Source organism: Flavobacterium sp. KY-23415 (assembly GCF_055384985.1).
Window position 1 is genome coordinate 3,921,662 of the sequence record NZ_AP044001.1, and the last position, 57,671, is coordinate 3,979,332.

The following is a 57,671-nucleotide window of genomic DNA, read 5'->3' on the forward strand; positions in this document are numbered from 1 at the left end:
TCGAAAGTATGTGAACCACTAAAAGTATATACTCGAAACAAAGGCGGAACAGAATACCAAAGCTACTCCCCTTTTACACTCTTTGCAGATGCTTGCACACCAGATGCTGAAGATGCATTGCTTTTTGAGAAACTTACTGAGGAATATCTAAAAAACAAAGAAAATTCAAAAGGACTACTAAGTTATTTTGATTTATGGATAAACAATCATGAAAAATTAACCCAATTAAGCCATAATGCACCTCTCATAATTCCTTTACTTCCTGTTTCGCAAAATCTTAAAGAAATTGCCAGTGAATTAAAAAACATAATAACACAACAAAAAAAAATAAACAAAGAACAATTAGTAGCAATGTTTGCTAAATGTGAATCTAAAAATCATGCCGATATTGAATTAGCTGTTTGCCCTTCTTTGAAGAAATTAATAGGTAGTAAATAATTTCGTTTTTCATAAAATAGTTAATAGGATTAATCAAAGAAGGTTTGGGCAAAGGATAATTTCCTTTGCCTTTTTTTATTTACTCCAACCAAAATAACTATTCAAAATCATTCACCTCACTTTTCCCCTATTTCAAATCATATATTCCCCATTTCATTCAATTCTAATTTCACAACAAAGGGATAACCTATAGTTTTGCTTCATAATCAATTAAAAAATATAAAATGAGTACAACAGCAAAAAAATTAAGATTCCTTACAGCCTATGCAACAATAATGACAGTAATACTAACTTCGTTAGTTTTATTTTCCTTTCATAAAATAAATCAAATTGAAAACTTTGAAGAAATCAATGTAAAACGAATTAATATTTTAGAAAACGATGGAACCATTAGAATGGTAATTAGTAATAAAGAAAAACAACATTCTGGCAGAATGGACGGTAAAGATTGGGAAAAAAGAGAGCGACCTTCTGGCATGATATTCTTTAATGATGAAGGAGATGAATGTGGAGGACTAATCTATCAGGCTAAAAAAACAGAAAAAGGAATTGTTACAGGAATGTCTATAACAATGGATCAATATAAAAACGACCAAGTATTACAACTATCCAATCAAGAATTTGTGAAAGACGGAAAATTGACGTCACAACGAGGTATCCATATAAACGCCATCAATTATGAATCAAAAATGGAACTCACAAAAAAATTAATAGAAGAAGCTAATAAAATTGAAGACACCAAACTTAGAAATACTAAATTAAACGAAATTTATAAAGAACACGCAAGCAAAAATCTCCTATTCTTAGGAAAAACAAAAGGAAACTCACAAGGGCTATTCATAAGCGACTCAGAAGGTAACCCAAAAATGATGATTTATGTAGATGATAAGGGAGAACCAAAAATTCAAACGTTAAACGAAAAAGGAGAAATTAAAGATTTTTTAGTCCTAGAAAAATAAAATTCGAAAAATAAAAGCGTAGCCTTTAGGCTATGCTTTTATTTTTTCAATCATTACCTATATTTGTAACATGAATACCATAAACAATCGCTCATTTCTAAAAAATAGCATTCTTGTTATAGTAGTAATTGTACTCATTAATACAGTACAAATATTTACACTCTATCAAACCAAAAAATTTGGAGATATTAATTTCTACAATATCGAAGATCATATATTTGGAATAATTAGCTGTCTTTTTTCTTTTATTAGCACCTATTTATCTTGGCAATTCATTGCTAAAAAATACACTCAAAAAGTAATAAAAATTGGACTTACATTTTTAGTAGCACTACTCCTTTTTAGCTGCATTACAAGTTTGTATTATATATTACTACGTTACTTTGTCTATCATTTAAGCACCAGTTTGGATATGCTTATTGGAAATATTGTTTTCGGTTTAACAACCAATCATCTTTATATTAGTGGCTATACTATTGCCTATCTTCATTTTTCCAATGCCAAAAAATTAGCCTTAGATATTGAGCGATTAGAAAAAGAAAAAGCCCTTTTTCAATCGAAAATGCTTCAAAAAAATTTAGAACCACACTTTCTATTCAATAACCTTAGCGTTTTATCGCATCTTGCCCATAAAAAGCCAGAACAAGTAGAAGATTTTATTGACGATTTTTCAGATGTGTATCGCTATTATTTAAAACATAATCAACAAGAAATAGTCACCTTAAAAGAAGAAATTGATTTTATAAATTCCTACATGAATTTAATTCAAAAACGCTTCAATAATGCCTATCTACTTTCGCTTTCTATTGAAGACAAATCGGGTTATATAGTGCCATGCACCCTACAATTGTGTCTTGAAAATGCTATAAAACACAATTTCGGAAGTACCGAAAAACCATTGCATATTACTCTTGAGCGCATAGAAAATCAAATCATAATAAAGAATGAATTTCGACCTGTAGAGACCTTAAAAAGCTCTAAATTAGGCAATCAATATTTGAAAAATCAATATCAAATAATGTTCAATCAAAGCATAACATTCGAAACCACAAGCACACATTATATTGTCAAAATACCCATTATAGAATGAAAGTACTCATTATAGAAGATGAAGATTTAAATGCAGAAATTATCGTGAACCACATTCATAGGTATGATGCTACATTAGAAATTGTTGCACATTTAAAGAGTAAAGCTGCAATAGAAGATTGGTTACTTCAAAACAATAGTGTTGATCTTGTTTTCTCAGATATAGAATTATTAGACGGCAATGTCTTTTCGTTATTAAAAGAAAACAAAATTGAGGCACCCATAATATTTACAACAGCCTACGACACCTTCTATCAAGATGCTTTTGATACTAATGGAATTGCCTATCTTTTAAAACCAATTAGTTACAAAAGATTCGAAGCAGCCATGCATAAATTTCAAAACCTAAAAGGAGATGAAAAGCAACAAGATTGGGAAAAAATTGCCACAACACTACTCAAAACCACTACTTATAAAGAGCGAATTATTATTAAAAACAATAATGAAATAACTATTTTAAGCACCAATAGCATAGCTGCACTATTTTCTGATAGTGGAAAATGTATTGCAATTGATGACAATGGCAAAGAATACCCATTTAGAGATAAAATAAGTGAGCTAATAGCACAATTAGATCCTTCTATTTTCTTTCAAATTAATAGAAGCGAAATTATAAACCTCAATTATATTGAAAAAATAGAAACCTATTTTAATGATCGCTTGCTCATCAAAATAAAAAACCATAAAAATAAATTAACTACAAGCACCACAATAACTCCACAATTTAAAAAATGGTTAGACCAATAATTATTAGATACTCATAAATTCACCACAAAGCAATAATCAATAATTAACCATCAATACTTAATGAAAGAACTACTCAAACAAAACATCCTCAATAATGTAAACTTTTCAGAAAATGAATTAGAGCAATTTTGTAACCTCTTCAAAATAAAAAAAATTAAAAAGAAAAAGTTACTATTGCAAAAAGGTGAAATATGCAAATTTGAAGGATTCGTAATCAAAGGACTCTTTCACATTTACCACATTAACAAAAAAGGAGAAAAACAAGTCCTTTATTTTGCAATTGAAAACTGGTGGGTTACAGACATTGATAGCTTCACAAACCAAACTCCTTCTAACCTATTCATTGAAGCACTCGAAGACAGTGAAATATTACTAATATCCAAAACAGACAAAGAATTTGCCTATGAAAATTTGCCGCAAGTAGAAAAACTATTTCGCATAATGACCCAAAAAACTCATGTGGCATTACAAAGAAGAATGATAGACAACCTAAGCAAAACCGCAGACCAACGCTATCTCGATTTTATAGCAAAATACCCCGACCTTCAACTAAGACTCACTAATCTACAAATTGCTGCTTATTTAGGCATTAGTCATGAATTTTTAAGTAAAATTCGAAGAAAAGTTACAAATAATAAATAAGTCGTTATTTATTGAACTAGTTCAATGTTTTTTACAATTATACGTTAGAATTTTGTATTACAAACAAATTAACATATGAAAAACACATTTAAAAAACTATCATTCCACATTATTACAAATGCAAACAGTTCTTATAATACCCTAAATTCTATAAAATACTATCCAAATTTAAACCGAATTCCTAAGAGATTAATTTCATCTAAAAATTAAATAGATAGCGGAATAATCAATTAATAAAATTAGCCTATTACTATAGTTATTATACATATAAACGTTACAATTAAGCGTTACAATACAAAAAATTAGAGTAGCATAAAAATTCATAATAACGCACTACTCTAGTTTGTTATTAGAACAACTTCTAAACTTCCAAATTTGTAACATTAAAATGATAACTAATCAAAATTAGGATCAATACCACAATATTGTTCCTATAAAGCTATAGGTAATGGTCTCAAAAAACAATCCAGATAATCAATAATTAGAGAAGAAAAAAAGAAGCTCAAAATAAATACTTTGAACTCTTACTAAATTGTCGGCTATAAACCCCAACATTTCTGAAAGTTATATTCAACACAACAGAAGAAGACTAAACAACACAGGCTCCTTAACCATTTCAATAGAATAAACTCAACGTTTTAGCTTATAATTTTTATGACAAACCTACTTAAACAAAACATAACCAAACATATAAATCTTTCCGACAAGGAAATGGATCAATTCTGTAACTTATTTAAAATTAAGAAAGTCAAAAAGAAAAAATTCTTATTACAAAAAGGAGAAATATGCAAATTTGAAGGCTTTGTAAACAAAGGTCTTTTTCAGGTTTACCACATCGACAAAAAAGGCGTAAAACAAGTACTCCATTTTGCTATAGAAGATTGGTGGATAACCGATATTGATAGTTTCACAAATCAAAGACCATCTGGACTATTCATAGAAGCTCTAGAGGACAGTGAAATATTAGTAATATCCAAAACAGACAAAGAATTTGCCTATGAAAACCTTCCACAAGTAGAAAAATTATTCCGAATAATGACTCAAAAATCGCATGTTGCATTACTAAGAAGAATGATAGACAACCTTAGCAAAACAGCAGATGAGCGCTATATTGATTTCATAGAAAAATACCCCGAACTTCACAGAAGACTCAACAATGTGCAAATTGCAGCCTATTTGGGTATTAGTCATGAATTTTTAAGTAAAATTCGCAGAAAAATCACAAAAAAACAATGAATACAAACCGTAAAAATCATTTATTGAACTTGTTCAATGCATATAAAATCTATAAATCTCAACTTTGCATTCAATTTAAAATAGAATAAAATGAAAAACACTTTTAAACTACTATCAATTGCCTTATTCTTAGCATGCACTATAGGTTGTAATAATGATGATGATACTTTAGTAACAGAAAATCAATCGCAAAATTCAGCAGCCATTGCAAGAGCTTTCTATCAAGAAGTCATTATAAATAAAAACATGGCAAAATTTAATTCCTATATTGGAAAAAGCTATGTGCAACATGCAACGGGCTATGAAGACGGTGTAGAACCATTACGTGCAGATCTACAAGCCAATGCAGAAAGCAATAATACCATAGAAATACTAAGAGTAGTTGGAGATCAAAATTATGCAGCACTACACTCACTTTGGACAATTGGAACCCAGCAAATTCTTTATGTGGATATCTGGAGAGTAGAAAACGGAAAATTAGTAGAACATTGGGATCAATTCCAAAACGTAGTACCATCAACATTACACAATAACACGATGTACACGGGACCAGATGTGAACCCATTGGCCATTCAAGACAAAGAACAAAACAGACAAAAAGCTATTGCTGTCCTAAAAGTATTTGATAATCTTAACGATTTGTCGCCAATAAATAATTACATTTCAGACAACTATATTCAGCACAATCCAACTGTAGCCGATGGTAAAACAGGCATTTTAACTCTTTTAAATGACCTTCAAGCTATTAATTATCAATCGCAAACAACCATTGCCAAAACATTAGCAATGGGCGACATGGTGTTTATCCATTCAAAAGTAATAGACCTATCCATTCCAAACGATAAAGGTACAGGAGCAATAGACATTTTCAGATTCGATACAAACGGAAAAATTGTAGAACATTGGGATGTTTTAGAACCTTTAACAGGAAATTCATTGAACACAAACGATCCTTTCTTTTATCCAAATTAAATAAACCATGAAAAAAATAATAGTTTCAATTGCACTTTTCGCACTATTCATTGCTTGCGAAAAAAAAGAAGAAATTACTTCAACCACAAATAATTATAGCATTGTAGGCAAAAAAGCAACCATTACCTATCCCGAATTAAAAGCAGAAGTATTCTATATTTCAGACAGCACACTACACTGGAAAACAACAGATAATGCAGGAAACATAGCCGAAGGAGATGAAAAAATAAATTACAATCTGTTAAATGAAAATCAATTCTTTATTAATTGGATCGAAATAGACGGAACAACTATTAGTCAGGTTATAGACACCAAAAGTAAAAAAGTAATTACCTATTTAAGCTATACAGACGAAGAAAGCACTAGAGGAAAAAGAGCAGGAATACCCATTGAAGGCAGTTTCGAATTCAATAATTAAACCACTAGTAAAAACAACAACTATCATTAGACTTCTGAAAAATTTCAGAAGTCTTTTTTTTTTGTAATCCCCTCACCTATTTGCTAAAAAAATTACAAATTGTTTTTCCAATAAGCACAAACTGTAAATAATTCACAATGAAAAATACCCCATAAAAGGTAGTAAAACATTTCCTTTTATTGAACTAGTTCAATGTTTTTTAGACACATAAAAAGAAACTTTGTATTTCAAATAAACAAATAAATAAACCAAGTTAAATTCTAAAAATTACAAAAAAATTAAAAAAGTCAACTTTTTTGAAGGGATAGTTATTGTCTTTTTTTTAAAGAAAAAAACAGCAATACACCACAAATCCACAAAATGAAAATACCACTGTAATTAGAATTCACTTAAACTATCAAACAAATTATTATGGAAAAAATCAAAAAAGAAACAGGCATTAATGCCAAGGAAGCAACGCAACTTGCTCAATCCGTTTTAAGCAAGGTTATGCAATTTCGAAGAATGATTGAAGAATGTCAAGACAACTGCACAACAGAATGTCCAAAATGTCATCGCCCACATGAAAACAAAGTAGCTACAGCAATAATGCAAAACAAAAAAATACGCTTTGTATTACCCGGATTTCCAGGAAAATCTCCCAACCTAGCCAAAGTACTAGGATATCTTCCAGACATGGCAGAAAAACAAGCATTACAATTTTTAAATGACCTATGCTCACAAATACAACAAATATATGAGCCAGGAGCAGAAGTAATTATATGTTCAGACGGAAGAGTTTTTAGTGACATCGTAGGCATTTCCGAAGAACATTTAACCGCATATCAAATCGAAATTGATCGCCTCATAGATGAATTAAAGTTAACAGCACTTTCGACATTCAACCTCGACGATATCAAAAAAATACACGATTTTGATCAAGCACGCACAGCATTACTAAAAAACTACGGTCAAGATCTAAATCTCTTAAAAGACAAAATAAAAAGAGGAGGAAAAGATGCAATAGATCCAGATGATATTGAAGCTAACCGAATGTATTGTGGTCTTACACGTTTTTTAGTTGAAGATCAAATGTATCCAGGACAAACACGATCAAAAAGCGCTATACAAAAAGAATGCAAAGAAAAAGCCTATCTAGCCATCATTCGAAGCAATGCTTGGACCGATTTAATCGCTGAAAAGTTTCCAGATGCCATTCGATTATCAATACACCCACAAGCCTGTGGATCCAAAAAAATTGGAATACAACTTTTAGGAAAAGAAACCTGGACCACACCTTGGCATGCAGTAGCAGTAAACACAAACAAAGGATTTATTCTAATGAAACACAGCGAAGTAAAAAAATTAAATTCAAAATTAATACTAGACGAATACGGTCGTTCTAGTCACTATGAACTTTTTTCACAAAACTAAAAAACAACAAAACATGAACTTTAAAACAACAAAACTAAATCCGTTCGGTCTATTGATTGAGCCGATTAATGGAAAAACAAATATTCTCGATTTAGACATTAACGAACTAAGAGAGACACTATCGAACGAACATTTAATAGCATTAAGAGGCTTTACAAGCTTTGCTAGCGCAGAAGAGTTTTCAGAATATTGCGAGAAATTTGGCGAAATTTGCCTTTGGCCTTTTGGAAAAGTACTAGAACTTGTAGAAAAAGAAAATCCAGAAGATCATATTTTCGACAATAGCTATATTCCACTACACTGGGACGGCATGTATCGCAAACAAATTTGTGAAACACAAGTATTTCATTGCGTAAACGCACCAGGAGAGCATAATGGCGGTGGAACCACATTTACCAACACCAAAAAAATTTTAGAAAACGCATCGGCAACCGAGAAAGAATATTGGGGAAAAATAACCTGCGAATATTCCCGAAAAATGGAGTTCTATGATAGTAAAACAATAGCTCCAATCATAGAGAAACATTATGAAAAAGAATATTCTGTCATTCGCTTTTGTGAGCCACCAAACAGTAACGATACCTCTTTCGTGAATCACCCCGGCTTTGAAGTAAAAGGCATACCTGAAGATGAAGTGGCAAGTTTTATTCAAAACCTTAACCAAACCCTTTATTCTCCAGACTATTTATACACTCACCAATGGAAAACAGGAGATATTGTGTTTTCAGATAACAGTACATTATTACATGGAAGAGAACCTTTTACCAAAGGAGCACCAAGACATCTTAGACGCATTCAACTCCTTGGAACACCACCATTAAACAATCCCCATCTAATATATACAAAATGAGAACAATAGAAACAGATATTTTCATAGTAGGTGCTGGACCAGTAGGACTAACTTGTGCCTATTTAGCAGCGCTTTCTGGTTTGAAAGCCACCATAATAGACAAATCGGATGGACCATTAGAAGTAGGAAGAGCAGACGCACTCAATGCAAGAACATTGCAATTGCTTGAAATTGTTGATTTATTCAAAGAACTATACCCACAAGGATTACCCTGCAACACCAGTTCAATTTGGGAAAAAGGAAAATTTGTCTCTCGTCAATCCAATTGGTGGGACGCCCTTGAAGGTTGTTTCCACAAACATTTTTTAATGTTAGGACAAGCATTTATTGAAAAACAATTAGATGGAAAGCTAAAAGCAATTAATGCTCCTGTAATCAGACAAACAAAAATAGAAACTATTCAAGTGACAGAAAAAGGATGTGAATGTACCCTTTCTAATGGCGATATTGTAAAATCAAACTATCTCATTGGAGCTGATGGGTCGCACTCCTTTGTTAGAAACCATTTCAACATACCGTTTGAAATTTCACGTCCACAAATTATATGGGCAGTAATTGATGCTGTTTTTGAAACCGATTTTACAAAAGTTCCAGAAATCATTGTTTTTCAATCGGAAACTTCAGACGTTGCTTGGATTCCTAGAGAAGGGAACATAGACCGATTCTACATTAGAATGGATAGAAAAGATTTTACCATAGAAGAAGCAATGGAAAGAATAAATATTGCAATGGCTCCACACACCATAACAATAAAAGAACTCGTTTGGTTTTCCCATTTTTCTGTAAAAGAATCTGTAGTCGAAAACTATATTATTCAAGACCGAGTAATGCTTGCAGGAGACGCCTGCCATATTCACTCAGTAAACGGAGGACAAGGACTTAATACTGGTTTAGCAGATGCTTTTAACCTAATTTGGAAACTCAACATGATAGAAAATCATGGAGCCGACAGCAGCCTACTCCAAACCTATGAAAGTGAAAGAAAACCAGTAGCACTAAGTGTAATAAAAAGTTCTGGAGAACTTGTTCGATCAACAAAATATTCAGACACTGGTACACATGCAAAAGATTATGTCAAAATTGTAGAAAAAAGAGCAGGGAATATTACAGGCATGGGCATTCGCTACAGCGAAAGTGGACTAGCAGGTTCCAGAGTCTATGACATCGATCTAAACCAAGGAAACAAACAATACCGTCTCTATACACTTTTAGACTATACAAAGTTCACCCTACTCTATTTTAGTAATGAAAAAATAGCAATAGAATTGCCCGATTTTGTAAGATTCGTACAAATTCAATCGCACAATTCATCAAATGAGTTTTGGACAACTAGTCATTACTATAAAAATCAAATCATTTTAGTAAGACCCGATTCCTATATAGAAGCAGCTGGAACCTTAAATGAAATTGATGAAATAATGAACCATTTTTTTCATAAATACACTAAAAATAAAATTACAATGCTCGTTTAATTAAAAAAACAAAACGGTCCAAAAAGTAAATATTATACCACTAGGGAAACAATTGCTATGATTTCACTAAAAGAGATACATCTTTTCACTTTTTGGACACGATTGTTGAATGGTAAAAAAAACTCATTTTCAAACAAATAATCATCAATTGTTTAATTAAAACTTTACCTAAAAAAGCTACCAAATAAAAATATAAAATGACAAATAAAAGAAAAGCAAAAGCATATTATAGCGCAGTGAATGCCTACGATGAGGCATCCGTTGAATATATGGTACATGAAAACTACATACAACACAATCCAAAAGTTCCAACTGGCAGAGATGCATTTGTAGCCATGCTACCCAAACTAAAAGAGCATGGCAGCAAAATAGAAAATATTCGTATACTAGAAGATGGTTCTCACATAATAATGCATCACAAATGGAAAAACGCAACTCCACTGGGTTACAACGAAGCAGTGGCTTTTCATATCATCCGTTTCAATACTTTTGGAATCATTACAGAACATTGGAATGTAATGACAGAAACAACACCACTAAACCCATCTAAAAGATCTTTGTTTGACGGTGAAACGAAAATAAAAGATAAAGAAAAAACAGCAGCCAATAAATCAACTATAACAGCCCTATTTAATCAGGTCATTAGCAAAAACATAGACAAAACAATAGCAAGCATACCTCAATTTTTTAAAGCCAATTTTCAACAACATCATCCACAACTAGTAGATGGAATTCCTAGTTTGATAAAAGCCATCCAAGACGGTGTTTTCTTCCCACACTATAAAGAACAACATGCTGTTTTTGGAGAAGGAAACTTTGTTCTTTCTATTAGCGAAGGACTATATGCTGGAAAAAAATCGGCATTATATGATCTTTTTCAAATGGAAAACGGGCAAATTGCTGCACATTGGAACATTTATCAAGAAATTCCAACCCAAGACCTAGCCAACAATAATACCATGTTTAATTTTCAAAAAACAACAAAGAAAAATACACAAAAATCAACCGTAATTTAGAACATTTTTCTATAATAAAAGTACAAACAACAAGTATATAATTAATAAAAGAAAACAATATGCCATACCTATCATTCGAATCTGGTCAGCTCGACGAAAGAGTAAAACAAAAACTAATAGCACAATTAACACAACTATCAGTAGAAATTACTGGAATTCCGAAAGAATATTTCTTCGTTTCCATAAAAGAAATACCCGACAGCGACATTGCTGTTGGTGGAAAAACAGTAGAAGCAATGAAAAATGAATTGAAAAAAAACAAATAAAAATTGCAAGTAAAAAGGCTGTCTCAAAAGTAATGAAACTTGTCATTTCGGATTTATTTTGGAATCTAATGAATGCTGAAATTCTGTATTTTAAAGAAACAAGCACAAACAAAGTGAACTAACGCAGTAAACAAGTTTAGTTGAATAAGATCTAACTTTTGAGACAGCCTCTCATTAATTAAATAACAGCCCGATTTAAATCTAATAAAATATAAGTTATTGGTAGTTTTTAAAAATAATTGAATTGATTTTTAAATTCAAAACGATATAAAAAACAAACTTCAAAAAACTCAAAAAACAAATAGCGCATGGCAATCCAAAAAAAATATGACGGAATACTATTCGATCTAGACGGAACCCTACTAAATACACTAGGAATCTATACCCATATCATGAACGAAATTTTGAAAGAAAATAATTTTCCCACACACACAGCAAAAACCTATCGCAAATTTATTGGCAATGGAGCCCAAAACTTCATAGCACAATGTCTTCCGCAAAACCATAGAAAAGAAGAAACAATAGCCCGAATAGGAAAAGAATTTCATTGCAACTACCAAAACAACTACACAACACATTCCGAAGTCTATACAGACATTCAAGAACTCCTAGAAGCACTACAACAGGCAGGAAAACCAATAGCACTACTTTCTAATAAATCCCATGAACTCACTTGCAAATGTGCCGAACATTTTTTCCCAACAATAAAATTCAACCAAATAATAGGACAATCCGATAACTATAAAAAACCAGATCCAAAAGGAGCATTAGCCATTGCAAACACATTAAAACTACCTCTAGAAAAATTAGTACTTGTTGGCGACACAGAAATTGATATCATAACCGCACAAAATGCAGGTATCGATAGCATAGCGGTTACTTGGGGATTCAGAGATGAAGAAGAATTAAAAATAGTAGCCCCAAAATATATCCTTAACGAAACCAATCAATTAAAAAACTATTTACTGTAAAAAGTAACACTCCCACAAAAAAACAAATGTTTTAAACCCAAATAATGTCTAATGCATAATTGGGTTTAAACTTGCACAACAAAGCCTCTTCAATATTTGGTGAAATGCACCCTACGATGTTATCTTTGAAAAAAGAAAAGTAATAAAATGAATTATTTCACTCAATATCCAAAACTAAACAAACTCTTCCTCATAAGAATAAGTATAGTTATCCTTTTTGGTATAGCAATTAGTTACTTTAATACTAAAATAGATAATGCACTAGAAAACCTAGAAAACAAACTATATATAACTATTGACAAAGATTCTGACATACAAATAGTAAAAAAGCAACTAGAGTTAGAAATGTTAATGAACGAAGCAAGAAGCTCCATACAAAACAACATTAGCTTTTTAATGGTATGCCTAATAATTGGAATACTACTAATAAATAGAAATAGTGACAAAACCACCAAAGAGAATAAAAGACTTGATGAACTAGAAAATAGCATTCAAAATGAATAAAAACCTAAAAGAAGTAGCCCTACTCTTCTTCAAACTAGGAAGCATCGCCTTTGGAGGTCCAGCAGCACACATAGCCATGATGGAAGACGAAGTGGTCAAAAAAAGACAATGGATGACGCAACAGCACTTTCTAGACTTGATGGGTGCTACCAATTTAATTCCTGGTCCCAACTCTACCGAAATGACCATGCATTGCGGACACGAAAGAGCCGGTTGGAAAGGATTACTAGTTGCAGGAGTATGCTTCATTTTCCCTGCCGTAGTAATAACCATGCTTTTCGCGTGGTTGTATCAACAATACGGACAATTGCCAAATGTGCAACCCTTTCTATACGGCATCAAACCCGCAGTTATTGCCATTATCATGGGAGCAGTATATACATTAGGCAAAAAAGCCCTAAAAAACACAACACTAGGCATATTAGGAGCACTAACACTAATTGCCTGTTTATTAGGAGTACACGAAATCATTGCCCTTTTTGCCTGTGGTAGTATTGGCATAATGATTTATCACTTTAAAAATTCAAAAAACAATCTAAACAGTTTCACACCACTAGTCCTGTTTCAAATTACAGCATCGGCAAGTAGTTTAAAAATACTATGGGCATTCCTAAAAGTAGGAGCACTATTATATGGTGGAGGCTATGTACTGTTTGCCTTTCTAGATGCCGAATTAGTAAGCACAGGACTACTCACCCGACAAGAACTAATAGATGCTGTAGCCGTAGGACAATTTACACCTGGACCCGTACTTTCCACCGCCACATTCATAGGTTGGCAACTCAACGGATTTTGGGGTGCAATAGCCGCAACTATTGGAATATTTCTACCCTCATTTCTATTCGTAGCCCTGCTTAACCCAATCATTCCAAAAATGAGGAAATCCAAAGCCATAGCTTCATTTCTCGATGCGGTCAACATAGCAGCAGTTGCCTTAATTGTAGCCGTTTGTATAGAAATGAGTAAAGACACCCTAACCGACTGGAGAACGATACTAATAGCACTACTCAGCCTTATCGTTGTATTTGGCTTTAAAAAAATGAACAGCGCTTTCATTGTTATAGCAAGCGCTATTTTTGGTTATTTACTATCTTTAATTTAAACCCATGAAATCGCCATTAACAACAAGTTTGTTGCAAACAAATGAAATTCACTGAACACCAATTGAAATGTATATAGTGAAGTAAACACCAATGAATAAAAGCGATAACACATGTGACCTATAACAAATAAAATTTACGCATATGAAAAAAATAATCATATTACTCCTGCTCCTATCATTTTATAATTGTAAAAAAGCAGAAAAAGAAAACCAACCAACAAAAAAAGTCGAAAAAACACCCCAACAAACATTAGAAAATCAGACACCAATTCGACCAGAAAAAACAATAATTCGCAACCTAACCATAGATACTGCAACTGTATTTGGCATTTGGACACAAGAACAAGATAGCCCACATGCCGAATTTCAACTCACATCAAAATCATTTTACATAGTCGATTATGATGGCGATGGCGATAAAATCTATATTCTAGATAAAAACGAAATAACCCTATTCTATGAAAGCGAAATTCAAAAAGGTATAATTACAACCACAAAAAAAGACACCCTAAAAATTAAATGGGCAAATAGCGAAACAGAAACCACCTATATAAAATTTGAAAATTAATCCATCAATTTTGGAGCACCACCCAACTGCCCCACAGCACACTCCTCCCGCTATTCGCTATAGCTGTTATTGCATCGTTCCTCGCCATAACAGGCTACCGCTACTATCGGGGCTAGCCAAGCACTTCTATATTTCCAAACACATTTTCAAAAAAAGCACGTCGGTTTATACCTACTTATAACTATTTACAGAAAATCATTTTTTTTGAAGCTAAATACTCAGTATCCGAGAAGAAAAGTAATCTTTTGGTGCTGGATACTCAGTATCTAAGATAAAAAGTAATCTTTTGATGCTAAATACTCAGTATCTAAGGTAAAAAGTAATCTTTTGATGCTAAATACTCAGTATCTAAGATAAAAAGTACTCATTTAACGCTAAATACTCAGTATCTAAGGTAAAAAGTAATCTTTTGACACTAAATACTCAGTATCTGAGGTAAAAAGTAATCTTTTGACACTAAATACTCAGTATCTGAGGTAAAAATGATACTTTTCACGCTAAACGCGCTGCGTCTGAAACAAAAATGATACTTTTCACACTAAACGCGCTGCGTCTGAAACAAAAATGATACTTTTCACGCTATTCACTATAGCTATTCATTGCAATGATGCTTCATTCCTAACTATAATGAGATTATGGGGGAAGGTAATTGTTATTATGTTGTCTTGAAAATGGTTTTTCCAGAAGTATTTTTTTTGTTTTTTATTGTATTTTTTTTAATTATTGAAACTTGTTGTTATTTTTTTTTTTTTTTAAATAATCTTCATTGAACACAAATGCTTTTTCTGCAAGAATATTTAAAATATTTAACAAAAAATACATTTTTTCTGTAATCATTTTTTGAGTTATTTATTTTATTTTTGTACAAATAAGTTTTTACAATAACAATACGTTTGTTTTTTTTCATATAAAACATAAACATATTTAAAATATTCTTGCAAGAAGGATCAGAAATTTAGCTGACTGAAAATGTCTAGGTAATTTTAACATTATAAAAATAAACGAAAATGACAAAATCAATTTTGAATTTAACGGAGTTAAATTGCTTTCGAAGGAGCAAATCAAGACTGTTGCGGGAGTTGCTGGCAATGAAAAATTACAAACACAATAACTAAAAAATTATGTTCAAAATTAATTTTTACGTACGGTTATTAGCAGCAATTCTATTTGGATTATTTATTTTTTCTTGTAATGAGGATGATTTGAAAAATGATTTATCAGAAAATCAAATTAGTGAAACGAAAGTATCCCTAGACTTAGCCAAACAGGCTGCTTTGAACTTTACAAAAGATGAAGCCTTTAATGGTAAACCAGACAAAGAAAATTTAAAAGTTGCCCTTCGCTCAACAAAAAACTCAAAAACACTCCCTTTTCCAGGATTTGAAGAACGAGAAATTGAGGAAGTAATTGAACTGAATGGTAGTTCTGGACATACATGCTTATATATAGTTAAATTTTTACCTAATGGCTACATTATTCTTCCATCTACTAAAAAGGAAGTTCCAATTCTTGCTTTTTCTAACAATGGAGTTTTCAATCAAAATGATATTCCTCAAGGAATTCAAGACTGGATAGAAAATAGAAGTGAAATAATAGAATTTCTTGAAACTGATAATGATATTGAGGTTTCTGAAGACATTAAGGAGCAATGGGATTGTGTAGCTCCACCAATTGACGATGAAGAAACTATTTCTGGAGGTAGCATACATGAACAAACCGGACCATTATTACAGACACGCTGGGGACAAGGACATGGCTATAATGAACTTGTTAGATTTAATAATTGTGCTAATGGCACAACTCCAACAGGGTGTGTTGCAACTGCAATCGCTCAAGTTATGAGATATCATCAACATCCTAACTTTTATAACTGGTCAATAATGCCCAATCAAATAGCATGGAATGCTACTCTAAACAATTCCACTCATGAAGTAGCAAAACTAATGGAAGATGTGGGACAATCTGTAAATATGCAATACAGTTGTGGTAGTTCTGGAGCCTATGCATCTGATGCCCGAAATGCACTTGTAAATACTTTTGGTTACTCTAACTATGCCAGCTATATCAACTTTAATACAGATACCATTATTCAACAACTTGGAATATGGAATCAACCAGTTATTCTAAGAGGTCAAGACCCCTCTGTTGGTGGTCATGCTTGGGTATGTGATGGATATAGAAGAATGAAATACACCACAATCCATAATCCGGGAACATACTATGAATATGAAACCTACACATATAGTGACTTTTATTTACATATGAATTGGGGATGGAATGACAGTTTCATCACAGACAATAATTGGTTTTTTCACGGCACTCCAAATGTAGGTTGGGCTAATTTTTCGACAGGATACAAAATGATTATAAATATTCACCCTTAAAATACTTTGATTATGAAAACAATATTAATGATTTTAGCATTTACAGCTCTTGCAGCTTGTAGTCAAGACGAAGAAGATATGAATGGATTTAACTTAGAAAACCAACTATATTTAAGCCTTAAAAATTCAGATGGACAAAATCTTCTTGATACTGAGACAGAAAATTCAATTAACATCAGTGACATCCAACTTTATTACCTAATTGATAATGAGCCTGTAGAAGTAACTATTGAAAATGGTTATAATATGGGAAATATAGAATTAACTTCAGATAAATTACTAAAAGTTTTTACAAATCCATCCTCATCAAATATCATTGATGAAAATTCAGAATATAAAGTTGTGGAAAATATAGCCTATTTAAAATTATCAGAAACGGACACTGATACTATTAAAACGCATTCTAAATCAAATCAGAATTATTTCTTACTATCAAAAGTTTGGTATAATGATGAATTAGTTTGGGAAAGAGAAACAGGAGGAGTAATTGAAATAATAAAAGAATAACTTCTGCTAACAACTAAAATTTATCAATCATTTTTTATTGTTTTTTTAGCACTCATCATCACTTTGCAAGTTGTTAAGCTCAAAGAATGAAAGGATTTCTGTTTTGACTAATCACATACTTTCTAAAATGTTTTTTAGTGCAATTTAAATCCGTTATTTTTACTTCAATTTATAACACAAAGTAAAATAAACGAAGGTTTATATTACCTAAAATTAGAAATCACTAAATGAAAATGTTTAAGAAAAATAAAAGAAAAAATTATCTCACTAATATTTTCATAATTAGTTTAGGTTTTTTTATAATTGTTATTTTTATAAATCATATTTATAAATTTACTCATAACTACATTTATTCAACATATGATGAATTAAAGTTAACAAGAGAGGTTATTTCAGAAAATGAAATTTATGATTTTTTAAATGAAATATACACCGATGGTGATTTAATCGAAAAAGACTCATTAAAATTTAGAAAATTAATGTGCTTTTCTATACCTCATTCTGAACCACTAATCAACTTGATAGATGAATTACCTGATAGTATTGTAGATAATGAGAATAGAATTTATTTTAAAAATCAGATTTGTAAAAAGACTAAACTTTGGGACAAAGACCAACTTAAAAATTGTTGGGTATTAACACCATCCGATTTGAAAAAAATTGATGAACTAGATGATGATAATTATTGGGAAAATTATAGAAAATTATTTGGAAGTGGAAAAAGTTCAAATTCAGTTCCTATATTCAACAAATCGAAAACAGTTGCAATAATTCAAGTTGAAGGACAAGGTGATTATTTGTTAGGATTTGAAACCATTATTGTTTATTTAAAAATAAATGGAAAATGGAAGTATTATACCGAAAAACAACTATGGATAAGTTAATAACTACTCCAGAACTACCATTTTTAAACTAAACCACTATGGACTGAAAGTCCATAGGTTTTAAGAAGCAGACTGAAAGTCTGCACTCTTGTGTCAATCCTCTATGATAAAATTTGCTTGATCTGAACTATTTGGATTCCTATGATGTTCCAAATACTCATTAACCATTTCATCTGTAATATTCCCTGTACTCCAACATCCAAAACCAATTGCCCAAAAATGACGACCCCAATATCTTTTTTTCAATTCTGGAAATTCCATTTGAAGCTTCCTAGAACATCGACCTTTCATCAACTTTACAATTGTACTTATATCTTGTGAGGGACGATACTCTATATGCATATGTATATGGTCTTTTGATACTACTCCTTTCAGTATTTGAATATCTTCTGCTTCGCAAATTTGGATTAAGATTGTTCTACATCTAATTTTAATATCTCCTTCCAATATAGCATATCGGTATTTTGTTACCCAGACTATGTGAGCTGTTAATCGAGATACTGAATGACCATTTGTCCGTTGAAAATCCATCCAACAAAGATAACATTTTTAGAAGCTAAAAGCGAAATGCACTAAAGTGCATAGTTTTAACTATTTTTGAGACCAATAAAATTCCAAAAACATACGATTTTTACCTCGTTTAAGCACTTTAAACGAGGTATTTTTTTAACTTAACATAGCACAAGAATTACTAGATGATAATAATAGTAAAACAAGGAAATTTTATACACACGTAAGCACTAAAAGCTTAGAATAAATTAAAAGTCCTTTTGATGATTTGTAAGGAGAAATATAATATATTTGAAAAACATTTAAAATATGACACTTATCAAATATATAGAGCCTTTTTGGTACATGTATGTATAATAAAGTCATACCTATAAATGAATTGGTAGCAATTTTTAAATAACATACTTTATAAAATGAAATTAAAAGAAGAAATAGAAAGAAATGATTTAAAGCAAAACATTATGCAAAAAATCATTTATAGATTCGATTATCAAGGTGTAGTCGATATTGAAGACACTATTCCTTCTTTCATTGATGCATTTCGAAACTATTTCAAAGATTATTCAATAACATCATTTAATTTTTTGGACAGTGAATTATTAAATGTAAATGACATTAGCGAAAATTTGGGGATTCCTGTCAGCGAAATTATGAAACAGCGAATTCATAGATTTACTAAGAATACTTTTGGAACAGATGAGTTGATTTTAGACATTGGGATTTATAATACTATTTTAACTATTAATTGTAAAAATTACAAAAATAATGATGAATATTTGAAATTCATCTCTGACTATCTTAATTTCTTTATAAAAAGTAATGAATTTTTAAGTTTCAAGAGAGTGGGTATTAGAAAAATTGGATCTAAATTTTATCGTGAAATTGAAAAAATCCATGATGATTTCGAAAAAACATATTTTAATTTTGACTATAGTAAATATGGATATTATAATTATCAAAATAGATTTGAAGATGTTTTTTTAGTTAAAAATCCATTTACAATGATTAATTCAATAAAAACTTTACAGGCTGGATATTTTTTTGATGAAAACACTAAAGAAGAATATGAGGCTTTCCAAGTTGTTATTGATTTTGAAGGTTATTTAAATGATGAAATGATTTTGCAAACAAAATTTAAAAAGAATTTCCAAAATCTTTTAATTTCAATCAACAATAATCATCTTTTCAATCTCTTTAAGTTGAATGTAACAGAAAAATTTTTAAATGAAAATTCAAAATGAAAATAAATAAATCACATTTTGTTCCAAAATCACCTAATCATAGCAAAGAAAAACCTAAAATTCTATTTACACCTAAAATCAGAAGTGTTTCTATACCAAAACCACTTAAGATTGGTAATTTAGTTAGATTCAATAATTTGCCTAATGACGTGGAAAAATAAAACTTTTGTAGATATTTCTAATCTAGAAATACATGTTTATATTATTGGTTATCCTGATAGAGGTGAAAGTCAAATTGTCCTAATCAAGGATAATAAATCAGATTATATTCACTTCTCTATCGTTATTGATTGTTACGAACATGAATCAGTAAACAAAACTTTAGAAATCCTTGACGATAACAAAATAAAAGCATTAGATTTTTTCATTTGGACCCATACCGACGAAGACCATTCGTACGGTATTAAAGATATTATTAAAAAATTCTGCGACGCAAATACAAATTTCATATTACCTGAAGGAGTTTATGGTCGGATTGGTGACTTTATAAATTATAATCCTACTATTCAATCAACATTTGATATTATTAATAGTAGAAATAAGAATAAAAAATACAACGTTAATTCAGCTGGAGCATCTACAGGTGGGCATACAAGATTATACTCAACAGTTTATAAAGACATGAAATTAGGAGCTGAAATTGATTTTGAATTAATTTCTATTGCACCTATTTCCGCATTAATAAGACGTAAATTAGGTATTGGTAATGTCAGTAAAAAAAATGACTTATCGATTGCGACATTATTTAAGATTGGTAAAACAATTTTACTATTTAGTGGTGATATTGAGAATCAGAGTATTTTACAAATCCCAGACTATTATTTTGAGGATTTGTCCTTTATCAAAACTCCTCATCACACTTCTAAAAGTTCATTAGAATTATTAAATAAAATAAATTTTTCATCATCTACAAAAACATCTGTTAAAGCTTCTTTTTCAACAATTTATAAAAAATTTAATTTACCTGATTCATCAGCCGTTAAACAATATAAAAAAATTTCAGATGCATTTTACAGTACTGGAAATGGTAATGAAAATTTTGGTTATATCCACTTGACAATTGATGTTCTTAGTGATTCAGTAAAAGACATTCAATTATATGGAAACGCTGTTGTACATTAAAACTACCGCTAACAACTAAAATTTATTCATCCGTTTTTATTGTTTTTTTAGCTTTCATCATCACTTTGCAAGTTGTTGAGCTCAAAGAATGAAAGGATTTCTGTTTTGACTACTCCCTATTAATTTTGAAAGATTGCATTCTAAAAAGTTTTTTAGTGTAACTTAAAACCGTTATTTTTACTTCAATTTATAACACAAAATAAAATAAATGAAGGTTTTTAGAGGAACAGACGATTGTGGCTATTGTAAACAAACAATGAGGCTAATCGAAATTTTTAAGTGTTGCCGACTGAATGAAAATCTAGATACATTTACGACCATAGAGTAGTAAAATAGCAATAAGACTATATATTTTTATGAAATTAAACGATTTTATAACAGAACTTAGAAACTGGAAACTTACTAAATATAAAGTAATCAATTTTGCTATTGGTATTTCTGGTTTACTTATTTATGAGTTTGTTGGACGACCTATCTATCGACCATACATCTACAGTAATAAAATAAATGACTTTCATATCGCCGACACCTTGGGTAATACATTTGGGACAATGCCTACAATATTTTTCTTAATTGCAATTTTATCCAATGACACGACAAAAGGGAACTACTTAATAAAACTTGGGACATTTAGTGTTGTTGTTTTTGAGCTTGTACACCCTTTGCTTGGAAAACCAATAGACATTTGGGATATTATTGCTACTATAATGACAGGATTCATTTGCTATTTTATCTACAATAGTGTATTTAAAAACAGATAATTAAATAAAAAAACTTTCTACACCAACTAAAATTTATTCATCTGTTTATATTATTTTATGCACTCATCATCACTTTGCAAGTTGTTGAGCTCAAAGAATGAAAGGATTTCTGTTTTGACTACTCCCTATTAATTTTGAAAGATTGCTTTCTAAAAAGTTTTTTAGTGCAACTTAAATCCGTTATTTTTACTTAATAAATTATAATCTAAATTAATACAAACAGAGGTTTTTAGACAAACCGATGTTGGAAGTAACCTAATAATGACAGTAAAAAACATAACAACAGTAATAATTATTGTTTTGACCATTCCTGCATTTGGACAAGTAGACACTATCTTTATTCAGAAAGACAGTTTGTTAGGAACCGCACAATCAATTTTCTTTGAAAACAACTCAAACAGCAAATTCTATGACAACATAAATTATTGGAATTTTCTAACATTTGACAATGAGAGTTATAAATATTCAATGGACTTTTTGAAAGAAAATAATTTAAAACTAATCAAAAAAAAAACAGTTATTCCTCAAACTAAATGGATAACATTAAAACAATACAAAGGTGCGTTTTATGTCTATCACCCTTGCGATTTTTATTCTCATTACAGAATTTCAATTAACGATACCACTTTCATAGACTGGACAGGTGAAGGACCAGAAGCAAATAAGATTATTACACAAAAGAAAATTGACGACAAAACCTACGAATTTCAATTGTCAGGCATCGCTAACAAAAACAGAAAACTGATAATTCACATCATTGATAACAAAAAAGGAATTGCGGTTTTTGAAGAGACTAGTGACAATTCAAAAGAAAGATATTATTATTTAATGGTTGCTTCTGATAAAATAAAAAATGTACCATTAATAGTAAACAATTGTGAAACTTATAAGCAAATTGAATTGCGTTTTGACAAACCTAATTTCAATGAATTACTAATTACCAAAAAATGACAATATAGACAGCAACTAAAATTTATCAATCATTTTTTATTGTTTTTTTAGCACTCATCATCACTTTGCAAGTTGTTGAGCTCAAAGAATGAAAGGATTTCTGTTTTGACTACTCCCGATTAATTTTGAAAGATTGCTTTCTAAAAAGTTTTTTAGTGCAATTTAAATCCGTTATTTTTACTTTTAAATTATAATCTTAATTAATACAGACAGAGTTTTTTAGAGAAAATAGTGTTGGCTAAAAACATAACAAGCAAACCGAAATAACGAACCATGACAGAAATTGTTGAACTTTCAGACCAAACAATAACCATTGAAAGGAATAAATTCCTGAAAGTTAAAGGCAGTATTGATACAAACCTATATTATATTGAAAGTGGAAGTTTGAAAATTTTTGTAGTAAACGACCACGAAGAGCAAATTATTCGATTTGGCTACAAAGATAATCTAATTGCTTCGTTAGACTCTTTTTTGACGGGCAAACCATCTGACTTAATTATTCAAGCCCTTAAAAAGACTGTAATAAAAGTTATAAGTAAAAAACAAATTGACAAATTTTTAGAGTCCGAAAACAATCGGAATCTATGGACAACAATTTTAGAAAGCTTGGTGCTGCAACAAATGGAACGAGAAATTGATATTCTAACTAGTTCGCCAAAAGTAAGATATGAAAGGGTTTTAAAGCGTAGCCCACAACTTTTTCAAGAAATATCCAACAAACATATTGCTAATTATTTACGAATGAGTCCCGAAACGTTATCGCGACTTAAAAAGTCTTGACTTCAATCAAGATTTATGAAAAATGCTTTTTCGAACTTTGTATAAAATTGAAAATTATGCAATCGGAAAACTTAATACAATCTATTTTAGAACAAACACAACAAATTATTAACCAAGTCGAGAAATTAAAAAGCTTAGATTTACAAGCTTTAAACTGGAGAGAAAACAACACTTCGTGGAGTATTTTAGAATGTTTGGAACATTTAAATTTATATGGTGATTTTTATTTGCCAGAAATAGAAAACAAAATAAAAAATTCTACGACCAAAGCTGACCTTGAATTTAAGAGTGGCATGTTAGGAAACTACTTTGCAAAAAGTATGTTGCCAAAGGAAAAATTAAACAAGATGAAAACTTTTAAAAACAAAAATCCATTAAATTCAAAACTTGACAAAGCAGTTCTTGATAGATTCATTCATCAGCAAATCATCTTTTTGGACTTACTCAACCAATCAAAGAAAGTGAGTTTGAACAAAGTAAAAATTCAAATTACAATTTCAAGTCTAATCCAACTAAAATTGGGCGATATTTTTCAATTTCTTACCAATCATACTATTAGACATTTAGCCCAAATTAACAACATACAGATTCAAATGAAGAACGCCTAAAAAGCCTTCGAATAGATCGGAGGCTGTCCAAAAAGTCAGTAATCTTGTTCATTTCGACGCAAAGAGAAACCACATAACACTGATTATGAGACTCCTCCTTGCATCGGAGTGACAAAAATGTTTAGACTTTTTTACTTTTAGGACAGCCTTTTCGTTACTTCATTTTATGAACTGTAATCATGAAATATCCATTACTTTCTTGAAAAAAAATTAAAAAAATCAAAAGCATATGATAATTAAAATTATTAATTAATTTTGACGTTAATTAACTTTTTTAAAAACATGAAAAAAATAATTAGCTTTTGCATAATCTTATTATCTATCAATTCGTTTTCTCAATGTATCAAATGTAAATCAATAGAAGAGGCACAAAAAGATATTGAGATCGTAAAATCAATTCAAATTAACCCTTACACTGGTGGAGAATTAAGTGAAATTCCTACTACAATTGGCGATTATATAAACTTAGAAATATTATATTTAACCGATTTAGAATTAACTAATGTTCCTAAAGAAATTGGAAAACTAAAAAATTTAAAAAGCTTAAGTTTAGCAGGGAATAATTTAGAGGCTTTACCGGAAGAAATTTTCGAATTACAAAATCTTGAAGAATTAATTTTGTTTTCTAACGAATTTTCTAATGAATACAAAATTAATTTAAAGAAACAAGTAATACTAAAATTACCCAAAACAAAATTAATGATAGACTAATGTTATAGCGATTTCGATTTTTTTTATGTTGCTAATCTCGCATTTTTCCTTTAAAATATAATATAAATTAACACTAAATGAAGTTTTTAGATGAACTAACTTAGCTGTTTTTTTACCAAATAAACGTATAAAAATAATACAGAAAATAATTAAAATTTTACAAAATGAAAAAGAAATTTTTTGAATTCATTACACAATCTATAATGTTATTATCTACAATTATTTTAGTTCAAAGTTGCGCTGTTTTACCACTTCCAACTGAACCAATGAATTTTAGAAAAGAAACAGCGAAAAATGGATTGATTATTGGCTCAATAACATTTCCAAAAGAAAAAGCAAGATTCAATCAATACTTTATAAGAATTAGTGGAATAGATAGCGATGAAAAAATTGCTAAAAAAAATTCAACTGAAATACAAATAACTCCAGAGCAGATTTGGAAAGTGAAACATAAAGGAGAACTAGATAATGGTTTAACATATTTATTTGCAATTGAAAGACCCGAAGGAAAATATGAAATTCCAAATGTAAGATTATTTACAAACGGTGGAGCACTTGCATTACAGAGAACAAATTATTCAGGTAGTTTTTCAATCCCTTTTGATGTAAAAAAAGGAGAGATTACATATGTTGGTAATATTGTTTTTAATGAATATGCTGGCGAGAATGATACATTGGTTTCATATAGAAATAATTATGAAAAAGACATTAATGCGATTAAAAAAATTCAGCCAAGTGTGGACTGGAGTAAAGCAATTAATGATATAAATAGAAAAATTGAGTATAATGATAATAAAGTAAAAAGATAAAACATTTCCCAACTGCTAAAGTCTATTCTTTTCATTTTATTGTTTTTTAAATCATTCATCATTACTCTGTGAGTTGTTAGTCTTTAAAAGCCAACAAAAGGATTTTTGTTTTGGCTACACCCTATTAATGCTAAAAGATTATATTCAAAAAATTTCTGTTTTAGCTAATTCCATTATTTTTACTTTAAAATTGAATCTAGGATAATATTACGAAGAGTAAAATAAACAATGTTAACCAAATATAAATCGAATTAAATCTTGAAAAAAATATTTATTTACATATTATCACTTTTTTATTTACTAATTGTAATCAAATGTCTGAAATAGAAAAAGCTTTATTGATTAAAGATGAAACAGAATCCATATTAAAAATTCAAAAAATACTTTGGAAAAAAACAGAATTATTCGATGATTTTAGAAACCTAAATGATGCTGAAAAAACATTTCTTTATGTAGAGATTTTGGAAGCTGAAATCAATAATGGTGGTTTCGACCAATTTTTCTTTAACTCAAGTGGAGATTATGCTAACGAAACTTTAGAGGCATTGAAAAAAATTGGAGCTATAAAGACTGTGAAAATAGTTGAAGAAGCTTATAAAAACTTTCCGAAAAATCCAATTCCAAAAAATAACACTATTAGACATGAAATATTAGAAAATATTAATGAGCAAACTTCCGAAAAATGGACACAACTTGAAGATAAATTTTATCTTTATGAAGAAAATATTGGCCGTTTAGTTTTGGATTATGTTCGAAAAAACATAAATGAATTTAAATGAAACCAGTGCAAAACAACTAAATGCTATTCATTAGTTTTTATAGCTTTTTTTAATAATTTATGTTCTAGTTTAAAAGCTTCAAGTTTTATTTTTAACTGAGTTTGTTCATATAAACTATACCTATTTAACGTTTCAATTGCTTTATTTTCTATACTTCTTAATGCCTCGCATTCAAAATCTAAAAACTTTTTTTTAGTGAATGCTAAGTGCACAAAATCGATTGTTCGCAAAGCCGCTTGGTATTTTTCTACTGCCACTTTATACTTTTTTTCCAAACGAAATTGCTTTATAGCAACATCTTTCAATTGTGCTTCCAGCTTTACAAGTTGTTCTTGTTCTTGTCTTTCTACTGCCTCTTTTCTATAGACACTATCCGTAGGTAACTCGTCGGTTAGCTTTAATATAAAACTAAACTTTTCTCTTGATTTAGCAGGCAAACCGCGATACCCAATTTTATGCATCGACCATTGACTCCTACTCACATTAAGTAACATTGCCATTTCTTCTTGCGGTAGTAATATTTTTGTTTTAAAAATGGTTTCCTTTTTCATATGTAGCTATTTATTTGTTTTTCATAGATCATATAGTATCGCCTTATCTTCATTGGGGTTTGTTTGCAACAAACTTGTTGTTAGTGACGATTTCATATCTAAATATTTATTTTGTTGTTATGTTTTGCTTTCTATTTGTGGCATTATTGTTTAGAAAATATTTTTGCAACGCTTTTTGTTGCAATTCCAAAAAAAATTAAATTTTGCAACAAAAAGTGTTGCAAAATGAAATAATAATAAAAAATGACACGAAAATTATGAAAGTATAAAACGTTTTTATATTGAAAAACAAAAAAGATGCCAATCTAATTTTTATAAAAAAAATGAATCAGTACAACTAATAAAAAAACTCTTAAAAAAAAAGTGTATATTTGTAATAGAATGAAAAAGATGCAAAACATATCTTTAGTACTTACAAACACTACCTATTATCGCATGATAATGGGCAAAATAGTATATGGATATAGCACAAAACAACACCGTTGATATAAAACAATAAATCTATAACGCTAAAGCCCGAACAAATTTTGTTCGGGCTTTTTTTATTTTAAACAAAATGGAAAAACAAAAAAAACTACATGAAAACGTAGCAATTATGCTTCCCGAAAACGGATTAGAGCAAAAACTACAACAAGCTGAAAAAGAAAACAGAAAGCTTACTATTAAATTAGGCTTTGACCCTACCGCTCCCGATTTGCACCTCGGACATGCTGTGGTACTCAAAAAAATGAAAGAATTTCAAGATCTTGGCCATCAAATCATCATTGTTGTTGGAAGCTTCACAGCAAGAATTGGCGACCCTACTGGTAAAAACAAAAGTAGAAAACCATTGAGCTTGGAAGAAGTAAAACACAATGCTGCAACCTACATTAAACAACTTTCTAAAATAATTGCTGTTGAAAAAGCCGAAATTGTTTTTAATTCAGATTGGCTAGATAAGCTTGCTTTTTCCGAAGCCATACAATTAATTTCTAAAGTGACGCTAGCACAGCTCATGCAACGCAACGATTTTAATAAACGATTTACTGAAAACTCTCCTATAGCTATGCACGAACTCCTCTACCCTATTTTGCAAGGTTTTGATTCTGTGCAATTGGAATGCGACATAGAAATGGGTGGAACCGATCAACTTTTTAATTGCACTATGGGAAGACAATTGCAAGAAAGTCATAATATAAACCCTCAAGTTGTAATGTGCATGCCTTTATTGAAAGGTATTGATGGCTCGGAAAAAATGAGTAAATCGCAAAACAACACTATTGGACTAACAGACGGACCCAATGAGATGTTTGGCAAAACCCTGTCTATTCCAGATGCTATGATTGAAGAGTTTTTAGACCTTACTACTACTTTTACAAACGAAGAAAAACAACAAATTAAAAAGCAATTAATGGAAGGTGAAAACCCAATGAACATAAAAAAACGAATTGCAAAAAACATCATTAGTCAATACCATAATGAAAAGGCAGCGAACGAAGCCGAAGCCTTTTTTACAAATCAATTTCAAAATAAAAAATTTGAAACCAAAAGTTTTATACCATTCGCAATAGCAGACTTAAACATAAAGACTACTACGCTTTCAACTGTGGAACTTTGCAAAATATTCCGAAAAGATTTATCCAATTCTGCTATCCGAAGGCTCATAGAAGAAGGAGCTGTACAAATAAACAATCAAAAAGTAATAGAACCTTACCAAGAAATAAATATTATTAAAAATTTAAAAATTAAATTGGGCAAAAGAGACTTCTTCGAGCTTGTGTAAATATATAGTGAGTTTGATTTTTTTTTTAATCAAACTCACTTTTTTTCAATATTTCATTTATTTATATTCGCTTCAAAAAAAAAATGAATGAACTCTATACTATACTTCAAAATTTAATTGACTTAAAAGATAACGAATGGGAAATGTTTAACCGTTTTTTAAAAAGAATTGCATTTCCTGCTAAAACACAAATTATAAGTGAAGGCAATATTGCTAAAAACATCTACTTCATTGAAAGTGGTTTACTTAGAGCATATCATCTTCAAGAAGGAAAAGAAATTAACACCTATTTTGCTTGCGACAATCAATTCATATCTACTTTTTCAAGTTTTATAAATCAAGCTCCATCACACGAAATCTTAGAAACCCTTGAAGAGAGTTTTGTTTATGAATTGTCCTATCAGAATCTTACTTCTTTGTATGAGGAATCAAGAAAGTTTGAAAAATTAGGTCGAATCTTAGCTGAAAAAAATTATTTGTGCCTAATAGATAGAATCCATAGTATGCAAACCAAAACCGCAAAGGAAAAATATCTAGAATTTATTGCAAATTATGATAAAAAAATTGTTTTGCGTGTTCCGCAACACCATATAGCTAGCTTTTTAGGAATAGCTCCAGAATCGTTAAGTAGAATTAGAAAAGAGATTGTCATTTCTTAACAAATGTCAATGCCAGATTATTGAAGGTGTTATTTCTTTGTGCAGTATTTAAAAAAACAATATGACAAAGAAAAATTTGATAAGTCATTCCGTAATCCTAATAGGCATTATACAGCTAATTGTATCTTGTAGAGCGACCATTGATACTACAAAATATCAAACTCCTACTTTTTACGAAAAAGTTCCAACTACAGAGAATCATGCTGAACTTTCACTTTCAATGGTTGAAACGGGTTATGCAACTACTTTGGAAGCATTTGTTTTTAGAGGTGGAAAAATATTCAAAAAAAGAAAGTTATCGCACATTGCTATAGTTATTCGACATCCCAAGGGAACTTTTGCTTTTGATACTGGTTTAGGAAATGAAATTGAGAACCAATTTCACGATTCCTTTAATTTTTTAGATCGTCAAATATTTAAATTCAATAAATTACACTCATTGAGAGAAACGCTTATTAAAAACAAATTTGAACCCGATAGCATTCGTTTTATTATTCCTTCGCATCTGCATTTTGATCATGCTAGTGGAATAAAAGACTTTCCAAAAGCCAGCGTATGGACAACCTTAGAGGAATACCAACATGCAATGAGTGAAGAAGCTACACCTCCTGCCTTTATTAAACAACAATATGATGAGAAATCTATCCAATGGAATTTCATTGAATTTAAACCTGTTCCCTATGAAATATTTGAAGAGAGTTATGATTTTTTTAATGATGGAACAGTAGTTTTGGTAAAAATGCCTGGTCATACCACAGGTTCTATTGGAATGTTTGTTACGTTAAAATCTGGAAAAAAAATTTTCTTCACAGGCGATACAACTTGGGCAAGAGAAGCGTTTATAAATCCATCTGAAAAGCATAGAATTCCAAGAAATAAAGTAGATTTTAATAGAGAAGCGGTGAAAGAATGCATCGTTAAGATTCATCATCTCATGAAGAGAAAACCAGAACTAATTGTTGTCCCAGCACATGATTTTAATGCTCAAAAAGACATTGCTAAATTTCCAAACTTTGAACAATAAATCATTATGAACTAAAAGACTATGTGTTTTCACACTTGTGTTAATTCTCTATGAAAAAAATTGCATAATCTAAACTATCAAAACATTTAAATTCTATTACAGAAAAATAGCTACTTTAAATTGGCTTCAATACTCCGTTTTACGCCTTCAATGTGACTAATGCTACATTTTCGGTGCAAAACTTCCGTACTTCGCTACTTGAATTATCCTATTTTTAGATTAGTTTTCTATAGGTGTTTTTTCTATGATTACTACCCATTAACAATGAAATATTAAGTTGAAAATATATTTTTTAAAGCTCAATTTTCATTGTAAACATATTGCAAATTACTACAAAATAAATTGCTAACAATTTTTAACGAAACGATTATAAAATGACAACTAAACAAAATTTTACTTTTATCAAGACTAATAAAAGATTAATCAAATTATTTTTTGATGACATTTTGTTCATTAAGGGAATGGGAAATTATGCAGAAATCTTTCTCAAAAACAACAAAAAATATGTTTACTACAAAACATTAAAAGATCTTATTGACGCATTACCAGATGAATTTATGAGAATTCATAATTCAAGTATTGTGAATTTGAAAAATGTAGAATATATAGAAGATAATCATTTAATAATTGGTGAACATAAAATCACAATAGCAAAAAGTTACAAAGAATGTTTGCTAAATAGCATTGACAAATTGCTACTTTAAATAAGAAATTTGATTGATTAGATAAAAAATTAAACGAACTAAATAAATTATTTTTTTTGGTATAAAAACCTGAGTTGCTTTGTAGAAAAAAGATTACGAAACTTACTTATGTTTTAAATATGAGTATGTATGATTTTAAGGAATTTTATCATTACAAAAGAAATCATCTGAGAATAGTGAAAAAACAATTCAGACATTAAGGAAAGTAATTTATTAGTTTATAATTAAAAATAAAGGCGGAACAAATTAACTTAAAAAAAAGTACCTCAAGTTTTCGTCCACAATGGCGGTTTTCTGCAAGAGGGAAATATTTTAAAACATGAAAAAATTTAAAAATTATTTTACTATTAGTTTAGTATCTTTAGCATTAAGTGCTGTTTTTTTTGCTTGTTCATATGAAAATGAAACAATGCCAGAAAACAAGAATTCAACATCAATTGTAAATTCTAATAGGTTATTAGCAACTGTTTGTGATATTACTGGTTCAACAGTAGTGAGTTCTGGTAGTGCTGTTGTTGCAGCTGGTTCAACAGCAACCTATAGTTATACTAATAATACAGGAACGCCAACTAGCATTGTATGGAATATTACTTCAAATCCTGCAGGTAGTGCTACATTAACTTCAAACGGTTCAACTGTAACTGTTACATATTCTGCAAGTTTTATAAGCGGAAGTTTAACCGCAGCTGGGTCAGGAGGTTCAGCACAAACTTGTAACACACTATTGAATATTACTAAATCGGGAGGAACAAATTCGAATTGCACTTGTCCATATCCAGTAATTAGATGTACTTTAGCCGTTTCTGGAGGGCATCCCTATTGGAGGTTTGAATTAGATAATTTAGAATCTGGTGATACCTTTGTTTGGTCACAAAATCATGCACCAATTTTTGGTAGTGTTACAAATAATTCATACATAATTGCAAATCCTCAAGGTCCTTTGAATAGCGGTTTTACCATATATTGTGAAGTAACGAGAAAATGCACAAATGGAACGATAAAAAAGCGAAAAGCATTTTATACAAACTATTATGGCGGAACTACTACTACAGGTAGAACAGGTTTTGTAAATATTGGTGGAGCATGCGATTATAATGCGGGAAGTGATTTAGAATAAAAGGATCCTTCTAGTTTAAAATTAAACAAAATAATGAGGTTGTCTAAAATTTTAGATAGCCTCTTTTTATTTCAACAATCCATACAGTATCTTTCATTTTAAAATCTATTGAATCTGAAAAATAAACATTCAATTTGTATTGCCCAGAGCTACTATCAATATCTCCTATGATTTCTTCTTTTCTAAAAGAAATTAGAATACAAAATGAGTATATATTTTTTAATGAAAAACTTCTATATCTTAGATTACTAATCTTTAATTATATTCATAATAAAAAGATTTTTACCAAAAAGAACTTAATTCAAAACAAAATAATCACATATAATTATAACATCAAATACATAGATGAATCTATTAGATTATAAATATAATTCATCAAAATATTTTGTTGAACCATTAAACTTTAATATTATTGCAAATTATTTTAAATTTATTATCAAACATCAATAGTTTGGATTCTCTTTTAAAGGCTCATTTAGAAATAATGGTCCTTTTTTTTTTGAGATTTTCCAATTTATTTTCCTTAAAAAGATGATCCATTAAAAGAAAATTTAACCTAAATAAAATTCTGTTATATTAAATTCAAAAATATAGAATAAAGCTGTAACGCCAAATAAAACCCTAATAAATACTTGATATATGAAGTTTTTTAAAATAGTCTTTTTTTTATTTATAACAATTAGTTATGCTCAAAAAAACAATACTCCAAGTCCAGAACAAATTGCTACTGCAAAAAGTTTACGCGAAAAATATTCAAAGGACGACGTTGCCATTTTAGAAAGTCAACATGATATTACATTCAGTTTTGACAAATCGACTAATAAAGTTTTGGTAAATCAAAATATGAGTCAAACGTTGATAAATTTAAATCATATCAGTCGAATTAGTTGGGTAGAGTTCTATGACGATCAATCAACAATTGAGAACATAAAGATAAGAAACAATTCTAACAAGAAAATTGACAACGACATCATAAGAGATGAATTTTATAAGGATAAAGATTTATTTTTCCATGATGCTAGAATAAAATATTTTATTTTAAATTTTCCTGTTCAAGGTCTTACATACACAACGGAAATAGAAAAATCATATAAAGATGCTAAGTATTTTACAACAAAATATTTTAATGAGCCCTATCCAATTGTCAAAAAAACCTTTGTGGTAAAAGTACCTGACTGGTTGAATATTGAGTTAAAAGAATTTAACTTTAAAAATTTTTCAATTTCAAAAGAAGTTGTGCGCAATGAAAAAGACAAAGAAACAATATATACATTCACAGCAGAGAATTTAAAAGCTTTTGAAAATTTAAGTGATGCTCCTGGTAAAAGTTATTATTATCCACACATCATGTTTTTAGTTAAATCATATAAAAACAATGGAACAGAGCATAAACTTTTTAATACCTATCAAGACCTATATGATTGGTATAAGTCATTAATAGATCAAATGGAAGACAATCCCAAAGTTTTTGAAAATAAAGTCAAAGAGCTAACAACAAATGCAAAAACACCAGAAGAAAAAATAAAAAATATTTACTATTGGGTTCAAGACAATATAAGATATATAGCTTTTGAAGATGGCATTGCTGGATTCAAACCTGAAGAATCAAATAAAGTTTATGAAAATAGATATGGTGACTGCAAAGGAATGGCAAATTTAATCAAACAAATGCTAAAATTAGCTGGTTTTGATGCACGATTAACATGGATTGGAACAAAGCATTTAGCCTATGATTACTCAACACCTTCATTATCGGTTGATAATCATATGATTTGCACAGTTATCCATAATGGTAAAAAATATTTTCTAGATGGAACAACAAAATTTAATCCATTAGGAAACAATTCGGAACATATCCAAGGAAAAGAAGTTTTGATTGAAAATGGTTCTAATTGTATTCTTGAAAAAATTCCATTAAGTACTCCTGATGATAATAAAGAAATAAAAAGAATTACATTTTCCATAGAAAATGAAGACCTAATTGGTAAAGCAAATCGTTTTTTTTCTGGTGAAAGTGCAATATCTTTTTACTCAACTTTCAATTCGATTGAATCGAGTTCTAAAAATGAGAGTTTAGAACATTTTTTATCTAGAAGTGATAAGAATTTTTCAATTTCCAATATTGAAACTTCAGATTTAAAAAATAGAGAGAATGATATAAATATCAATTATGATATCAAAATAAAGAACAAAATCACCACTTTAGATAATGAACTCTACATAGATCTAGAAATTTTTAATGAGTATAAGGATTTATACTTTAAAGATCGAGACATTGATTACGAAATGGATTATAAAACCAATTATGAAAGCATAATTGTATTAACAATACCAAATGGGTATACATTACAGAAAATGCCACAAGAATTATCAATTAAAGAAAATGATTTTGATGTGGTACTATCTTATAAAAAAACAGGAAATGAAATTCATTATACTAAAAATTTCATTTTCAAAAAATCGGGAATTAAAGCTATAGATTTTGAAAAATGGAATGCTTTTTCTAAAAAAATGAGCGAATTCTACACTAAACAAATCGTTTTAATCAAACAATAAAAGGCTCTTTTTTATTAACCGTAGTAATTAAAAACACAAAGAATTAAATATATACTATTATGAAAAAAATTTTTGTTATCCTATTTTTATTGGTTACAAATATTTTGACTTACAGTCAAAAAAATGACAAATACTATAATGAAATTAAAGAGACCTTTTGGGGTGATAATGATAAATTCAAAAATGTAATTGATATACCTGAAAAATGGAAAAATGAATCCGCAGTGTTTATAGCCAAGGAAGAGACTTATGAATATATTTATTTAGGAAAAGTACATGTTAAAAAGAGAAGTCATATTCGACGTAGAATCAAATTATTAGATCAGGCTTCTATAAAAGAATATTCAGAGTTTACGATTAATGAAAAAATGTCGGCAAAAAAGAAAGGAGTACTGGGTGATTCAGATGTTTTAGGTATTAAAATCATTAAACCAAATGGTACTGAATTTGAAATTGACACAAAAAGTAACATTAAAGTTGTTGATAATACAACAAAAATAGCAGTTCCTAATTTAGAAGTTAATGACATTATTGATATTTTTTATTTAAAAGAAGAAATTGATTATGGTTATTGGGGGCTATTCATATATGATGAAGTAGCAGAAACTTTACAAGACGAATATCCCATTATGAACTTTAAATTAGCCTTCTCATTAAGCAAAAAAATATACATGAACTTTAACTCTTTTTCAGGAGCACCTAAATTAGAGAAAGTTGAAAACACGAAGGATAAAAAAATAAATAATTATCAACTTATTGCAAAAGATATTGAAAAATATGAAGAGGTGTCATGGTATTATCCTTTGCTTGAAACACCATCATATAAATATTGTATTGCCTTTTCAAAAGCTACTAATAAAAAAGGGAAATCGTATCCTTTAATGTCAGAAGATGCAAATAATATTAAATCTACTGTAAATGAAATTGAAGTTTCTAATTTGACTAAAAACGTTTTAAGACCTTTTGGAAATTTGGGGGCTATTGAAGAGGCTTTAAAAGACAAAAAATTTAAAGATGATGAAGAAAAGATTCGCTATGTTTATTATTATATTAGATATCGTTATTTAACTAGAGATTTGGAGAGCTATAATTTAAGTAAATCTAAATCGCGCTATACAGGAAATTATTTTTTATCCCAAATAGACTATTTTAATATGTTGATGGCCATTTTTAAAGATAATAAAATTGAATACGATTTTGTTATAGCTAATAAGAAAAGTAATGGGAAACTAGAAGATATTTTTAGTTATAATGATGCAGAAGTTCTTATAAGAACAAAAACAAAAAATCCTATATATATTAGTTACTATTCGCCATTTTCAAACATTGATGAGTTTGATTCTCAAATAGAAGATACAGATGCTTATTTAGTTTCTCACAAAAATGGAGAAGAAATATTTGGGGCCACAAAATTTAAATTACCGACTAGTAAAGCCGAAGATAATTTATCAAAAACTATCACTAAATTTTCTTTAGACAATTTTGAAAAAGTAGTAATTAATAGAGAATTTAGCATAAAAGGAAATCTTAAATATAACGAACAAGTTGACAAACTGAATTATTATGATTATGTTCAAGAAGATCAAGAAAAATATGCAACAAAAAGAGATCTCAATTTCATAGAGAAATTACAAAAAGACAAAGTAAGAAATCAAGAAATTGAAGCCCTAGAAAAAAAGGTAAAAGAAGTTCAACAAGAACGACTTGAAAAATCAATAGCATCTGAATTCGATGTAAAAGAAGTAGATAATTATACTATTACAATTAAGAATACTGGAAGATACGGTAAAAATTCTTCATTTGACTATGAAGAATCATTTGAAATTAAAAATGAATTAATTAAAAAGGCTGGAGAAAATTACATCATTGAAATAGGGAAAATACTAACTTCTCAAAGAGAAATTTCTGAAAAGGAAAAAGATAGAAAATATAATATTTACATGCCATTTCCAAGAAGTTTTGAAAACGAAATTATTTTCACTATACCTGATGGATATGATGCTTATGGTGTAGAAAAATTAAATGCTAATGTTAAAAATGAAACAGGAGAATTCGTTAGTAAAGCAACTGTTGAAGGAAACAAATTAAAAGTTTCAATTAAAAAAACATATAACAATTCTTTTGAACCAAATAAAAATTGGAATTTAATGATTGAGTTTTTAGATGCTGCTTACCAGTTTACTCAGGAAAAAATTATTTTGAAAAAAGCATAACGTTTTATAATTCAATAACTAATTCGGTTTGAAATCAAAGAGGTTGTCTAATATTTTAGATAGCCTCTTTTTATTTCAAAATTAGACCTTTACCTCTTTCCTATAAAAAGAATATTCATTTTTCTCTTCTAAAAAGTAATTTTTCTAAATCTTCTGAAGAACACGCTGCTGTTCTATACGCTTTTCCTAAAGGTACTTTTTTATTAATGATCCATACAGAATCTTTCATTTTAAAATGTATTGAATCTGAAAAATAAACATTCAATTTGTATTGTCCAGAGATACTATCAATATCTCCTATGATTTCTTCTTTTCTAAAAATAAACTCTTTTGGATTTCCTTCAATAATTTCTCCTATGGATGCACCATAAACATCTCCATAAAAAGAATCCCATGAATGAAGTAACTTATTTGCTCCATTCGTATAGAACAAATAATTATTTTCTAAATCATCACAAGAAGTTTCTGTTAACTTGATAATTTTTAAAGTTGAACGCTCTTCTTTAAATAAATATTTACCTTCGAAAAATTCAGCTAAAATTTTTGATTCAATACTTTCGCTAAAATATTTTTCTTCTCCTTTAAAGAAATCAAATCTATATTTATATTTAACATCATCATCTACTTGCAAACTATCAATCAAGTAAACTAATGCATAGTCATCAAACTTAAGTAATTTCTCTTTAGTAAAAAAAACAGTATCTATTGCTTGAAAATTTACATTTTCTTTATCATTCTTTTCACTAACAATTATAGACTCTTTTTTACACGACATCATAATTGATAATAAAATCAACAAGGCAGATTTATTCATTTACAAATAAAATTAAATTAACAAACAAATATATCAAATCTTCTCATTGAGTTTCCAAACTCATTTTTAATTATATTTGAAAATCCTATAAATGACAAAATATGCAAGAAAGAAAATCAAATAAAGAATTTAAAATTTTCAGACCGAATAAAATAAAAAGTATTTTCTTATTATTAATCAGTAGTGTTTTTGTTTTTGGTGGTTATTTAATGTTAGAAGACAAACTTCTGGAAGGATGGTTCACAATTGTATTTTTTGGAATTGGAATTATTGTGTCGTTGATTCAACTTCATCCGAATTTAACCTATTTAAAATTAGATAAAGATGGCTTTGAAGTAAAAAGTCCCTTTCGTTCCAATTTTACAAAATGGTCAGAAGTTAAAAACTTCAACAAAGGCAGTATAAGAGGGAACAAAATGATTCTTTTTGATTATACTTCGGAGCATAAAAAATGGAATACAGGGAAAAAGATCGCACAATTTTTATCTGGTAATCAAGGTGCTATTCTATCCAATTATAATATAAACACCGACAAATTATTGGCTTTAATGATAGAATATAAAAGAGCAAGCAACCATAATCAGCTATAAGCAATTTTTTCTTAAAAAAAGGCGTCCAAAAACAACTATGTTGACAAACTGACTTTAATTAACAAATCAGAAAATCAATCTTAATGCTTTTGAACGCCTTAATTTTATTTTTTAAGCTGTTCAACTAAAAAACAAACATAGCTCTTTCACCCATCAATTCGTTTACCTCTTCGGCTACTTGTTCCAAAACAGCTTCATCTGTGTGATTCGTGATTACTTTATCGATTAGAGCAACAATTACTTCCATATCGTTTTCATCTAATCCACGAGTAGTAATTGCTGAAGTACCCACACGAATACCTGAAGTTACAAAAGGAGATTTGTCATCAAAAGGTACCATGTTTTTATTTACAGTAATTTCTGCTTTCACCAAAGCATTTTCTGCTTCTTTACCAGTAATATTTTTATTTCTCAAGTCTATCAACATCATATGATTGTCAGTACCTCCTGAGATAATTTTATATCCTCTACTCACAAAAGCAGCTGCCATAGCCTGTGCGTTCTTTTGCACTTGCATAGTGTATCTAAAGAATTCATCTGTTAAAGCTTCTCCAAATGCAACCGCTTTAGCAGCAATAATATGCATTAATGGTCCACCTTGATTTCCAGGAAAAACAGACATATCTAAAATATGAGACATCATTCTAATATCTCCTTTTGGTGTTTTTAAATCCCAAGGGTTTTCAAAATCTTTACCCATCATAATCATACCTCCTCTAGGACCTCTTAAAGTCTTGTGAGTCGTAGTTGTAACTATATGACAATGAGGAATTGGATCATTCAATAATCCTTTAGCAATTAATCCTGCTGGGTGAGAAATATCTGCTAACAATAAAGCACCAACACTATCTGCAATAGCACGAAAACGCTCAAAATCCATATCGCGAGAGTAAGCCGAAGCCCCTGCAATTATCATTTTGGGTTTTTCTGCTAAAGCAATCTCTTGAATTTTATCATAATTTAATCTTCCTGTTGCTTCTTCAACCCCATAAAAAACTGGTGAATATAATTTTCCAGAAAAATTAACAGGAGACCCATGCGTCAAATGGCCACCATGAGATAAATCAAAACCTAATATTTTATCTCCAGGTTGCAAACAAGCTGCAAAAACAGCGGTGTTAGCTTGAGAACCAGAGTGAGGCTGAACATTCACATATTCTGCTCCAAATAAAGCTTTTGCTCTATCAATTGCTAATTGTTCTACGATATCAACTACTTCACAGCCTCCATAATAACGCTTTCCAGGATACCCTTCAGCATATTTATTTGTTAATACAGAACCCGCAGCTTCCATTACTTGGTCACTTACAAAGTTCTCGGAAGCAATTAATTCAATACCGTGAATTTGTCTGTCTTGCTCGTCAAGAATCAGATCAAAAATTTGTTCGTCGCGTTGCATTTCTTAGTAATTCGTTAAAATTTATTCAAATTTACAAAAAAGGTTTGTTAAATAGCTAGTAAAGTTTATATTTGGTATATAATTTTTCAACAACAAACTAACATTATATTATGCCAAATATAGCGAATGACCCAAAGAGAAAATCATGGATAGAAGTGTCTAAAGACAGTGACTTTCCTATACAAAATATTCCCTTCGGAGTTTTCATAACTAAAGAAGATGTAATAACTATTGGTACTAGAATTGGTAATTCTGCCATAGATATGGGAGCTCTTCAACAACTAGGGTATTTTGAAGGTATTGATTTAACAGACGACATGTTCATGCAAGATACCTTGAATGATTTTATTTCGGATGGTAAAAAAACTTGGAGATTGGTTCGAAACAGATTGGTCGAAATTTTTGATATTGACAATCCAAAATTGAGAGACAACAAAAAGCATCGTGACGTGGTTATTTTCGACATGAAAGATGTTGAAATGCTTTTGCCTGTACAAATTGGAGATTATACCGATTTTTATAGTTCTAAAGAGCATGCAACCAACGTGGGTAAAATGTTTCGTGATCCAGAAAACGCACTATTACCAAACTGGTTACACATTCCTGTAGGATATCATGGAAGAAGTTCAACGATTGTGCCAAGTGGTGTAGCTGTAAAAAGACCAAATGGTCAAACTTTACCTGCTGGTGAAACACAACCTGTTTTCGGCCCTTCTAAATTAGTTGATTTTGAATTGGAAACGGCTTTCATTACTACCGATGCTAATTTAATGGGAGAACCTATTCCTGTTGAAGAAGCAGAAGATTATATCTTTGGAATGGTCTTGTTTAATGATTGGAGTGCAAGAGACATACAAAAATGGGAATATGTTCCTTTAGGTCCCTTTTTAGCAAAAAACTTTGCTTCTTCTATTTCTCCTTGGATTGTAACCATGGATGCTCTAGAAGCTTTTAGAGTAAAAGGTCCTGAACAAAACCCTACACCACTACCCTATTTACAACAAACAGGAAATCATGCTTTTGATATTAACCTTGAAGTTTCTATCAAACCTGAAGAAAGTGAAGAAACTATTGTATCGAAATCAAACTTTAAATACATGTACTGGTCAATGTCTCAACAGTTAGCACATCATACTGTTAATGGCTGTAGAGTTAACTCTGGAGACATGATGGGAAGTGGTACTATTTCTGGCCCAACACCAGATTCTTTTGGATCAATGCTTGAACTAACTTGGGGTGGAAAAAATCCTATTAAGTTAAATGATGGCACAGAGCGTAAATTCATTAACGATAATGATACTGTTATTATTAGAGGATATTGTGAAAACGAAGACATGAGAATTGGTTTTGGAGAATGTTCTAGTAAATTATTACCAGCAGTAAAAATTAAATAAGAAGTATTATTATTTTAAAAAAAAACAGTTGTAATTAATTTTACAACTGTTTTTTTATGTGGTAATTTATCAAATCCACAGGTTTTGGAGTCGATCCGTATTTTATATGAAAAAAATAGACATAAAAAAAGGGGCTGTCCGAAAAGGACAGCTTTTTTTATGTAGCTATTTTTAAGCTATTTTGTTTTGAAGAAAAAATAATAGCAAAATAACTTTGAGTTACTTTAACAAGGCAAATTTTAGTTTTAAAATAGGCTAGATAAGTGTGAATTTTGGTTTTGAAAACAAATTTTAGCAAGTCTGCCTTGAATGCATTCATTTTTCTAAAGTTGTGTCCAAGGGCCATTAGTAAAAACTCTAATGTTACTTTTTCTAATCCCTTCATTGTGAATCGATTGAATTTATTATTGCTTTTAAGTTGACCAAAAACCGCTTCTACCTCTATTGGACGTTTACTTCGATGTTCTAGTCCTTTTTCACTCATTAGTAGCTTTCTTGCTTTTTCTTTTAATTCATTTAATCGATGATTGACTGATAAAATTCTATTACCTTTTGATTGATGGCATTGACTTCGTAAAGGACATCCTTGGCATCTTTTGGCTTGATAATATGTAATTTGTGATTCATATCCAGTACTGGTTTCACGTTTTCCTACTCCTGTTTTTTGCATGATTTGACCCATTGGACAAACATAAAAATCGTGTTCTTTGTTGTAAAATAAATTTTGAACAAGAAAAGGATTGTTTTTTATCTTTCTTTTTTGTTCTTGATGAAAATAGTTATATTTCACATAAGCATCAGCTTGTTTTTCTTCCAGCATTTCATAGTTTTCTTCACTTCCATAACCTGCATCTGCAACGATTTCTTTGCTCTGTTTTTGATAGGCTTTTTCAAAACCTTCAAGATGAGAACTTAAGGTTGTAGTGTCATTTGTTGTTTGATGAATAGAAACATGTGTAATAAATTGGTTTTCAGTAGATATTTGCGGATTGTAAGCAGGTTTTAATTGACCGTTTTTCATATGATCTTCTTTCATTCTCATAAAGGTAGCTTCGGGATCTGTTTTACTATAGGAGTTCCTGTTTCCCATTGTAACCAAGTCTTTTTCATATTTTTCAAGCTTTGGAAGATGTTCCTCTTGAAGTTTTTGCAATTCTCTTGCCTGTTTTTTGGTAGGTTCTTTGAGTTTTTTATTAAGAATCGAAAGCTTTTCTTTTAAACTTTCTGAATCAATCGACTTTGGTAATTCTTCTATATTTAGTTCTTGATTATCAGATTGAATACTGTTTTCAATAGTCGATAAAATATGACTAATTTTAATTTCTAGTTTTTCTTTATATTTCTCAACGGAGCCTCTCCATACAAAAGTATATTTATTAGCTTTGGATTCTATTTTTGTACCATCAATATACTGAACATCTAGGCTTACATATTTCATTTCAACCAACATTTTTACCACTTCTGCAAAAAGAGTTTGAATGTGATTTTTTAGAACTTTACCCCTAAAATCGTTTATCGTTCTAAAATCGGGAGTTGAATTACCCGAAATATACATAAAATGAATGTTTTCCTGAAGTGCTTTTGCAATTTTTCTGCAAGAATATACATTAGATAAATAACTATAAAACAATACTTTAACCATCATTCTTGGATGATAAGCAGAAGTACCTCCACCTTTATAGTGTTTTAAAATTTCACTTATATCTAACTGATTAACAACTTGTTCCACTAAGTGAACTGGATGGTTTTGCGGTATTCTATCGAAAATATTGATAGGAAATAACTCTGGAGAATTGCCTGTTTGATTTTTAAAAACTATCTTAGCCATTGTGTATTTTTGTGTCAACTCTAAGATACTAATTTTAGAGATAAAATACAACAAAAAAAGGCTGTCCTTACTTTTTGGACAGCCTCTTTTAAGTCAATTAGGGTGAATGATGGGGCTCGAACCCACGACCCTCGGTACCACAAACCGATGCTCTAACCAACTGAGCTACAATCACCATTTTTTAACGAGTGCAAATATAAGAACTTTTAAATTATCTCCAAACTTTTTTATTGTTTTTTCTAAAGAAAAATAATACCAAAATCAGAGAATTATATATAAATAAAAAAGTCCTGAAAATTCAGGACTTTTAAGCTAATTAGGGTGAATGATGGGGCTCGAACCCACGACCCTCGGTACCACAAACCGATGCTCTAACCAACTGAGCTACAATCACCATTTGTTTAACGAGTGCAAATATAAGCGCTTTTATTATACTTACAAAGGTTTTTTAAAGTTTTTTATACTTTTTTTACATCAATTTACTTAAGTCATTGACAGCTAAACACCTTTCAACCGTAAAACCTTCTGCATAATCGACACCAACTAATCTACCTAGGTCTTGTGCGCGATAGGAAATTGAATCTAAAAAGTTTTTAGAAGTAATTGGGGTTGCTGGTTCTTTAGAATCTGTATTATAAAATTGCGATCCATAGGCTAAAACAGATTTAACTTTGACATCTATAAAACCAGTAATATCGACTACAAAATCTGGTGTTAAATTTTTCCATTGAATGTAATGATAAACTTGTTTTGGACGCCAAGCTTCTTGTTTTATTCCATTTTCATCGTAGGTTACAATTTTTGGTAATCCAGAAAGAAAACAAGCATCGCTCACCAATTTGCTCCCTTTGCCATGATCAATATGGCGGTCATCTATTGCATTGCAAAGTACAATATCTGGTTTATACTGTCTAATCTTTTTAATAACGGCTATTTGGTGTTCTTCATCATTCACAAAAAAACCATCTCTAAAACATAAATTCTCTCGTATTGACACTCCTAAAATTTGAGCAGCAACAGCAGCCTCAGCATCTCTAATTTCTGCTGAACCTCTTGTTCCAAGTTCGCCTCTAGTTAGATCAATAATTCCAACTTGCTTTCCTAAAGCTATTTCTTTGGCTAGGGTTCCTGAACAACTTAATTCTACATCATCAGGATGAGCACCAAAGGCTATTATATCTAATTTCATAAGTTTACATTTATTATTTTGAATTAAGAAAAATCTCGTTTTACAAATACTATATTGGTCTTAATTTTGGTAATTCAATTATTTAAAACAATTGTATGTTTCAACAAATTATTTGTAGCATTGTAGCTAATTTATTTTCGGTTTCATAAAATTCTTTTTCTGGTAAGCTGTCTTTTGTAATACCACAACCAACATATAAATTAACTTTATTTTCTTCAACCTCCATACATCTCAAGTTAACATATATATCCGATTTTCCATTTCTATTCCATTCTCCTAAGAAACCAGCATAAAATTTTCTATCATAACCTTCTTCTTTCAAGACAAATGCCATAGCTTCTTTCTTTGGTAAACCACAAACAGCAGGTGTTGGATGCAACACATGGAGCAAATCTTTAGCCAATTCATTACTTTTTAAACTTGCTGTAATATCTGTTTTAATATGAGCTAAAATACCTGCTCTAACAGTATAAGGATTAGAAACTACAATCTCATCTGTAAAAGGTGTAATTTCATTGATTATATAATCGGTTACAAATTGTTGTTCTTGCATTTCCTTATTTTCCCATAGAATAGCGTCTTTAAACAATTGCGTGCCGGCTAATGCTACAGTAGCAATCGTATTCTCTTCGATTTTTAGTAATTGTTCTGGTGTTGCACCCATCCACATTCCTATTTTAGGATGAAAAAACAAATACCGAAATGCACTTTTATATTGTATTAATAGTTTTAAAAATGTTTGCTTAAAATTCAGAGTGATTGGTAAACTTACCTTCCTAGAAATCACCACTTTTTGAAACTTATTGTCAACAATAGCTTGAACACTTTTTTTTACTAAATTTTCAAAATCATTTTTTACAGGAGCGCTTGTTGCTGTCTTTTCAAAAGAAAAATCTGTAAGCTTTATTTCCTTAATACCTTCAGAATAAAAATCACACTTATTCTCGCTTAAAATATATTTTTCAGTTTTAGCAAAAGGAACAAAAACGAAACCATTTTGACCTGTAAACAATTCCAAAGAAGCATCACGCTGAAAAAAAGCGTTCAAAACATCAGAATTAGGAGTAGCATAAACCACAAAAGGCAATTTTGATTGATAATGAGTCGCTATTTTATCTAAAATTACTTGCATTACCTTTGCCTTTTAGATAGAACCATATTAGTTAATTTGCATAACGAAATCAATTGTTCTTTTTCATCTACTATTCTAATTTCCCAAAGATGAATACTTTTCCCTTTATGAATAATTTTAGCCGTTGCATAAACAATCCCTTCTCTCTTACTCTTTAAATGGTTGGCACTAATTTCTATGCCTCTCACTTCAAATTTTTCAGGATCAACAAACATTAAGGAAGCAGCACTTCCAACACTTTCTGCTAAAGCAACAGAAGCACCTCCATGCAACAAGCCCATTGGTTGATGAACTCTGGGATTTACAGGCATTTTTGCAGTTAAAAAATCATCACCTGCATCTATATATTCAATTTCTAATGTTTGCATTAATGTGTTTTGAGACATCTTTTTGCAAACAGCTAACATTTCTTCTCTATTAAGCATTATAATTCTGTTTGCTACAAAAATACAAATTCTAACAAGTTTAATCTGTATAACAAAACAATATATCTTTCGTTATACTTTAAAAAAATAATTACTTTTACAATTCCAATATTATTAATAGTACACTATAATGAAAAATTACTTTTATATATTCATACTTTTATTTTCAATATTATTTTCATGTCGTAATGACTTTAATTTTGAACCAAGCACGGGAGGATTAGGTTTTTCAAAAGACACAGTATATTTAGATACTGTTTTTACGAACATAGGATCTAGCACTTATACCTTAAAAGTATATAATAAAAGTAATAGAAATATAGCAATCCCAAAAATTCAATTAGGAAAAGGGAACAACTCTAAATACCGTTTAATGGTAGATGGCATTCCTGGAAGAGTTTTTGAAAATGTTGAAATGTTAGCGAAAGACAGTATGTATATTTTTATTGAAGTTACCACAGATGTTGCTAATGCCAATCCTACCGATTTTTTATATACAGATCAAATCCTTTTTGGAGAAGGTAGTCAAACACAAAAAGTAGAATTAGTGACACTTGTTCAAGATGCCTACTTTATTTTTCCACAACGCACACAAAATCCAGATAATAGTTATACTTATGAATCTATTAATCTAGGTGTTGACAACAATGGAAACCCCATTGCAATTAGAGGAACTGTTCTTGACGAAACCGATCCAATAAATGGGAATGAATTGCACATGACCAACTCCAAACCCTATGTCGTTTATGGCTATGCGGTAGTGCCCTCCAACAAAACTCTGGTAGTTGATGCCGGAGCAAGAGTGCATTTTCATGCCGAATCTGGATTGATTGTTGCCAATAATGCCTCAATACATGTGAATGGAACCAACTCAACAACAGCTGCTTTAGAAAATGAAGTAATTTTTGAAGGAGACAGATTAGAACCTAATTTTTCCGAAGTTCCGGGGCAATGGGGTACAATTTGGTTAAGTCAAGGAAGTACAAATAATCAAATTAAAAACTTAACAATAAAAAATGCAACTGTAGGCTTGCTGGTAACAGGAAATGATAGCACTCCAACACCCACATTAGATATTCAAAATACTCAAATTTATAATTGTTCAAACGTGGGTATTTTAGCACGAACTGGAAATATTGATGGAAAAAATGTAGTAATAAATAATTGCGGACAAACAAGTTTAGCTTGTACTTTTGGCGGAAGCTATGATTTTACGCATTGTACTTTTGCTAATTATTGGAGCACTCCTAATCAAACTTCTTTAATAATAGATGATTATGATGGCAATCCTATTTATGCCTTAACACAAGCTAATTTTAATAATTGCATTTTCTATGGAACAACTAATTATTCTATTTCATTAAAAAAAGAAGGAACAGACGCTAATTTTAATTATCAATTCAACAATTGCTTGATTAAGTTTAATGATTTTAGTAACCAATTCACCACACATCCAGAATACCAATTTTCAGGAAGTAACTATAATAATTGTTTGATTGCAACCAATTCGAACACAAACAAACCCGATTTTAAAAACGGAAATAAAAACCAACTACAAATTGGGGAAAATTCTGCGGCCAAAGGAACTGCAAATTTTAGTTTTTCAACAGGAACAAAAGATATTCTTGGGCAAATTAGAACTAATCCTTCTGATATTGGTGCCTATAATTTTATTATATTTGATTAATAATCAACAAAATATTCAATTATGAAAAAATCAGTGCTACCTCTATTACTTATTGCAATTACTTTTACAGCATGTAAAAAAGAAGAAACAAAAGGAACTCCCAACGAAACAGCTTTAGACTCAACAGAGATTGCCATTGAAGAACCTGTTTCAATTCCAGATTCGGCTACAATAAATAAAGCATGGATGGATTATATGACCCCTTCAGATATGCACGCAAACTTAACTAAGGACAATGGTATTTGGGATGAAGAATTAACGATGTGGATGAGTGCAGACGCACAACCAGAAACCACGAAAGCAACAGCCGAATACAGAATGATTCTTAATGGATTGCATCAGGAAATGATTCATAAGGGAGATTTTATGGGCATGCCATTTGAAGGAAGAGGTATGATGTCTTTTGATAATGCATCACAAGAGTACATTTCTACTTGGATAGACAATATGAGTTCTGGTATTACTATTATGAAGGGAAAATTAGATAAGGAGTCTAATGTTTTAAAAATGGAAGGACAAAGCATTGACCCTGTAACAAAAAAAATGAAAGTGATGAGAGAAGTAATTACTTATATTGACAATGACAATCACAAACTAGAGATGTTTGATACTGGTTATGACGGAATAGAATATAAAACAATGGAAATTGTTTTAAAAAGAAGAAAATAATTATACTATATTATTAATAAAAATGTTAATAATTTAACAATGCGTTAATTTTTAATATTGTTTTTGTGTTTACATTTACCCACAATTAAACACAACTATCATGAAAAAAATTAACGCATTCTTTTTTGTAATACTTTCTGTATGTATTACTTACGCACAAGCTCCTTCCAGCTACTATTCCTCAGCTACTGGCAGTGGCTATACCTTAAAAACACAGTTATACAACATCATAAAAAACCATACTAATAGAGGTTATAGTGGACTATGGACTACATATAATACCTCGGACAGAGACCATCAAAATGAAAATGACAATACTATTTTCGATTTATACTCTGAAATACAAAACGGGAGAGATCCTTATAATTTTACTTATGGATCCAATCAATGCGGTACTTACTCTGTAGAAGGAAACTGCTACAATAGGGAACACATGATTCCGCAATCGGTATTTAATTCTGCTTCACCAATGGTTGCTGATGCTCATTTTATACCTCCAACAGATGGTAAAGTAAATGCTATTCGTTCCAACTATCCACATGGTAATGTTGCCACAGCTTCAATTACAACAAGAAATGGAAGTAAGCTTGGTTCAAGTGCTGTTTCCGGCTACTCAGGTACTGTTTTTGAACCTGTAGACGCTTTTAAAGGAGACATTGCTAGAATGTATTTTTATTTTGCAACACGCTACGAAAACACCGTTGCTGGCTATTCCTATCCTATGTTTAACAACACCAGCAATCAAGTTTTTACAACGGCTTTTTTAAATATGCTATTAACTTGGCACCAACAAGACCCTGTGAGTGCTAGAGAAATTGAGCGTAATAATGCTATTTATGCCAGACAAGGCAACCGAAATCCTTTTATTGACAATCCAAATTATGTTAATTTAATTTGGGGAGGAACATCTGGAAATGGAAACACTGGAGGAGGTAACGTAATTACAAAATCGGATTTATACTTTTCGGAATATATAGAAGGATCTTCAAACAATAAGGCGATTGAAATTAAAAACGAAACGGGTAATAGTATTAATTTAGCATCGTATTCTATTAAAAAACAAACCAATGGTTCTGGTTCTTGGAGTACTGGACTAACTTTGACAGGAACATTAGCAAATAATGGTAAATATGTAATTGTTAATAGTGCCATTTCTTCAAGCTGCTATTCAACTGCAAATCTATCCACAAGCGCTACTGAAATGGCTTATAATGGTAATGACCCTATAGGATTATTTAAAAATGGAGTATTAATTGATGTAATAGGTACTTATAATGGGGGTTCATCAAACTTTGCTGCTGACATTACCCTAAGAAGAAAAAGCACAGCAACAGCCCCTAAAACATCATTTAGTACTAGCGATTGGGACACTTACAGCATTGACACTTGTAATGGCTTAGGCAATAAGACAGGAAATAAGGTTTCAAAAGAAGCAAATGAGTTTAAAATTTTCCCTAATCCAGCAAATGGAGCTTTCACAATTGAGGGCGAAAACAATTTCACCATAGAAATTTATTCAATTGTGGGGCAAAAAGTACTTGAAAAAGAAGTTATTTCATCAGAAACTATTTCATCTTTAGAAAAAGGAACCTATTTAATTAAGATGACTACAAAAGAGAATAGTAGTACTCAAATTATCATCGTAAATTAAATATAAAAGAATTTAGTAGTTTTGTATTAGAAAAAAAAAAATCAAAATGAAAAAAATTATTCTATTATTTTTAATTACAATAACCACATGCTTTGGGCAAACTCAACCCGAAACAATAAGAAACCAAATCATTATAAAAATCAACAATGCACATTATAATGAAAGAAGCGTTCATTTAGACAAAAAAGTATTCGGTATAACCGAATTAGACAAAGTGAACCAAACCAATAGCATTCAAAGAATTGAAGCTATAGGCAAACAACAATTTACTAAAACATTCTTAATTACGTTTTCAGAAAATAAAGATATAGCAGCATTGTGCAAACAATATAGTAATTTGAACAGTATTACCTATGCAGAACCGAACTATATTGCTTATGGAGGTGGCATGGAAAACAAATTCAATACGCTTGCAACCTTTCCAAATGACACCTATTTCAACCGTCAATGGGGGCTATATAATGATGCTTCCTTATCGGGAGTTGGTACTATAACATCTGATGCTGATGTTGATATGGAACTCGCTTGGGATATTCAAACAGGCGATCCCAACATGATAATTGCCATTCCTGATAGTGGCTTGAAAATGAATCACCCAGAAATTGCTTCACGTTTATGGATCAACACAGCAGAAGTGCCAAATAATGGTATTGACGATGATAACAATGGTTTAATAGACGATATTAATGGCTGGGATTGGGTAAACAGTGATAATGACCCAACCGATGATCACGGACATGGAACCAATGTTATTGGTATTATTGGAGCAATTCCTAATAATAACAATTTGTTTACTGGAGTAAATTGGAATAGCAAAATCATGCCTTTAAAAGTACTAAATGCTAGCAATAGTGGCAGTTATGCTTCAATGGCAAATTCGATATATTATGCAGTTGATAATGGAGCAAAAGTTATTAGTTTTTCAATTGGTGGAAGTTCGCCTTCAATAACATTAGAAAACGCGATCAACTATACTAATACTAACAACGTTTCCTTCGTGGTCTGCATGATGAACTTTAATAATAATACAACCTACTACCCTGCTGGATATTCCACAGTCTATAATAATGTAATTGCTGTGGGAGCAACCAATCCTGATGATACCAGAACAGCACCATTCTTTTGGAGTACAACAAGCGGCAGTAATTATGGCCCCCATATTAATGTAGTAGCACCTGGAAATTATATCTATGGTTTAAGCAGTTCTAGTGATACGAGTGGCTCATCCTATTGGGGAGGAACCTCTCAGGCAACACCACTAGTAGCAGGGGTAGCATCATTATTATTTGCTCAAAATTCGAACTTAACTCCCCAACAAGCACGAGACATTTTACAAACTACTGCCGAAGATCAAAAAGGGTCTCCTAGTGAAGATACTCCCGGATTTGACAACTACCACGGTTGGGGAAGGATAAACGCTTACCAAGCCCTACAACAAGCCACATTAAATAGCACTAGTTTTGAAAATGACAATCAAGCAATTAAAATTGTAAACCCTGTAAGAAACAAAAAATTAGAAATTTTCAATACAGGAACTTATACAGGTGATTTTACAATTACTATTTATACCATTCAAGGACAAAAAATAACAAGTCAAACTGTAAATTTAGCACAAGACAACACTTTTTTAGATTTCAATCATGCTTCAGGAATGTATATTCTACAAATTGAAAATAAAAATTATAAAAAAATTGTAAAACTGACAGTAAAATAATCGTTCAATGCAATTAAAAACCTCTAAAATCCTATCGTTTTCTAATGATAGGATTTTTTTGTTACTAACTTTGTTCATTATGCTTTGAACTTCAATTTTTTTAAAATAAATTTGCACACTAAACAACAACTCCCTAAGCGAACCGAATTAAATGGAACGCAACAGGATAAAACAACACAACACAATGATTCATTTTTTCGGAAACGAAACCGCTACTCTATTTGCTGTTCAATCTCAAAATGAACTATCAGTAGAAACTGTATCAAAATTAAATTGGCTTTTTAACGCTTCTTTACTTGTAGATAATCAAAATAAAGCTCAGGCATCAATTGATGCTTTTTTTGTTGGCCCTAGAGCAGCCATGATTACACCTTGGAGTACTAATGCTGTTGAGATTACTCAGAATATGGGGATTGAAGGTATTATTAGAATTGAAGAGTTTGAGAAAGTAGCAGCAGATTTTACCGATTTCGATCCGATGCTTTTCCAAAAATTCTCAAAATTAAATCAAGAAATTTTTACTATTAATATTTCTCCTGAAGCTATTCTTGAAATTGATGATATTGCAAAATACAATCAAACAGAAGGGTTAGCTCTAAACGAGGAAGAAATTGAGTATTTAAATAATTTAGCTGCGAAAATAGGACGAAAGTTAACAGATTCTGAAGTGTTTGCTTTTTCACAAGCGAATTCGGAACACTGTCGTCATAAAATTTTCAATGGAACTTTTGTTGTTGATGGCAAAGAAAAAGAAACATCATTATTCAAACTAATTAAAAAAACATCGTCTGAAAATCCAAACGACATTGTTTCGGCCTATAAAGATAATGTTGCTTTTATAAAAGGACCAATAGTGGAGCAATTTGCTCCAAAATCGGCAGATAAACCTGATTTTTATGCCAAAAAAGAGTTTGAATCGGTACTTTCTTTAAAAGCAGAAACTCATAATTTCCCAACCACTGTTGAGCCATTCAATGGTGCTGCAACGGGTTCTGGAGGAGAGATTCGTGATCGCTTAGCTGGTGGACAAGGTTCCTTACCTTTAGCTGGAACTGCGGTTTACATGACTTCTTATTCTCGTTTGACGAACAATAGAAGTTATGAAAATGGTATGGCTGAAAGAAAATGGTTGTACCAAACTCCAATGGATATTCTAATCAAAGCTTCTAACGGAGCATCTGATTTTGGAAATAAATTTGGACAACCTTTGATTACGGGTTCTATTCTTACTTTCGAACATGAAGAGCAGGCTCGTAAATTGGGTTACGATAAAGTAATCATGCAAGCGGGTGGAATTGGTTACGGAAAATTAGACCAAGCCATAAAAAAGAAACCTCAAGAAGGTGATAAAATTGTCATTTTGGGTGGTGAGAATTATAGAATTGGAATGGGTGGAGCTGCTGTTTCTTCAGCAGATACAGGAGAATTTAGTTCAGGAATTGAATTAAATGCTATCCAACGTTCGAATCCTGAAATGCAAAAACGTGCTGCTAATGCTATTCGTGGTTTAGTAGAAAGCGATAACAACCCTATCGTTTCTATTCACGATCATGGTGCTGGTGGACATCTGAATTGTTTATCGGAACTAGTGGAAGAAACAGGAGGTTTAATCGACTTGGATAAACTACCTGTAGGAGACCCTACTTTATCGGCTAAGGAAATTATTGGTAACGAATCGCAAGAAAGAATGGGATTGGTTATTGGTAAAAAAGATATTGACACTTTACAACGCATTGCAGAAAGAGAGCGTGCTCCTATGTATCAGGTGGGTGATGTAACGGGTGATCATCGTTTTACGTTTGAAAGCAAAACTACTGGTGCAAAACCTATGGACTATGCTTTAGAAGATTTCTTTGGAAGTTCTCCTAAAACTATTATGACGGATAAAACGATAGATAGAAATTATTCAGAAATAGTTTATTCGCAAGAAAATATACCTACCTATTTAGAAGAGGTTCTAAAATTAGAAGCCGTTGCTTGTAAAGATTGGTTAACGAATAAAGTGGACCGATGTGTAGGTGGAAAAGTTGCCAAACAACAATGTGCTGGACCTTTACAATTGCCTTTAAACAATGTAGGTGTCATGGCTTTAGATTATAATGGAAAGGAAGGTATTGCTACTTCAATTGGGCACTCCCCTATTGCTGCTTTAATTGATCCAAAAGCAGGAAGTAGAAATGCCATTGCTGAAGCTTTGTCTAACATTGTTTTTGCTCCTTTAAAAGACAATTTAAAATCGGTTTCATTGTCTGCCAATTGGATGTGGCCTTGTAAAAACGAAGGTGAAGATGCTCGTTTGTATGAAGCGGTGGAAGCGTGTTCGGAATTTGCCATTGAATTAGGTATTAATATTCCAACTGGGAAAGATTCGCTTTCTATGAAGCAAAAATACCCTAATGATGAGGTAATTGCTCCTGGAACTGTAATCATTTCTGCAGTAGCCAACTGTAATGATATTACTAAAGTTGTGGAACCTGTTTTCCAAAACGATAAAGGTTCTGTTTACTATATCAATTTATCGCAAGATACTTTTAAATTAGGTGGAAGTTCGTTTGCGCAAATACAAAATAAGATTGGTAATGAAACTCCAACTATAAAAGATAGTGCGTTCTTTAAAAAGGCTTTCAATGCTATTCAAGAAGCGATAAAAGCCAATTTAATTGTTGCTGGACATGACATAGGAAGTGGTGGTTTAATTACTACTTTATTAGAAATGTGTTTTGCCGATGTAAATGTTGGTGCTGCATTGGATTTTAGTTCGTTTGCAGAAAAAGACTTAGTTAAAATCCTTTTTGCTGAAAATATTGGAATTGTTGTACAAGCCAAAGACGATGCTGCCTTTGAAAAAGCGTTAGCAGGTGTTGAAGTATTCAAACTAGGAAATGTCGTAGCAAGTAATGAATTAAACATTACGCACAACGCGCAACTTACAACCTATAACGTTTCACAACTAAGAGAAATGTGGTTTGAAACCTCTTTCCTACTTGATCAAAAACAAACCAAAAATGGAAAATCGTTAGAACGTTTTGAAAACTTTGCCAATCAACCGTTGCACTATACGTTCCCAACTCACTTTACTGGATTAGCTCCTGTTATTTCGAATGGAACAAGACCAAAAGCGGCTATTATTCGTGAAAAAGGAAGTAATTCGGAGCGTGAAATGGCAAATGCGATGTATTTGGCTGGTTTTGATGTTAAAGACGTTCACATGACCGATTTGATTTCGGGTCGTGAAACTTTGGAAGACATTCAGTTCATTGGTGCTGTTGGAGGATTCTCTAATTCGGATGTATTAGGAAGTGCTAAAGGTTGGGCTGGAGCCTTTCTATACAATGAAAAAGCTAATACCGCTTTGAAAAACTTCTTCAAAAGAGAAGATACTTTATCGGTTGGAATTTGTAATGGTTGTCAATTGATGATGGAATTAGAGTTGATTAATCCAGAGCATGAAGTGCATGGTAAAATGCAACACAACGATTCGCACAAACACGAAAGTGGTTTTACTTCGGTAACGATACAAGAGAATAATTCAGTGATGTTGAAAACCTTAGCGGGAAGTACATTAGGGGTTTGGATTTCACATGGTGAAGGAAAATTTAATTTGCCATACAGCGAAGACCAATACAATATTGTTGCTAAATATGGATACGAAAGCTATCCTTCTAATCCAAATGGTTCTGATTATAACACAGCCATGATGTGTGATGCTACAGGAAGACATTTAGTAATGATGCCACATATTGAGCGTTCTACTTTCCCTTGGAACTGGGCGCATTATCCAAAAGATAGAAACGATGTGGTTTCTCCTTGGATTGAAGCTTTTGTTAATGCAAGAGAATGGATTGAGAAGAAATAATATTTTTTAAATGATATAAAAAACAGCCTCAGTTTCTATAATTGAGGCTGTTTTGTTTTTGGAAATGTTTTATATTTACTCCATTAATTTTAGCTATGAAAATACAACTCAGCCTAGACAAAAACGATTTTTTAGAATATCAATTATATACCGATTCAAAGAATAAAAGAAGCAGTAAAAAGAAGCAAAAAACATGGTTAATGTTAACTTTTTCTTTTCTTTTATTTGCTGTAATTACTTTCTATTACCATGATAAACAACTCAGTTATTTACTTTTTATTATTACTATAATAACATTCCTTTTTTTTCCTTTTTATCAAAGAAAACAATATAAAACTCACTATTCTAAACATATTGAAGAAAATTATTATAATCGTTTTGGACAAGAATCAACTTTAAACTTTGAAGAGGAATATATCACTTCTAATGATGCTAATTTTGAAACTAAAATGAATTATACAGCATTTGAAGAATTAAATGAAATTAAAAACTATTATTTTATTAAATTAAAAACAGGAGGAAGTCTAATAATACCAAAAAGCAAATTGACAAATTCAGAAGAATTCTACCTAGAAATAAATAAAATCGCAGATACATTCAACTGGAAGAAAAATGTGGAATTGGATTGGAAATGGAAATAACATGAAAAAACTACTTCAAACAATCATTCTATTCTATTCTATTGCTAGTTTTAGTCAAAATATAGCTGAAATTAATTCTAACCTTAAAATTTCAGATAGTTTAACACATCAAAAAGAAATTAGAATTTATAAAAAAGAGGGCACTACAAATTATAGTGAACTCCTACATTTGTATTTTGAGAATAATAAATGGACAGCAATACACTATAAATATTATGCTACTCTAAATGAAAAGAAAGCACCAACAATTGAACGATTTAAACTAAAAACAAATGAGGACCTAGACTTGGTTTGGTTAAAAATTTTGGCTACCAATGTTGAATATTTGCCGAATCAATCTGATATTGACTACAAGCTTCGAGGAAAATTAGAAATTAATACCTTAGCTAACGGAGAATATGAGTATGGCTATAAAACCATCGCCCTTATAGATGGAATGGGTTACACCGTTTTTATCAAAAATTATAATAAAGTAAACAAAGTAACTTACAATAATCCTGAAAAGTATTTAGAATTATATCCTGATGTAGATGAGCTTATAGATTTTTGTAGTTTATTAGCTTTATTTAATCCCCTATTTACACTTTAATCTAACGTGAATTCGATGTAAATTAATTGGTTTTCTTCCGTCACATCGAGTGTTTTCAATGTAGCTTGTGGAATTGAAAATGTATCGAGATGTTATAAATATCCTATTCATTAGCTTTCAACACATTTTTTACTCCATTTTATTACATAAAAAACACTCAAACTGAAGAAAAACCTTTGTTTATTTATACTTCTTTAATTTTTTTATATCGAACTCACTTTAACCTGTTATGCAACTGTTTTTTATTCACTTTTCTAATCCAATATACAATTATAAAACCACCAATTATACCTGGCACAAACCAAGCATAGATGCTTGAAATGAATTGATTGACTACAACAAATGCAGTTGTTGCACAAATATAGGCACCTAACATTTTTCCAAGGTGTAGTTTTAACCCACTTTCTTGTAAACGTTGCGGGTTTTTGAATAATTGAAGGTCTCTTATAGAGAAAAATAGGCCTACAGATCCAAAAACGAATAGTAAGATATTGATTTTTTTAAAAAACAAAATGGGTATTACAATCATTAAAACCCCCGTACTAATCATTATTCTTGCTATCCATTTATCTATCTTTAAATCGGGATGTTCTTGTTTGAACCGAATGGCTCTATATCCTGACAAAACAAAGTAGAGGCTAAAGATGCCCATTGCAAATAGAAAAATATTATAGTGGTTAGGCAACACTGCTATGATCATTGCTATAGTAGCAGAGAACAACATTGTATAATAAAAGATTTTTCCTGTTTTTTTATGAAATTTTGTTCCTTTTTTGAATGCTATAGACATTAGTCCA

The 57,671-nt window shown here is 30.6% G+C and carries 54 protein-coding genes and 2 tRNA genes (2 of these 56 running past the window's edge); 45 read left to right on the forward strand and 11 right to left on the reverse strand.

Annotated features, from left to right (window positions below; all coding sequences use genetic code 11):
- The 20 genes from ACZ49Z_RS17185 to ACZ49Z_RS17280 form a co-directional block, all read left to right on the forward strand.
- Window positions 1-438, forward strand: the end of a protein-coding gene (locus tag ACZ49Z_RS17185) for a beta-N-acetylhexosaminidase (protein ID WP_464305532.1). The gene continues 1,602 nt to the left of window position 1, outside the view; 438 of the gene's 2,040 nt are visible here — the last part of the coding sequence; the start codon falls outside the window, past its left edge; it ends in the stop codon at window positions 436-438.
- A gap of 224 nt (window positions 439-662) precedes the next feature.
- On the forward strand, window positions 663-1,397 hold the full coding sequence (locus ACZ49Z_RS17190) for a hypothetical protein (RefSeq protein ID WP_464305533.1): 735 nt from the start codon (window positions 663-665) through the stop codon (window positions 1,395-1,397).
- Window positions 1,398-1,467: 70 nt separating this feature from the next.
- Window positions 1,468-2,487, forward strand: coding sequence for a sensor histidine kinase (locus tag ACZ49Z_RS17195; RefSeq protein ID WP_464305534.1), 1,020 nt, complete (start codon window positions 1,468-1,470; stop codon window positions 2,485-2,487).
- Window positions 2,484-3,233, forward strand: coding sequence for a LytR/AlgR family response regulator transcription factor (locus ACZ49Z_RS17200; RefSeq protein WP_464305535.1), 750 nt, complete (start codon window positions 2,484-2,486; stop codon window positions 3,231-3,233). Before ACZ49Z_RS17195 ends, ACZ49Z_RS17200 begins: the two co-directional genes overlap by 4 nt.
- Window positions 3,234-3,293: 60 nt before the next feature.
- Complete coding sequence (locus ACZ49Z_RS17205) at window positions 3,294-3,875, forward strand: Crp/Fnr family transcriptional regulator (protein ID WP_464305536.1); 582 nt, start codon at window positions 3,294-3,296, stop codon at window positions 3,873-3,875.
- A gap of 654 nt (window positions 3,876-4,529) precedes the next feature.
- Window positions 4,530-5,111 carry a Crp/Fnr family transcriptional regulator gene (locus tag ACZ49Z_RS17210; protein WP_464305537.1) on the forward strand — a complete coding sequence of 194 codons (582 nt, stop codon included), beginning with the start codon at window positions 4,530-4,532 and terminating at the stop codon, window positions 5,109-5,111.
- Between the two features lie 90 nt (window positions 5,112-5,201).
- Complete coding sequence (locus ACZ49Z_RS17215) at window positions 5,202-6,083, forward strand: nuclear transport factor 2 family protein (protein ID WP_464305538.1); 882 nt, start codon at window positions 5,202-5,204, stop codon at window positions 6,081-6,083.
- A gap of 7 nt (window positions 6,084-6,090) precedes the next feature.
- On the forward strand, window positions 6,091-6,501 hold the full coding sequence (locus ACZ49Z_RS17220) for a MoaF-related domain-containing protein (protein WP_464305539.1): 411 nt from the start codon (window positions 6,091-6,093) through the stop codon (window positions 6,499-6,501).
- Window positions 6,502-6,912: 411 nt separating this feature from the next.
- Window positions 6,913-7,914, forward strand: coding sequence for an L-tyrosine/L-tryptophan isonitrile synthase family protein (locus tag ACZ49Z_RS17225; protein ID WP_464305540.1), 1,002 nt, complete (start codon window positions 6,913-6,915; stop codon window positions 7,912-7,914).
- 13 nt (window positions 7,915-7,927) lie between these two features.
- Window positions 7,928-8,764 (forward strand): TauD/TfdA dioxygenase family protein, encoded by an 837-nt coding sequence (locus ACZ49Z_RS17230; RefSeq protein WP_464305541.1) that lies wholly within the window; start codon window positions 7,928-7,930, stop codon window positions 8,762-8,764.
- Window positions 8,761-10,236 (forward strand): FAD-binding protein, encoded by a 1,476-nt coding sequence (locus ACZ49Z_RS17235; protein ID WP_464305542.1) that lies wholly within the window; start codon window positions 8,761-8,763, stop codon window positions 10,234-10,236. Before ACZ49Z_RS17230 ends, ACZ49Z_RS17235 begins: the two co-directional genes overlap by 4 nt.
- Before the next feature lie 197 nt (window positions 10,237-10,433).
- A complete protein-coding gene (locus tag ACZ49Z_RS17240; protein WP_464305543.1) occupies window positions 10,434-11,252 on the forward strand; it encodes a nuclear transport factor 2 family protein in 819 nt (272 codons plus the stop codon).
- A 59-nt stretch (window positions 11,253-11,311) separates the two neighbouring features.
- Entirely contained in the window at window positions 11,312-11,518 is a 207-nt protein-coding gene (locus ACZ49Z_RS17245; RefSeq protein ID WP_464305544.1) for a tautomerase family protein, read from the forward strand.
- Window positions 11,519-11,826: 308 nt separating this feature from the next.
- Window positions 11,827-12,489, forward strand: a complete 663-nt coding sequence (locus tag ACZ49Z_RS17250) for an HAD family hydrolase (RefSeq protein WP_464305545.1) — start codon at window positions 11,827-11,829, stop codon at window positions 12,487-12,489.
- Window positions 12,490-12,636: 147 nt separating this feature from the next.
- On the forward strand, window positions 12,637-12,993 hold the full coding sequence (locus ACZ49Z_RS17255) for a hypothetical protein (RefSeq protein WP_464305546.1): 357 nt from the start codon (window positions 12,637-12,639) through the stop codon (window positions 12,991-12,993).
- Window positions 12,986-14,095: a chromate efflux transporter gene (gene chrA, locus ACZ49Z_RS17260; protein WP_464305547.1), complete on the forward strand. Its 1,110-nt coding sequence runs from the start codon at window positions 12,986-12,988 to the stop codon at window positions 14,093-14,095. Before ACZ49Z_RS17255 ends, chrA begins: the two co-directional genes overlap by 8 nt.
- Before the next feature lie 142 nt (window positions 14,096-14,237).
- Window positions 14,238-14,663 carry a hypothetical protein gene (locus tag ACZ49Z_RS17265; RefSeq protein ID WP_464305548.1) on the forward strand — a complete coding sequence of 142 codons (426 nt, stop codon included), beginning with the start codon at window positions 14,238-14,240 and terminating at the stop codon, window positions 14,661-14,663.
- A gap of 1,121 nt (window positions 14,664-15,784) precedes the next feature.
- The gene (locus ACZ49Z_RS17270; RefSeq protein WP_464305549.1) at window positions 15,785-17,047 is read left to right on the forward strand and encodes a C10 family peptidase; all 1,263 of its coding nucleotides are present in this window, start codon (window positions 15,785-15,787) and stop codon (window positions 17,045-17,047) included.
- Between the two features lie 12 nt (window positions 17,048-17,059).
- A complete protein-coding gene (locus tag ACZ49Z_RS17275) occupies window positions 17,060-17,554 on the forward strand; it encodes a hypothetical protein (RefSeq protein WP_464305550.1) in 495 nt (164 codons plus the stop codon).
- Window positions 17,555-17,787: 233 nt separating this feature from the next.
- Window positions 17,788-18,438: a hypothetical protein gene (locus ACZ49Z_RS17280; protein ID WP_464305551.1), complete on the forward strand. Its 651-nt coding sequence runs from the start codon at window positions 17,788-17,790 to the stop codon at window positions 18,436-18,438.
- A 93-nt stretch (window positions 18,439-18,531) separates the two neighbouring features.
- On the opposite strand, the gene tnpA is transcribed toward ACZ49Z_RS17280, so the two are convergent.
- Complete coding sequence (gene tnpA, locus ACZ49Z_RS17285) at window positions 18,532-18,969, reverse strand: IS200/IS605 family transposase (protein ID WP_464305552.1); 438 nt, start codon at window positions 18,967-18,969, stop codon at window positions 18,532-18,534.
- A gap of 392 nt (window positions 18,970-19,361) precedes the next feature.
- Between tnpA and ACZ49Z_RS17290 the strand changes: the two genes are divergently transcribed.
- The 9 genes from ACZ49Z_RS17290 (at window position 19,362) to ACZ49Z_RS17330 (ending at window position 26,710) form a co-directional block, all read left to right on the forward strand.
- A complete protein-coding gene (locus tag ACZ49Z_RS17290; RefSeq protein ID WP_464305553.1) occupies window positions 19,362-20,189 on the forward strand; it encodes a hypothetical protein in 828 nt (275 codons plus the stop codon).
- A gap of 144 nt (window positions 20,190-20,333) precedes the next feature.
- Window positions 20,334-21,311 carry a ComEC/Rec2 family competence protein gene (locus ACZ49Z_RS17295; protein WP_464305554.1) on the forward strand — a complete coding sequence of 326 codons (978 nt, stop codon included), beginning with the start codon at window positions 20,334-20,336 and terminating at the stop codon, window positions 21,309-21,311.
- Window positions 21,312-21,667: 356 nt separating this feature from the next.
- Window positions 21,668-22,072, forward strand: a complete 405-nt coding sequence (locus ACZ49Z_RS17300; protein ID WP_464305555.1) for a hypothetical protein — start codon at window positions 21,668-21,670, stop codon at window positions 22,070-22,072.
- Window positions 22,073-22,333: 261 nt separating this feature from the next.
- Entirely contained in the window at window positions 22,334-23,023 is a 690-nt protein-coding gene (locus tag ACZ49Z_RS17305) for a hypothetical protein (protein ID WP_464305556.1), read from the forward strand.
- 273 nt (window positions 23,024-23,296) lie between these two features.
- Window positions 23,297-23,803 (forward strand): Crp/Fnr family transcriptional regulator, encoded by a 507-nt coding sequence (locus ACZ49Z_RS17310; RefSeq protein ID WP_464305557.1) that lies wholly within the window; start codon window positions 23,297-23,299, stop codon window positions 23,801-23,803.
- Between the two features lie 56 nt (window positions 23,804-23,859).
- The gene (locus ACZ49Z_RS17315; RefSeq protein WP_464305558.1) at window positions 23,860-24,411 is read left to right on the forward strand and encodes a DinB family protein; all 552 of its coding nucleotides are present in this window, start codon (window positions 23,860-23,862) and stop codon (window positions 24,409-24,411) included.
- 282 nt (window positions 24,412-24,693) lie between these two features.
- The gene (locus ACZ49Z_RS17320) at window positions 24,694-25,122 is read left to right on the forward strand and encodes a hypothetical protein (protein ID WP_464305559.1); all 429 of its coding nucleotides are present in this window, start codon (window positions 24,694-24,696) and stop codon (window positions 25,120-25,122) included.
- A gap of 164 nt (window positions 25,123-25,286) precedes the next feature.
- Window positions 25,287-25,931, forward strand: coding sequence for a hypothetical protein (locus ACZ49Z_RS17325; protein WP_464305560.1), 645 nt, complete (start codon window positions 25,287-25,289; stop codon window positions 25,929-25,931).
- Window positions 25,932-26,245: 314 nt separating this feature from the next.
- The gene (locus ACZ49Z_RS17330; RefSeq protein ID WP_464305561.1) at window positions 26,246-26,710 is read left to right on the forward strand and encodes a DMP19 family protein; all 465 of its coding nucleotides are present in this window, start codon (window positions 26,246-26,248) and stop codon (window positions 26,708-26,710) included.
- A gap of 23 nt (window positions 26,711-26,733) precedes the next feature.
- On the opposite strand, the gene ACZ49Z_RS17335 is transcribed toward ACZ49Z_RS17330, so the two are convergent.
- The gene (locus ACZ49Z_RS17335) at window positions 26,734-27,261 is read right to left on the reverse strand and encodes a hypothetical protein (RefSeq protein WP_464305562.1); all 528 of its coding nucleotides are present in this window, start codon (window positions 27,259-27,261) and stop codon (window positions 26,734-26,736) included.
- A 556-nt stretch (window positions 27,262-27,817) separates the two neighbouring features.
- On the opposite strand from ACZ49Z_RS17335, the gene tyrS reads away from it, so the two are divergent.
- The 7 genes from tyrS (at window position 27,818) to ACZ49Z_RS17370 (ending at window position 37,296) form a co-directional block, all read left to right on the forward strand.
- Window positions 27,818-29,023 (forward strand): tyrosine--tRNA ligase, encoded by a 1,206-nt coding sequence (gene tyrS, locus ACZ49Z_RS17340; protein WP_464305563.1) that lies wholly within the window; start codon window positions 27,818-27,820, stop codon window positions 29,021-29,023.
- An 83-nt stretch (window positions 29,024-29,106) separates the two neighbouring features.
- On the forward strand, window positions 29,107-29,682 hold the full coding sequence (locus ACZ49Z_RS17345; protein ID WP_464305564.1) for a Crp/Fnr family transcriptional regulator: 576 nt from the start codon (window positions 29,107-29,109) through the stop codon (window positions 29,680-29,682).
- Window positions 29,683-29,743: 61 nt separating this feature from the next.
- Window positions 29,744-30,706: an MBL fold metallo-hydrolase gene (locus ACZ49Z_RS17350; RefSeq protein WP_464305565.1), complete on the forward strand. Its 963-nt coding sequence runs from the start codon at window positions 29,744-29,746 to the stop codon at window positions 30,704-30,706.
- Between the two features lie 374 nt (window positions 30,707-31,080).
- Window positions 31,081-31,410: a LytR/AlgR family response regulator transcription factor gene (locus tag ACZ49Z_RS17355; RefSeq protein WP_464305566.1), complete on the forward strand. Its 330-nt coding sequence runs from the start codon at window positions 31,081-31,083 to the stop codon at window positions 31,408-31,410.
- Window positions 31,411-31,729: 319 nt separating this feature from the next.
- Window positions 31,730-32,527: a hypothetical protein gene (locus ACZ49Z_RS17360; protein ID WP_464305567.1), complete on the forward strand. Its 798-nt coding sequence runs from the start codon at window positions 31,730-31,732 to the stop codon at window positions 32,525-32,527.
- A 639-nt stretch (window positions 32,528-33,166) separates the two neighbouring features.
- Window positions 33,167-35,083, forward strand: coding sequence for a transglutaminase-like domain-containing protein (locus tag ACZ49Z_RS17365; RefSeq protein WP_464305568.1), 1,917 nt, complete (start codon window positions 33,167-33,169; stop codon window positions 35,081-35,083).
- Between the two features lie 59 nt (window positions 35,084-35,142).
- On the forward strand, window positions 35,143-37,296 hold the full coding sequence (locus ACZ49Z_RS17370) for a hypothetical protein (RefSeq protein ID WP_464305569.1): 2,154 nt from the start codon (window positions 35,143-35,145) through the stop codon (window positions 37,294-37,296).
- Between the two features lie 115 nt (window positions 37,297-37,411).
- Here the strand turns inward: ACZ49Z_RS17370 and ACZ49Z_RS17375 are convergent, their stop codons facing one another.
- Window positions 37,412-38,110, reverse strand: a complete 699-nt coding sequence (locus ACZ49Z_RS17375; RefSeq protein ID WP_464305570.1) for a hypothetical protein — start codon at window positions 38,108-38,110, stop codon at window positions 37,412-37,414.
- A gap of 101 nt (window positions 38,111-38,211) precedes the next feature.
- On the opposite strand from ACZ49Z_RS17375, the gene ACZ49Z_RS17380 reads away from it, so the two are divergent.
- Window positions 38,212-38,700: an STM3941 family protein gene (locus ACZ49Z_RS17380; protein ID WP_464305571.1), complete on the forward strand. Its 489-nt coding sequence runs from the start codon at window positions 38,212-38,214 to the stop codon at window positions 38,698-38,700.
- Window positions 38,701-38,824: 124 nt separating this feature from the next.
- Here the strand turns inward: ACZ49Z_RS17380 and glyA are convergent, their stop codons facing one another.
- Window positions 38,825-40,099, reverse strand: coding sequence for a serine hydroxymethyltransferase (gene glyA / locus ACZ49Z_RS17385; RefSeq protein WP_464305572.1), 1,275 nt, complete (start codon window positions 40,097-40,099; stop codon window positions 38,825-38,827).
- Window positions 40,100-40,209: 110 nt separating this feature from the next.
- On the opposite strand from glyA, the gene fahA reads away from it, so the two are divergent.
- Window positions 40,210-41,493, forward strand: a complete 1,284-nt coding sequence (fahA, locus tag ACZ49Z_RS17390; protein WP_464305573.1) for a fumarylacetoacetase — start codon at window positions 40,210-40,212, stop codon at window positions 41,491-41,493.
- Between the two features lie 157 nt (window positions 41,494-41,650).
- Here fahA and ACZ49Z_RS17395 read toward each other — a convergent pair whose 3' ends face one another.
- The 6 genes from ACZ49Z_RS17395 to ACZ49Z_RS17420 all read right to left on the reverse strand — a co-directional run bounded on the left by ACZ49Z_RS17395 (window position 41,651) and on the right by ACZ49Z_RS17420 (window position 46,067).
- Complete coding sequence (locus ACZ49Z_RS17395) at window positions 41,651-43,321, reverse strand: IS1182 family transposase (protein ID WP_464305574.1); 1,671 nt, start codon at window positions 43,319-43,321, stop codon at window positions 41,651-41,653.
- A 100-nt stretch (window positions 43,322-43,421) separates the two neighbouring features.
- Window positions 43,422-43,497: transfer RNA gene (locus ACZ49Z_RS17400), tRNA-His, on the reverse strand.
- Between the two features lie 143 nt (window positions 43,498-43,640).
- Window positions 43,641-43,716, reverse strand: a tRNA-His gene (locus ACZ49Z_RS17405).
- 74 nt (window positions 43,717-43,790) lie between these two features.
- Window positions 43,791-44,510 carry a bacillithiol biosynthesis deacetylase BshB1 gene (bshB1, locus tag ACZ49Z_RS17410; RefSeq protein WP_464305575.1) on the reverse strand — a complete coding sequence of 240 codons (720 nt, stop codon included), beginning with the start codon at window positions 44,508-44,510 and terminating at the stop codon, window positions 43,791-43,793.
- Between the two features lie 100 nt (window positions 44,511-44,610).
- Entirely contained in the window at window positions 44,611-45,642 is a 1,032-nt protein-coding gene (locus ACZ49Z_RS17415) for an isochorismate synthase (protein WP_464305576.1), read from the reverse strand.
- Window positions 45,642-46,067 (reverse strand): PaaI family thioesterase, encoded by a 426-nt coding sequence (locus ACZ49Z_RS17420; RefSeq protein ID WP_464305577.1) that lies wholly within the window; start codon window positions 46,065-46,067, stop codon window positions 45,642-45,644. Before ACZ49Z_RS17420 ends, ACZ49Z_RS17415 begins: the two co-directional genes overlap by 1 nt.
- 130 nt (window positions 46,068-46,197) lie before the next feature.
- On the opposite strand from ACZ49Z_RS17420, the gene ACZ49Z_RS17425 reads away from it, so the two are divergent.
- From ACZ49Z_RS17425 to ACZ49Z_RS17455, 7 genes are all read left to right on the forward strand, one after another.
- The gene (locus tag ACZ49Z_RS17425) at window positions 46,198-47,754 is read left to right on the forward strand and encodes a hypothetical protein (protein WP_464305578.1); all 1,557 of its coding nucleotides are present in this window, start codon (window positions 46,198-46,200) and stop codon (window positions 47,752-47,754) included.
- 21 nt (window positions 47,755-47,775) lie between these two features.
- Window positions 47,776-48,423 carry a DUF1579 domain-containing protein gene (locus ACZ49Z_RS17430; RefSeq protein WP_464305579.1) on the forward strand — a complete coding sequence of 216 codons (648 nt, stop codon included), beginning with the start codon at window positions 47,776-47,778 and terminating at the stop codon, window positions 48,421-48,423.
- Between the two features lie 100 nt (window positions 48,424-48,523).
- A complete protein-coding gene (locus ACZ49Z_RS17435; RefSeq protein ID WP_464305580.1) occupies window positions 48,524-50,074 on the forward strand; it encodes an endonuclease in 1,551 nt (516 codons plus the stop codon).
- A 46-nt stretch (window positions 50,075-50,120) separates the two neighbouring features.
- Window positions 50,121-51,788, forward strand: a complete 1,668-nt coding sequence (locus ACZ49Z_RS17440; protein ID WP_464305581.1) for a S8 family serine peptidase — start codon at window positions 50,121-50,123, stop codon at window positions 51,786-51,788.
- A 184-nt stretch (window positions 51,789-51,972) separates the two neighbouring features.
- Window positions 51,973-55,644, forward strand: coding sequence for a phosphoribosylformylglycinamidine synthase (purL, locus tag ACZ49Z_RS17445; RefSeq protein ID WP_464305582.1), 3,672 nt, complete (start codon window positions 51,973-51,975; stop codon window positions 55,642-55,644).
- Between the two features lie 95 nt (window positions 55,645-55,739).
- Complete coding sequence (locus tag ACZ49Z_RS17450; protein ID WP_464305583.1) at window positions 55,740-56,285, forward strand: YcxB family protein; 546 nt, start codon at window positions 55,740-55,742, stop codon at window positions 56,283-56,285.
- Entirely contained in the window at window positions 56,257-56,874 is a 618-nt protein-coding gene (locus ACZ49Z_RS17455; RefSeq protein ID WP_464305584.1) for a hypothetical protein, read from the forward strand. The genes ACZ49Z_RS17450 and ACZ49Z_RS17455 overlap by 29 nt, the downstream gene beginning before the upstream one ends.
- Window positions 56,875-57,088: 214 nt before the next feature.
- Here the strand turns inward: ACZ49Z_RS17455 and ACZ49Z_RS17460 are convergent, their stop codons facing one another.
- Window positions 57,089-57,671: the 3' portion of a DUF2306 domain-containing protein gene (locus ACZ49Z_RS17460; RefSeq protein ID WP_464305585.1), read on the reverse strand. Its footprint extends 65 nt past the window's final position; the window shows 583 of its 648 coding nt (coding positions 66-648); the start codon falls outside the window, past its right edge; it ends in the stop codon at window positions 57,089-57,091.

What these genes read in the sequence shown, in the direction of transcription:
- ACZ49Z_RS17220 (WP_464305539.1), top strand. Translation starts at nt 6,091, where the DNA reads ATGAAAAAAATAATAGTTTCAATTGCACTTTTCGCACTATTCATTGCT.
- ACZ49Z_RS17425 (WP_464305578.1), top strand. Translation starts at nt 46,198, where the DNA reads ATGAAAAATTACTTTTATATATTCATACTTTTATTTTCAATATTATTT.
- ACZ49Z_RS17300 (WP_464305555.1), top strand. Translation starts at nt 21,668, where the DNA reads ATGAAATTAAACGATTTTATAACAGAACTTAGAAACTGGAAACTTACT.
- ACZ49Z_RS17295 (WP_464305554.1), top strand. Translation starts at nt 20,334, where the DNA reads ATGACGTGGAAAAATAAAACTTTTGTAGATATTTCTAATCTAGAAATA.
- ACZ49Z_RS17350 (WP_464305565.1), top strand. Translation starts at nt 29,744, where the DNA reads ATGACAAAGAAAAATTTGATAAGTCATTCCGTAATCCTAATAGGCATT.
- ACZ49Z_RS17210 (WP_464305537.1), top strand. Translation starts at nt 4,530, where the DNA reads ATGACAAACCTACTTAAACAAAACATAACCAAACATATAAATCTTTCC.
- tnpA (WP_464305552.1), bottom strand. Translation starts at nt 18,969, where the DNA reads ATGGATTTTCAACGGACAAATGGTCATTCAGTATCTCGATTAACAGCT.
- ACZ49Z_RS17225 (WP_464305540.1), top strand. Translation starts at nt 6,913, where the DNA reads ATGGAAAAAATCAAAAAAGAAACAGGCATTAATGCCAAGGAAGCAACG.
- ACZ49Z_RS17280 (WP_464305551.1), top strand. Translation starts at nt 17,788, where the DNA reads ATGTTTAAGAAAAATAAAAGAAAAAATTATCTCACTAATATTTTCATA.
- ACZ49Z_RS17205 (WP_464305536.1), top strand. Translation starts at nt 3,294, where the DNA reads ATGAAAGAACTACTCAAACAAAACATCCTCAATAATGTAAACTTTTCA.
- ACZ49Z_RS17230 (WP_464305541.1), top strand. Translation starts at nt 7,928, where the DNA reads ATGAACTTTAAAACAACAAAACTAAATCCGTTCGGTCTATTGATTGAG.
- ACZ49Z_RS17380 (WP_464305571.1), top strand. Translation starts at nt 38,212, where the DNA reads ATGCAAGAAAGAAAATCAAATAAAGAATTTAAAATTTTCAGACCGAAT.
- ACZ49Z_RS17370 (WP_464305569.1), top strand. Translation starts at nt 35,143, where the DNA reads ATGAAAAAAATTTTTGTTATCCTATTTTTATTGGTTACAAATATTTTG.
- ACZ49Z_RS17325 (WP_464305560.1), top strand. Translation starts at nt 25,287, where the DNA reads ATGAAAAAGAAATTTTTTGAATTCATTACACAATCTATAATGTTATTA.
- ACZ49Z_RS17415 (WP_464305576.1), bottom strand. Translation starts at nt 45,642, where the DNA reads ATGCAAGTAATTTTAGATAAAATAGCGACTCATTATCAATCAAAATTG.
- ACZ49Z_RS17420 (WP_464305577.1), bottom strand. Translation starts at nt 46,067, where the DNA reads ATGCTTAATAGAGAAGAAATGTTAGCTGTTTGCAAAAAGATGTCTCAA.
- fahA (WP_464305573.1), top strand. Translation starts at nt 40,210, where the DNA reads ATGCCAAATATAGCGAATGACCCAAAGAGAAAATCATGGATAGAAGTG.
- glyA (WP_464305572.1), bottom strand. Translation starts at nt 40,099, where the DNA reads ATGCAACGCGACGAACAAATTTTTGATCTGATTCTTGACGAGCAAGAC.
- ACZ49Z_RS17255 (WP_464305546.1), top strand. Translation starts at nt 12,637, where the DNA reads ATGAATTATTTCACTCAATATCCAAAACTAAACAAACTCTTCCTCATA.
- ACZ49Z_RS17265 (WP_464305548.1), top strand. Translation starts at nt 14,238, where the DNA reads ATGAAAAAAATAATCATATTACTCCTGCTCCTATCATTTTATAATTGT.
- ACZ49Z_RS17235 (WP_464305542.1), top strand. Translation starts at nt 8,761, where the DNA reads ATGAGAACAATAGAAACAGATATTTTCATAGTAGGTGCTGGACCAGTA.
- ACZ49Z_RS17315 (WP_464305558.1), top strand. Translation starts at nt 23,860, where the DNA reads ATGCAATCGGAAAACTTAATACAATCTATTTTAGAACAAACACAACAA.
- ACZ49Z_RS17275 (WP_464305550.1), top strand. Translation starts at nt 17,060, where the DNA reads ATGAAAACAATATTAATGATTTTAGCATTTACAGCTCTTGCAGCTTGT.
- ACZ49Z_RS17240 (WP_464305543.1), top strand. Translation starts at nt 10,434, where the DNA reads ATGACAAATAAAAGAAAAGCAAAAGCATATTATAGCGCAGTGAATGCC.
- ACZ49Z_RS17455 (WP_464305584.1), top strand. Translation starts at nt 56,257, where the DNA reads ATGTGGAATTGGATTGGAAATGGAAATAACATGAAAAAACTACTTCAA.
- ACZ49Z_RS17195 (WP_464305534.1), top strand. Translation starts at nt 1,468, where the DNA reads ATGAATACCATAAACAATCGCTCATTTCTAAAAAATAGCATTCTTGTT.
- ACZ49Z_RS17330 (WP_464305561.1), top strand. Translation starts at nt 26,246, where the DNA reads ATGTCTGAAATAGAAAAAGCTTTATTGATTAAAGATGAAACAGAATCC.
- ACZ49Z_RS17190 (WP_464305533.1), top strand. Translation starts at nt 663, where the DNA reads ATGAGTACAACAGCAAAAAAATTAAGATTCCTTACAGCCTATGCAACA.
- ACZ49Z_RS17320 (WP_464305559.1), top strand. Translation starts at nt 24,694, where the DNA reads ATGAAAAAAATAATTAGCTTTTGCATAATCTTATTATCTATCAATTCG.
- ACZ49Z_RS17345 (WP_464305564.1), top strand. Translation starts at nt 29,107, where the DNA reads ATGAATGAACTCTATACTATACTTCAAAATTTAATTGACTTAAAAGAT.
- ACZ49Z_RS17200 (WP_464305535.1), top strand. Translation starts at nt 2,484, where the DNA reads ATGAAAGTACTCATTATAGAAGATGAAGATTTAAATGCAGAAATTATC.
- ACZ49Z_RS17395 (WP_464305574.1), bottom strand. Translation starts at nt 43,321, where the DNA reads ATGGCTAAGATAGTTTTTAAAAATCAAACAGGCAATTCTCCAGAGTTA.
- ACZ49Z_RS17375 (WP_464305570.1), bottom strand. Translation starts at nt 38,110, where the DNA reads ATGAATAAATCTGCCTTGTTGATTTTATTATCAATTATGATGTCGTGT.
- ACZ49Z_RS17310 (WP_464305557.1), top strand. Translation starts at nt 23,297, where the DNA reads ATGACAGAAATTGTTGAACTTTCAGACCAAACAATAACCATTGAAAGG.
- ACZ49Z_RS17450 (WP_464305583.1), top strand. Translation starts at nt 55,740, where the DNA reads ATGAAAATACAACTCAGCCTAGACAAAAACGATTTTTTAGAATATCAA.
- ACZ49Z_RS17290 (WP_464305553.1), top strand. Translation starts at nt 19,362, where the DNA reads ATGAAATTAAAAGAAGAAATAGAAAGAAATGATTTAAAGCAAAACATT.
- ACZ49Z_RS17305 (WP_464305556.1), top strand. Translation starts at nt 22,334, where the DNA reads ATGACAGTAAAAAACATAACAACAGTAATAATTATTGTTTTGACCATT.
- ACZ49Z_RS17365 (WP_464305568.1), top strand. Translation starts at nt 33,167, where the DNA reads ATGAAGTTTTTTAAAATAGTCTTTTTTTTATTTATAACAATTAGTTAT.
- bshB1 (WP_464305575.1), bottom strand. Translation starts at nt 44,510, where the DNA reads ATGAAATTAGATATAATAGCCTTTGGTGCTCATCCTGATGATGTAGAA.
- ACZ49Z_RS17215 (WP_464305538.1), top strand. Translation starts at nt 5,202, where the DNA reads ATGAAAAACACTTTTAAACTACTATCAATTGCCTTATTCTTAGCATGC.
- tyrS (WP_464305563.1), top strand. Translation starts at nt 27,818, where the DNA reads ATGGAAAAACAAAAAAAACTACATGAAAACGTAGCAATTATGCTTCCC.
- ACZ49Z_RS17245 (WP_464305544.1), top strand. Translation starts at nt 11,312, where the DNA reads ATGCCATACCTATCATTCGAATCTGGTCAGCTCGACGAAAGAGTAAAA.
- ACZ49Z_RS17440 (WP_464305581.1), top strand. Translation starts at nt 50,121, where the DNA reads ATGAAAAAAATTATTCTATTATTTTTAATTACAATAACCACATGCTTT.
- ACZ49Z_RS17335 (WP_464305562.1), bottom strand. Translation starts at nt 27,261, where the DNA reads ATGAAAAAGGAAACCATTTTTAAAACAAAAATATTACTACCGCAAGAA.
- ACZ49Z_RS17355 (WP_464305566.1), top strand. Translation starts at nt 31,081, where the DNA reads ATGACAACTAAACAAAATTTTACTTTTATCAAGACTAATAAAAGATTA.
- chrA (WP_464305547.1), top strand. Translation starts at nt 12,986, where the DNA reads ATGAATAAAAACCTAAAAGAAGTAGCCCTACTCTTCTTCAAACTAGGA.
- ACZ49Z_RS17270 (WP_464305549.1), top strand. Translation starts at nt 15,785, where the DNA reads ATGTTCAAAATTAATTTTTACGTACGGTTATTAGCAGCAATTCTATTT.
- ACZ49Z_RS17360 (WP_464305567.1), top strand. Translation starts at nt 31,730, where the DNA reads ATGAAAAAATTTAAAAATTATTTTACTATTAGTTTAGTATCTTTAGCA.
- ACZ49Z_RS17435 (WP_464305580.1), top strand. Translation starts at nt 48,524, where the DNA reads ATGAAAAAAATTAACGCATTCTTTTTTGTAATACTTTCTGTATGTATT.
- purL (WP_464305582.1), top strand. Translation starts at nt 51,973, where the DNA reads ATGATTCATTTTTTCGGAAACGAAACCGCTACTCTATTTGCTGTTCAA.
- ACZ49Z_RS17250 (WP_464305545.1), top strand. Translation starts at nt 11,827, where the DNA reads ATGGCAATCCAAAAAAAATATGACGGAATACTATTCGATCTAGACGGA.
- ACZ49Z_RS17430 (WP_464305579.1), top strand. Translation starts at nt 47,776, where the DNA reads ATGAAAAAATCAGTGCTACCTCTATTACTTATTGCAATTACTTTTACA.